The sequence below is a fragment of the Streptomyces sp. NPDC001732 genome, from assembly GCF_053596315.1.
On record NZ_JBSFFY010000028.1, the window covers coordinates 1 to 57,671 of the forward strand.

48 protein-coding genes (1 of these 48 running past the window's edge) are annotated in these 57,671 nt (G+C 72.1%); 35 read left to right on the forward strand and 13 right to left on the reverse strand.

The window, feature by feature from the left end; translation table 11 throughout:
* From ACWCXX_RS24200 to ACWCXX_RS24300, 21 genes are all read left to right on the forward strand, one after another.
* Positions 1–2,863 (forward strand): amino acid adenylation domain-containing protein (locus ACWCXX_RS24200; protein WP_451130510.1); only part of this gene is annotated, 2,863 nt, incomplete at its 5' end.
* A gap of 43 nt (positions 2,864–2,906) precedes the next feature.
* Complete coding sequence (locus ACWCXX_RS24205) at positions 2,907–3,608, forward strand: thioesterase II family protein (RefSeq protein WP_451130512.1); 702 nt, start codon at positions 2,907–2,909, stop codon at positions 3,606–3,608.
* A 47-nt stretch (positions 3,609–3,655) separates the two neighbouring features.
* Positions 3,656–4,480 carry a mycofactocin-coupled SDR family oxidoreductase gene (locus ACWCXX_RS24210; protein ID WP_451130514.1) on the forward strand — a complete coding sequence of 275 codons (825 nt, stop codon included), beginning with the start codon at positions 3,656–3,658 and terminating at the stop codon, positions 4,478–4,480.
* A gap of 30 nt (positions 4,481–4,510) precedes the next feature.
* Positions 4,511–7,552 carry an amino acid adenylation domain-containing protein gene (locus ACWCXX_RS24215; RefSeq protein WP_451130516.1) on the forward strand — a complete coding sequence of 1,014 codons (3,042 nt, stop codon included), beginning with the start codon at positions 4,511–4,513 and terminating at the stop codon, positions 7,550–7,552.
* 51 nt (positions 7,553–7,603) lie between these two features.
* Positions 7,604–9,379, forward strand: a complete 1,776-nt coding sequence (locus ACWCXX_RS24220; RefSeq protein WP_451130518.1) for a non-ribosomal peptide synthetase — start codon at positions 7,604–7,606, stop codon at positions 9,377–9,379.
* Positions 9,376–10,578, forward strand: coding sequence for an NAD(P)/FAD-dependent oxidoreductase (locus ACWCXX_RS24225; RefSeq protein WP_451130520.1), 1,203 nt, complete (start codon positions 9,376–9,378; stop codon positions 10,576–10,578). The genes ACWCXX_RS24220 and ACWCXX_RS24225 overlap by 4 nt, the downstream gene beginning before the upstream one ends.
* 358 nt (positions 10,579–10,936) lie before the next feature.
* Positions 10,937–11,731: an alpha/beta fold hydrolase gene (locus tag ACWCXX_RS24230; RefSeq protein ID WP_451130522.1), complete on the forward strand. Its 795-nt coding sequence runs from the start codon at positions 10,937–10,939 to the stop codon at positions 11,729–11,731.
* Between the two features lie 15 nt (positions 11,732–11,746).
* A complete protein-coding gene (locus ACWCXX_RS24235) occupies positions 11,747–12,748 on the forward strand; it encodes a hypothetical protein (RefSeq protein ID WP_451130524.1) in 1,002 nt (333 codons plus the stop codon).
* 29 nt (positions 12,749–12,777) lie between these two features.
* Positions 12,778–13,503, forward strand: coding sequence for a DsbA family protein (locus ACWCXX_RS24240; protein WP_451130526.1), 726 nt, complete (start codon positions 12,778–12,780; stop codon positions 13,501–13,503).
* 88 nt (positions 13,504–13,591) lie between these two features.
* Positions 13,592–15,334 (forward strand): phytoene desaturase family protein, encoded by a 1,743-nt coding sequence (locus ACWCXX_RS24245; protein ID WP_451130528.1) that lies wholly within the window; start codon positions 13,592–13,594, stop codon positions 15,332–15,334.
* An 88-nt stretch (positions 15,335–15,422) separates the two neighbouring features.
* The gene (locus ACWCXX_RS24250; protein WP_451130530.1) at positions 15,423–15,680 is read left to right on the forward strand and encodes an acyl carrier protein; all 258 of its coding nucleotides are present in this window, start codon (positions 15,423–15,425) and stop codon (positions 15,678–15,680) included.
* A 132-nt stretch (positions 15,681–15,812) separates the two neighbouring features.
* Positions 15,813–17,069 (forward strand): beta-ketoacyl-[acyl-carrier-protein] synthase family protein, encoded by a 1,257-nt coding sequence (locus ACWCXX_RS24255; protein ID WP_451130532.1) that lies wholly within the window; start codon positions 15,813–15,815, stop codon positions 17,067–17,069.
* Entirely contained in the window at positions 17,066–18,205 is a 1,140-nt protein-coding gene (locus ACWCXX_RS24260; protein ID WP_451130534.1) for a beta-ketoacyl-[acyl-carrier-protein] synthase family protein, read from the forward strand. The genes ACWCXX_RS24255 and ACWCXX_RS24260 overlap by 4 nt, the downstream gene beginning before the upstream one ends.
* Positions 18,202–19,152 (forward strand): beta-ketoacyl synthase N-terminal-like domain-containing protein, encoded by a 951-nt coding sequence (locus tag ACWCXX_RS24265; protein WP_451130536.1) that lies wholly within the window; start codon positions 18,202–18,204, stop codon positions 19,150–19,152. Before ACWCXX_RS24260 ends, ACWCXX_RS24265 begins: the two co-directional genes overlap by 4 nt.
* A gap of 101 nt (positions 19,153–19,253) precedes the next feature.
* Entirely contained in the window at positions 19,254–20,369 is a 1,116-nt protein-coding gene (locus ACWCXX_RS24270; RefSeq protein WP_451130653.1) for a beta-ketoacyl synthase N-terminal-like domain-containing protein, read from the forward strand.
* 33 nt (positions 20,370–20,402) lie between these two features.
* On the forward strand, positions 20,403–20,666 hold the full coding sequence (locus tag ACWCXX_RS24275; protein ID WP_356935148.1) for an acyl carrier protein: 264 nt from the start codon (positions 20,403–20,405) through the stop codon (positions 20,664–20,666).
* On the forward strand, positions 20,663–21,061 hold the full coding sequence (locus ACWCXX_RS24280; RefSeq protein ID WP_451130538.1) for a 3-hydroxyacyl-ACP dehydratase FabZ family protein: 399 nt from the start codon (positions 20,663–20,665) through the stop codon (positions 21,059–21,061). Before ACWCXX_RS24275 ends, ACWCXX_RS24280 begins: the two co-directional genes overlap by 4 nt.
* Positions 21,058–21,543: a 3-hydroxyacyl-ACP dehydratase FabZ family protein gene (locus ACWCXX_RS24285; protein ID WP_451130540.1), complete on the forward strand. Its 486-nt coding sequence runs from the start codon at positions 21,058–21,060 to the stop codon at positions 21,541–21,543. Before ACWCXX_RS24280 ends, ACWCXX_RS24285 begins: the two co-directional genes overlap by 4 nt.
* Before the next feature lie 25 nt (positions 21,544–21,568).
* Entirely contained in the window at positions 21,569–22,315 is a 747-nt protein-coding gene (gene fabG, locus ACWCXX_RS24290; RefSeq protein WP_451130542.1) for a 3-oxoacyl-[acyl-carrier-protein] reductase, read from the forward strand.
* A gap of 307 nt (positions 22,316–22,622) precedes the next feature.
* Complete coding sequence (locus ACWCXX_RS24295; protein WP_451130655.1) at positions 22,623–23,564, forward strand: ATP-binding cassette domain-containing protein; 942 nt, start codon at positions 22,623–22,625, stop codon at positions 23,562–23,564.
* Between the two features lie 37 nt (positions 23,565–23,601).
* Positions 23,602–24,444 (forward strand): ABC transporter permease, encoded by an 843-nt coding sequence (locus ACWCXX_RS24300; RefSeq protein ID WP_451130544.1) that lies wholly within the window; start codon positions 23,602–23,604, stop codon positions 24,442–24,444.
* An 84-nt stretch (positions 24,445–24,528) separates the two neighbouring features.
* Here the strand turns inward: ACWCXX_RS24300 and ACWCXX_RS24305 are convergent, their stop codons facing one another.
* Positions 24,529–26,487 carry an ABC1 kinase family protein gene (locus tag ACWCXX_RS24305; RefSeq protein ID WP_451130546.1) on the reverse strand — a complete coding sequence of 653 codons (1,959 nt, stop codon included), beginning with the start codon at positions 26,485–26,487 and terminating at the stop codon, positions 24,529–24,531.
* A 778-nt stretch (positions 26,488–27,265) separates the two neighbouring features.
* Here ACWCXX_RS24305 and ACWCXX_RS24310 point away from each other — a divergent pair.
* From ACWCXX_RS24310 to ACWCXX_RS24320, 3 genes are all read left to right on the forward strand, one after another.
* Positions 27,266–28,195 (forward strand): helix-turn-helix domain-containing protein, encoded by a 930-nt coding sequence (locus tag ACWCXX_RS24310; RefSeq protein ID WP_451130548.1) that lies wholly within the window; start codon positions 27,266–27,268, stop codon positions 28,193–28,195.
* 423 nt (positions 28,196–28,618) lie between these two features.
* Positions 28,619–28,801: an SPOR domain-containing protein gene (locus tag ACWCXX_RS24315; RefSeq protein WP_451130550.1), complete on the forward strand. Its 183-nt coding sequence runs from the start codon at positions 28,619–28,621 to the stop codon at positions 28,799–28,801.
* A gap of 195 nt (positions 28,802–28,996) precedes the next feature.
* Complete coding sequence (locus tag ACWCXX_RS24320) at positions 28,997–29,401, forward strand: NUDIX hydrolase (RefSeq protein WP_451130552.1); 405 nt, start codon at positions 28,997–28,999, stop codon at positions 29,399–29,401.
* A 370-nt stretch (positions 29,402–29,771) separates the two neighbouring features.
* Here the strand turns inward: ACWCXX_RS24320 and ACWCXX_RS24325 are convergent, their stop codons facing one another.
* Positions 29,772–30,533, reverse strand: a complete 762-nt coding sequence (locus tag ACWCXX_RS24325; RefSeq protein ID WP_451130554.1) for a 4'-phosphopantetheinyl transferase family protein — start codon at positions 30,531–30,533, stop codon at positions 29,772–29,774.
* Positions 30,534–30,956: 423 nt separating this feature from the next.
* Between ACWCXX_RS24325 and ACWCXX_RS24330 the strand changes: the two genes are divergently transcribed.
* The 5 genes from ACWCXX_RS24330 to ACWCXX_RS24350 all read left to right on the forward strand — a co-directional run bounded on the left by ACWCXX_RS24330 (position 30,957) and on the right by ACWCXX_RS24350 (position 36,450).
* A complete protein-coding gene (locus ACWCXX_RS24330; RefSeq protein ID WP_451130556.1) occupies positions 30,957–31,748 on the forward strand; it encodes a hypothetical protein in 792 nt (263 codons plus the stop codon).
* Positions 31,749–31,802: 54 nt separating this feature from the next.
* On the forward strand, positions 31,803–32,693 hold the full coding sequence (locus ACWCXX_RS24335; RefSeq protein ID WP_451130558.1) for a LuxR family transcriptional regulator: 891 nt from the start codon (positions 31,803–31,805) through the stop codon (positions 32,691–32,693).
* A 405-nt stretch (positions 32,694–33,098) separates the two neighbouring features.
* Positions 33,099–33,848, forward strand: a complete 750-nt coding sequence (locus ACWCXX_RS24340; RefSeq protein ID WP_451130560.1) for a thioesterase II family protein — start codon at positions 33,099–33,101, stop codon at positions 33,846–33,848.
* 47 nt (positions 33,849–33,895) lie between these two features.
* Positions 33,896–34,606: an IclR family transcriptional regulator gene (locus tag ACWCXX_RS24345; RefSeq protein ID WP_451130657.1), complete on the forward strand. Its 711-nt coding sequence runs from the start codon at positions 33,896–33,898 to the stop codon at positions 34,604–34,606.
* A 32-nt stretch (positions 34,607–34,638) separates the two neighbouring features.
* Positions 34,639–36,450 carry a BTAD domain-containing putative transcriptional regulator gene (locus tag ACWCXX_RS24350; protein WP_451130562.1) on the forward strand — a complete coding sequence of 604 codons (1,812 nt, stop codon included), beginning with the start codon at positions 34,639–34,641 and terminating at the stop codon, positions 36,448–36,450.
* Between the two features lie 297 nt (positions 36,451–36,747).
* Here the strand turns inward: ACWCXX_RS24350 and ACWCXX_RS24355 are convergent, their stop codons facing one another.
* From ACWCXX_RS24355 to ACWCXX_RS24370, 4 genes are all read right to left on the reverse strand, one after another.
* Complete coding sequence (locus tag ACWCXX_RS24355; protein ID WP_451130564.1) at positions 36,748–37,014, reverse strand: hypothetical protein; 267 nt, start codon at positions 37,012–37,014, stop codon at positions 36,748–36,750.
* A gap of 339 nt (positions 37,015–37,353) precedes the next feature.
* On the reverse strand, positions 37,354–38,013 hold the full coding sequence (locus ACWCXX_RS24360; protein WP_451130565.1) for a response regulator: 660 nt from the start codon (positions 38,011–38,013) through the stop codon (positions 37,354–37,356).
* Complete coding sequence (locus ACWCXX_RS24365) at positions 38,010–39,206, reverse strand: sensor histidine kinase (protein ID WP_451130659.1); 1,197 nt, start codon at positions 39,204–39,206, stop codon at positions 38,010–38,012. Before ACWCXX_RS24365 ends, ACWCXX_RS24360 begins: the two co-directional genes overlap by 4 nt.
* Positions 39,206–40,210, reverse strand: coding sequence for a hypothetical protein (locus ACWCXX_RS24370; protein WP_451130567.1), 1,005 nt, complete (start codon positions 40,208–40,210; stop codon positions 39,206–39,208). Before ACWCXX_RS24370 ends, ACWCXX_RS24365 begins: the two co-directional genes overlap by 1 nt.
* 353 nt (positions 40,211–40,563) lie before the next feature.
* Between ACWCXX_RS24370 and ACWCXX_RS24375 the strand changes: the two genes are divergently transcribed.
* The 3 genes from ACWCXX_RS24375 (at position 40,564) to ACWCXX_RS24385 (ending at position 45,031) form a co-directional block, all read left to right on the forward strand.
* A complete protein-coding gene (locus ACWCXX_RS24375; RefSeq protein ID WP_451130569.1) occupies positions 40,564–41,586 on the forward strand; it encodes a polyprenyl synthetase family protein in 1,023 nt (340 codons plus the stop codon).
* A 296-nt stretch (positions 41,587–41,882) separates the two neighbouring features.
* On the forward strand, positions 41,883–42,311 hold the full coding sequence (locus ACWCXX_RS24380) for an ATP-binding protein (protein ID WP_451130571.1): 429 nt from the start codon (positions 41,883–41,885) through the stop codon (positions 42,309–42,311).
* A gap of 191 nt (positions 42,312–42,502) precedes the next feature.
* Positions 42,503–45,031 carry a SpoIIE family protein phosphatase gene (locus tag ACWCXX_RS24385; RefSeq protein ID WP_451130661.1) on the forward strand — a complete coding sequence of 843 codons (2,529 nt, stop codon included), beginning with the start codon at positions 42,503–42,505 and terminating at the stop codon, positions 45,029–45,031.
* An 82-nt stretch (positions 45,032–45,113) separates the two neighbouring features.
* On the opposite strand, the gene ACWCXX_RS24390 is transcribed toward ACWCXX_RS24385, so the two are convergent.
* Positions 45,114–46,919, reverse strand: a complete 1,806-nt coding sequence (locus ACWCXX_RS24390; protein ID WP_451130663.1) for a TPM domain-containing protein — start codon at positions 46,917–46,919, stop codon at positions 45,114–45,116.
* 128 nt (positions 46,920–47,047) lie between these two features.
* Here ACWCXX_RS24390 and ACWCXX_RS24395 point away from each other — a divergent pair, with 128 nt between their 5' ends.
* Positions 47,048–47,317, forward strand: a complete 270-nt coding sequence (locus tag ACWCXX_RS24395) for a hypothetical protein (RefSeq protein ID WP_451130573.1) — start codon at positions 47,048–47,050, stop codon at positions 47,315–47,317.
* A gap of 126 nt (positions 47,318–47,443) precedes the next feature.
* On the opposite strand, the gene ACWCXX_RS24400 is transcribed toward ACWCXX_RS24395, so the two are convergent.
* From ACWCXX_RS24400 to ACWCXX_RS24420, 5 genes are all read right to left on the reverse strand, one after another.
* Complete coding sequence (locus ACWCXX_RS24400) at positions 47,444–48,916, reverse strand: glucoamylase family protein (RefSeq protein ID WP_451130575.1); 1,473 nt, start codon at positions 48,914–48,916, stop codon at positions 47,444–47,446.
* 334 nt (positions 48,917–49,250) lie between these two features.
* The gene (locus ACWCXX_RS24405) at positions 49,251–50,453 is read right to left on the reverse strand and encodes a glycoside hydrolase family 1 protein (RefSeq protein WP_451130577.1); all 1,203 of its coding nucleotides are present in this window, start codon (positions 50,451–50,453) and stop codon (positions 49,251–49,253) included.
* A 112-nt stretch (positions 50,454–50,565) separates the two neighbouring features.
* The gene (locus ACWCXX_RS24410; RefSeq protein ID WP_451130579.1) at positions 50,566–51,462 is read right to left on the reverse strand and encodes a carbohydrate ABC transporter permease; all 897 of its coding nucleotides are present in this window, start codon (positions 51,460–51,462) and stop codon (positions 50,566–50,568) included.
* Complete coding sequence (locus ACWCXX_RS24415; protein WP_451130581.1) at positions 51,459–52,451, reverse strand: carbohydrate ABC transporter permease; 993 nt, start codon at positions 52,449–52,451, stop codon at positions 51,459–51,461. The genes ACWCXX_RS24410 and ACWCXX_RS24415 overlap by 4 nt, the downstream gene beginning before the upstream one ends.
* A gap of 5 nt (positions 52,452–52,456) precedes the next feature.
* Positions 52,457–53,707, reverse strand: coding sequence for a sugar ABC transporter substrate-binding protein (locus ACWCXX_RS24420; RefSeq protein ID WP_451130583.1), 1,251 nt, complete (start codon positions 53,705–53,707; stop codon positions 52,457–52,459).
* A 246-nt stretch (positions 53,708–53,953) separates the two neighbouring features.
* Between ACWCXX_RS24420 and ACWCXX_RS24425 the strand changes: the two genes are divergently transcribed.
* Entirely contained in the window at positions 53,954–54,946 is a 993-nt protein-coding gene (locus tag ACWCXX_RS24425) for an acetylxylan esterase (protein ID WP_451130585.1), read from the forward strand.
* 212 nt (positions 54,947–55,158) lie between these two features.
* Here ACWCXX_RS24425 and ACWCXX_RS24430 read toward each other — a convergent pair whose 3' ends face one another.
* Positions 55,159–56,214 (reverse strand): LacI family DNA-binding transcriptional regulator, encoded by a 1,056-nt coding sequence (locus ACWCXX_RS24430; protein WP_451130587.1) that lies wholly within the window; start codon positions 56,212–56,214, stop codon positions 55,159–55,161.
* A 410-nt stretch (positions 56,215–56,624) separates the two neighbouring features.
* Between ACWCXX_RS24430 and ACWCXX_RS24435 the strand changes: the two genes are divergently transcribed.
* Positions 56,625–57,671, forward strand: partial view of an ABC transporter family substrate-binding protein gene (locus tag ACWCXX_RS24435; protein ID WP_451130589.1) — the 5' end (the start) only. Its footprint extends 1,326 nt past the window's final position; only the first 1,047 of its 2,373 coding nucleotides appear in the window; its start codon is at positions 56,625–56,627; its stop codon lies beyond the right edge, outside the window.

The window sequence follows — 57,671 nt, forward strand, 5'->3', positions numbered from 1 at the left end:
TGGTGCCTCGAAGTTCGACCTGGGGTTCAACTTCGTGGAGCGCACGGACCTGGACGGTGCCCCGGCGGGCATCGAGGTCACCGTCGAGTACAGCTGCGACCTCTTCGACGAGGAAACCGTCCAGCACATCGGGGAACGGCTCGTCCGGCTCCTCACCGCGGGCACCGACGACCCGCTGGCCCCGCTCAGCCGGATCGACCTCCTCGACCCGGCCGAGCGCGAACAGCTGCTGACCGGGTGGAACGACACGGACCGGGCGCTGGAGCTGCCGGCGGTGCCGGCCGGTGGCCCGGCGGCGGAGACCATCGCGGGGCTGTTCGCCGCGCAGGTGGCGAGGACGCCGGAGCACCCCGCGCTGGTGGCCGAGGACGCCTGCCTCAGCTACGCGGAACTCGACGAGCGCTCGGCGAGGCTGGCGGCGCTGCTGGTGGACCGCGGGGTCCGGCGGGGCGACACCGTCGCCGTGGCCGTCCCGCGCTCGGCCGCACTGACCGTCGCGCTCCTGGCCGCGATCAGGGCGGGCGCCGCGTACCTGCCGATCGAGCTGGACTACCCGGCCGAGCGGATCGCCTACATGCTGACCGACGCCGATCCGGCCGTCGTGATCACCACGCGCGAGGCCCGCGACGGCCTGCCCGACGGCGCCGAGGACACCATCAGGGAACTGATCGTGCTCGACGACCCGGCCACCGAGGAGCAGGCCGCCGCCCTGCCCGTCGCCGGACTGCCGGGCCCGCTGCCCGACTCCCCGGCGTACCTGATCTACACCTCCGGTTCGACCGGCCGCCCCAAGGGCGTCGTCGTGCCGCACCGGGGCATCGTGAACCGGCTGCTGTGGATGCAGGACACCTACCGGCTCGGCCCGGACGACCGGGTGCTGCAGAAGACCCCCTCCGGGTTCGACGTGTCGGTCTGGGAGCTCTTCTGGCCGCTGGTGACCGGCGCGGTGCAGGTCGCCGCCCGGCCCGGAGGGCACCGGGACCCGGGCTACCTGGCCCGGCTGATCCAGGAGGCGGGGATCACCACCGCGCACTTCGTGCCGTCCATGCTGGAGGTCTTCCTCGCCGAGCCCGAGGCCGCCCGGTGCACCGGACTGCGCCGCGTGGTGTGCAGTGGCGAGGCACTGCCGTCCGGCCTGAGCACCCGCTTCCGGGCTCTGCTGCCGGCCGAGTTGCACAACCTCTACGGGCCGACCGAGGCGTCGGTGGACGTCACCGCGTGGGACTGCGCCGCGGACTGCGCCGGCGCGGTGGTGCCGATCGGCCGGCCGGTGTGGAACACCAGGACCTATGTGCTGGACGCCGCACTCTGCCCGGCCCCGGTCGGCAGCAGCGGCGAACTGTACCTGGGCGGTGTGCAGTTGGCGCACGGCTACCGGGGCCGGGCCGACCTGACCGCGCAGCGGTTCGTGGCCGACCCCTACGGCCCGCCCGGCTCCCGGCTCTACCGCACCGGCGACCTGGCCCGGATCACCCGGGACGGCGTGCTGGAGTTCCTGGGCCGCACCGACGACCAGGTGAAGATCCGGGGCCAGCGCGTCGAGCTGGGGGAGATCGAGCATGCGCTCGCCCAGCACGCCCTGGTGGGCAGCGCGATCGTGACCGTGCACAGGGCGCCCGCCGGTGACGCCCAGCTCGCCGCCTACGTGACGGCCGCCGACCCGGAACGGCTCCCGGACCCGGCGGTGCTGCGCGACCACCTGGCCACCGTGCTGCCCGGCCACATGGTGCCCGCCCACTACACGACGATCGACGCCGTGCCCGTCACCCCCAACGGAAAGGTCGACAAGAAGGCGCTGCCCGAGCCGCAGCTGCTGGAACGCGGGCCGGGCCGCGCCCCGCGCGACGCGACCGAGACGGCGCTCTGCGAGATCTTCGCCGAGCTGCTCGGCCACGACACGGTCGCCATCGACGACAACTTCTTCGAGCTCGGCGGCCACTCGCTGCTCGCCACCCGGCTCATCAGCATGGTCCGGGACCGGCTGGGCGCCGAGATGTCGGTGGTGTCGATCTTCGAGGCACCGACGGTCGCGGCCCTGGCGGTCCGCCTCGCCGAGGCCGACGGGGCGGGACCGCTGAGCCGGCTGCTGCCGCTGCGCTCCGCAGGAACCGAGGCGCCGCTGTTCTGCGTGCACCCGCTCGGCGGGCTCAGCTGGCCCTACGCCGGTCTCGCGGAGCACCTGCCCGCGGAGGTCGGACTGTACGGCCTCCAGGCGGCCGGTCTGGGCGACGACGAGCCGCTGCCGGATTCCGTCGAGGAGATGGCGGCCGACTACGTGGCGCACATCCGCACCGTGCAGCCCGAGGGCCCCTACCGGCTGCTCGGCTGGTCGCTCGGCGGCCGGGTCGCGCACGCCATGGCCGGACAGCTGGAGGCCGCGGGCCAGGAGGTCGAGCTGCTCGCCCTGCTGGACGCCTATCCGCGCACGGAGGCGGAGCCGAGCGCCTCGTTCTCCGAACGCGACTTCCTGGAGGGCATCCTGGCGGCGATCGGCATGGAGGCGTCCGAGCTCGACGGTCCGGTGGAGTTCGACCGGGTGATGGCCGCGATGCGGTCCTCCGGCAAGGAACTCGCCGGACTGACGGAGGAGCAGCTGCGGCGCCTGCAACGGGTAATGGCCAACAGCTTCCGGGTCGAGTCCGGCTCGGTCACCGGCCGCTGCCGGGCGGACGCCGTGATGTTCGCGGCGACGGTCGACCCCGCGGGCGAGCCGGGCGACTGGCTGCGCCACCTCGACGGCGGCCTGGAGGTCCACAACGTCGCCGTCGCCCACAACGACCTGATGCGGCCGCAGCCGCTCGCAGAGATGGGGGCGGTGCTGGCGAAGAAGCTGGCCCGGACCGCCCGTGAAGACCGTGCGTGAGGCCCCCGTGGCGCTCACCCCACAGCAGACAGAGGGATTGAACATGGCAAAAACAATGGTTCTCTGCGTTCCGTTCGCCGGCGCGGGTGCCTCGGTCTTCCGCCCCTGGGTGCCCCTGAGCGAGGACCGGTTCGAGCTCGCGGCCATCCAGCTGCCGGGCCGCGAACAGCGCTTCGCCGAGGACCCCTACCAGGACGTGGCGGTGGCGGTCGAGGGCCTGATGCCCGAGGTGCTGGAGCGGGTGGCCGGCGCGGGTCCGGTCGTCCTCTTCGGGCACAGCCTCGGCGCGGTGCTGTCCTACGAGATAGCCCACCGGCTGGCCGCCACCGACGGGGTGGACCTGGCCGCACTGGTGGTCAGCGGCTCGCCCGGCCCCTGGACCCGCCGGGAGAACGGCGCGAGCGGGCTGGGCGACGAGGAGTTCCTGGAGCGGGTCAGGGAGTTCGCGGGCTACCGGCACGAGGCGCTGGAGGACCCGGAGATGCGCGAGCTGCTGCTGCCCTCGCTGCGCGCCGACGTCGAGATGCACGAGAGCTACGTGCCCCTGTCGGACACCCCGCTGCCCGCGCCGATCGTCTCGGTGCGCGGCACCACCGACACCCTGGTGACCCCCGAACAGGCCATGGAGTGGAACAAGGCCACCAGCCGGGAGTTCGACTTCGTGGAGGTCGAGGGCGGTCACATGTACCTGGTCGACAACGCCGAGGGCCTGATCCGGGTGCTCGCGGACGTCTGCCCCGGATGAGTGGAGCGGGCGAGTCCGCCGACCGCCCCCAACTGTAAGGAGTCCTGGTGCGCCTGCAAGGAAAGACCGTCATCGTGACGGGAGCCGCGCGCGGCGTCGGCCGTGCCTGCGCGCTCGCGTTCAGCCGGGAGGGCGCCGATCTGGCGCTGCTCGACGTGAGCGACGACATCGACGGCGTCCCCTACCCGCTCGGCACCGCGAGCCAGCTCGCCCACACCGCGGAGCTGTGCCGTGAGCAGGGAGCCGCCGTGCTCACGGCGCAGGCCGACCTCCGCGACCTCGCCGCCCTGCGCACGGCCGTGGACCGGACGTGCGAGCGGTTCGGCCGCGTCGACGTCCTCCTCAACAACGCGGGCATCGTGGGACCTTCGGGGAAGCCGGCCCACGAGATCACCGAGGACGAATGGCAGGTGATGATCGACATCAACCTGTCCGGCGCCTGGCGGATGACCTCCGTGGTGGGCCCCCTGCTGCTCGCGCAGCGGTCCGGCAGCGTGATCAACGTGGCCTCCACCGCCGGTCTGGTCGGCTACCGCAGCTTCGCCGGCTACACGGCGTCCAAGCACGGACTGATCGGCCTGACCAAGGCGACCGCGCTCGACTACGCGCCGCTGAAGGTACGGGTCAACGCGCTGTGCCCCGGATCGATCCGGGACGACAGCCGGGCCGAGGGGCGGATGCTCTCCGAGATCGCGAGGTCGCTCGACCTCCCGGTCGCCGAGCACGAGGAGACCTTCCTCCAGTCCCAGCCGATGAACTCGCTGATCGAGCCGGAGGACGTGGCCGGGGCCGCCCTCTGGCTGGCCTCGGACGAGTCCAGGCAGGTGACCGGATCCGTGATCACCGTCGACGGTGGCTTCACCATCCGGTGAGGCACCGCAACCATGCCAAGGGAAGCAGTCGTGTCGATCTCTGAACAGGACGCCGTCGCAGCTCTCACGCCGGCGAGGCGCACCGTCGTCCATTCCCGTGACCGGGTCCGGGAGAGCAGCCGGGAAGCCCCCGGCGCGGTGTGCCACGCGCTGTGCGTACGGTTCACCGACACCGTGCGCGCGGACGCGCGGGACGGGCTGGCCAAGCGGTTCGCCGACCTGGCCGCAGGCCTGGCCGCCACCGTGCCGGTCTTCCGCCAGGCCGCCCGGCTGTGGCAGCAGGCGGTGCCGTGCCGCTCCGACGCCCCCGACGCCGAGCGGTGGCGGGAGCGGGAACTGGGCCGGCCGCTGGTCGCGCACCGGGACGCGGCGGTCCGCGCGGTGCTGCTGACCTACGCCGACGACGTGAGCGAACTCGTCGTGGTCGCGCACCGCGGCGCCCTGGGCGCCACCGCGCTGCACGGCTTCGCCGCCGAACTGCTGGGGGGCGACCCCGCGGGCGGGGACGCGCCGCGTGCCGACGGGCGGCGCCCCGCCGCCGCCCCGGCCGCCGGGCTCACCGACGGCCACTTCGACGTCCAGCTGGACTGGGGGCTCGGCCGGCCGCAGGGCCCGGACACCACGGCGACCCGGGTGCTGCCGCTGCCCGAGGACCACCCGGCGGGCGACACCGGGAGCTGGACGACGGCACTCGGCATCGTCCTCGCCCGCTACGAGGGCCTCACCCGGCCCGTCCTCGCGGCCATGGTCACCGACGCCTCGGACGGGGACGCCGTCGAGGGAATCGCGCTGGTCCCCGTGGAGGCCGATCCGGCGACCACCCTCGGCACCGCGGACCGGCGGGTCCGCACGGTCCTGGCGGACGGCCCGGCCTGGTACACCGACGACCTCCGGCGGGAACTGGCGTCCGCGGTCGGCGAGAGCGAACCCGTCGTCGGGCTCGTCGCCCACGACCACCGCCCGGCCGCCCTCCCCGGCGCGGCCCCGGTCGCCCACCGGCCGTTCCAGCGCGCACCCTTCCCGGTGACGGTCTCGGTGACCCACGACGCCGGCGGCCGGCTGCTGCGCTGCGACTTCCCGGCCCGGAAGCTGCACGACGACATCGCCGACCAGCTGCTGCGGCACGTGTGCCGGGTGCACCGGGCGCTCGTCGAGTCGCCGGACACCCCGGTCGCGGACGTGGAACTGCTGGACGAGGACGAACTGCGGAAGGTGGCGCGGCTCGGCCGCCCCGGCCGGGCACCGTCGTTCGAGCCGGAGCGGATCGACCGGACGATCGCCGCGCTCGCGGCCTCCCGCCCGGACGCCGTCGCGGTCTCCTACGACGGCACCCGGATCGGTTACGGCGAGCTCGACCACCGGGCCGACCGGCTCGCCCACGCCCTGCGCGGAATCGGCGTGGCCGACGGCGACCGGGTCGGGGTGTGCCTGGAACGGTCCGCCGAACTCGTCGTCACCCTGCTGGCCGTGCTCAAGGCGGGCGCCACCTATGTGCCGATGGACCCGGCCTACCCGCAGGAGCGGCTGTCCTACACCACCGCCGACGCCGGCCTCACCACGGTCGTCACCGACCACCCGGAGTTCCCCGGCGGCGACGGCGTGCGCGTGATCGGCACGGCGGAGCTCGCGGAGCTGGCCCCCGCGACGTGCGACGGACCGCCGGCCTCGGCGACCGGCCCGCAGGACCCGGCGTACGTCATCTACACCTCCGGTTCGACCGGCCGCCCCAAGGGCGTCGTCGTCCCGCACGTGAACGTGCTCAGCCTGATGGCCGCCACCACCGAGGACTTCGGCCTCGGCACGGACGACACCTGGACGCTGTTCCACTCCAGCGCCTTCGACTTCTCGGTGTGGGAGATCTGGGGCTGTCTGCTCACCGGCGGCCACCTGGTCGTCGTGCCCTACTGGGTGTCGCGCTCGCCGGAGGACTTCCACCGGCTGCTGATCCAGGAGCGGGTCTCGGTGCTCAGCCAGACCCCGTCGGCCTTCGCCCACCTGCTGGACGTCGAGCGGGACGGCGGCGAAGCCGTCCCCGTACGCCTGGTGATCTTCGGCGGCGAGGGGCTCGAACCGCGCATGCTCCTGCCCTGGTTCGACCGGCACCCGGAGACCGTCTGCCGGGTGGTCAACATGTACGGCATCACCGAGACGACCGTGCACGTGACCGCGCAGACGGTCACCCGCGCCGAGGCGCTCGCCGGATCGAAGTCGGTCGGGCCCGCCCTGCCCGGCTGGTGGGTGCGGGTCGCCGACCCCGAGGGCAGGCCGCTGCCGCTCGGCGTCGCCGGAGAGATCCACGTCGGCGGGGCCGGGGTCGCGGCGCACTACCTGAACAAGCCCGAACTCACCGAACAGCGCTTCCTCGTCGACCGGCTCACCGGGGAGCGGCTGTACCGCAGCGGCGACAAGGGCAGGCTGCTGCCCGACGGCCGGCTGGAACACCTCGGCCGGCTGGACAACCAGGTCAAGCTGCGCGGCTTCCGCATCGAACTGGACGAGATCCGCGCGGTCCTGCAGGACGACCCGCTGGTCGCCTCGGCCGCCGTGGTGCTCAACAGGACCGACCCGGACGACCCGGCGACCGCCCAGCTCGACGCGTTCGTGGTGCTGGAGGAGGGCGGCGACGTCGCCGCCGTGCGACAGCGCGCCGCCAAGTACCTGCCCGAGTACATGGTGCCGTCGACGGTCACCGCGCTCGACCGGATGCCGCTGACCACCAACGGCAAGCTCGACGTCCGCAAGCTTCCCGCGCCCGCGCCCGCGGCACGGCCCGAACCGCGCGTCGTCGCTCCCGCCCCCGCCGACAAGGAGCCGAAGGACACGGCCGGGACCGGGAACGCCGCCGAAGCGGCGCCGGAGGAATCGTTCGAGGCGGTCCTGCTGGAGATCTGGCAGGACGTGCTCGGCGTCCCCGTCGGCCCGGACGACAACTTCTTCGACTCCGGCGGCAATTCGCTGCTGGCCATGCGCGTCGGCGCGGCCCTGCGCCGGCGCGGTGGCGCCACGGTCTCCATGCGCGACCTGTACCTGTTCCCGACAATCCGCCAGCTGGCCGCCGGCCGCACCGGGTGAACCGCACACCCGCGAGCACGAAGCGTCCCGTTCCGAAAGATGGAAGACACGATGGCTGAAACGCTCCTGCCCGATCTCTTTCAGCTACAGGTGGCGCGCACCCCGCACGCCGTCGCCGTCCGCTCCGGCGGGCAGGAGCTGAGCTACGCCGAACTGAACACCCGGGCGAACCGGCTGGCGCACCACCTGATCGCCCGCGGCATCGGCCCGGAGCACCTCGTCGGCGTGCGGCTGCCCCGCTCGGCCGACCTGGTGGTGGCGCTGCTCGGCGTCCTCAAGTCCGGTGCCGCCTACGTCCCCATGGACAGCGACTTCCCCGCGGAGCGGGTCGCGTTCATCGTCGAGGACACCGGACTGTCCCTGATGCTGGGGGAGACCGCCGCCCCCGCCATGGCCGACGGCGCCCCGGAGACGGTGACGGTCGCGGCGGCGCTCGACGCCGCCGAGGCGATCGGCCTGCCGCACCACGACCCGACGACGGCCGACCGGACGGCACCGCTCACCGCCGCCAACCTGGCCTACGTCATCTACACCTCCGGGTCCACCGGCCGCCCCAAGGGCGTCACCGTGCAGCACGACACCCTCGCGCGCTACCTGGACTTCGCCTGCGCGGAGTACCCGGGACTGGCCGACGGGGCGCTGCTGCACTCCCCGGTGGCCTTCGACCTCACCGTCACCGCGCTGTACGGGCCGCTGCTCCTCGGCGGCGGCCTGCGGGTCGCGGCACTGGACCGCGAACCGGACGGGGACACCACGGCCGAGCGGCCGGGCTTCGTCAAGGCGACCCCGGCGCACCTGCCGCTGCTGACCGCGCTGCCGGGTTCGCTCTCGCCCGCCCGGGAACTGGTCGTGGGCGGCGAGATGCTCCTCGGCGACGTCGTCGAGCGGTGGCGCAGCACCCACTCCGGCGCGGCGGTGATCAACGAGTACGGTCCTACTGAGGCGACCGTCGGATGCTGCACGTTCCGGATCGGGCCGGACGACGAGATCGCCCCGGGCGCCACCCCCATCGGCGTGCCGACCCCGGGCACCACCCTGTACGTGCTGGACGAGCGGCTCGAACCCGTGGCGGCCGGGACGGCCGGCGAGCTGTACATCGCCGGTGACCAGGTCGCGCGCGGCTATCTCAACCGGCCCGGCCTCACCGCGGAACGGTTCGTCGCCGACCCCTTCGGCGGCGGCCGGATGTACCGCACCGGCGACGTCGCCAGGACCCGCCCCGACGGCGTGCTCGAGTACCTGGGGCGCACCGACGACCAGGTGAAGATCAGCGGCTACCGGATCGAGCTCGGCGAGGTCAACTCGGTGGTCGGCGCGCAGCCGGGAGTGCGGCGGGCCGCCGTCGTCGCGCGCGAGGACCGGGCCGGCGACCGCTACCTGGCCGGCTACGTCGTGCCCGAGGACGGGGCGACCGTGACCCCGGCCGAACTGCGCGCCGCCCTCTCGCAGAAGCTCCCCGCGTACATGGTGCCTTCACGGATCATGGTGATCGACGAACTCCCGCTGACCACGAACGGGAAGCTCGACCAGGCCGCGCTCCCCGAACCGCCGGTGGCGGAGCAGGCGCCGGGCGCCGAGCCGGAGACCGTGGCCGAGAAGGAGATGTGCGCCCTGTTCGCCGAGACCCTCGACGTGCCGGCGGTCTACCTCGACGACGACTTCTTCGGCCGGGGCGGCAACAGCCTGCGGGCCGTCCGCCTCGCGGGCCGCGCCCGCAAGGCGGGCTGGAGCTTCGGCCTGCGCGACGTGCTGGAACTGCGCACCCCGCGGGCCCTGGCCGCCCAGGCCCGGGACACCGGTGCCACCACCGACGGAGCGGCGTCATGAGCGTGGACCGTGTGGTGATCGTCGGCGCCTCGGTCGCCGGCACCCGGGTCGCGACGGGCCTGCGGGAAGCCGGGTACACCGGGTCGATCACATTCGTCGACCCGGACCCCGACGCACCCTACGACCGGCCCCCGCTGTCCAAGCAGATCCTCTCCGGCGACTGGACCCCCGACCGCGCGTCGCTGGGGGACTTCGCCCAGTGGAACGCGGACCGGCACCCGGCCGCCGCCGTCGCCCTGGACCCGGCGCGCCGCCTGCTGCGGCTGGACTCCGGTGCCGAACTCTCCTACGACAGGTTGGTGCTGGCCTGCGGCGCCGCCCCGCGCACCCTGCCCGGCATGCCGCGCCGGGGCGTGCACGTGCTGCGCACCCTGGCCGACTCCCACCGCCTGCGGGCCGACCTGGACCGCATCGCGGACGGGCGCCTGGTGATCGTCGGCGGCGGCTTCATCGGCGCGGAGGTGGCCTCCACCGCCCGCGCCCGGGGCATCGACGTGACCCTCGTCGAGACACTGCCCGTACCGCTGTCCGGACTGCTCGGCGAGGAGGTGGCCGCCGAACTGGCCCAACTGCACACGGACAACGGTGTGCGACTGCGGTGCGGTGTCGCGGTGGCCCACCTGACCGGCGAGCCGGAGGTGACGGGGGTGGCGCTCACCGACGGCACCGTGCTGCCCGCGGACGCCGTCGTCGTGGGCGTCGGTGTGCGCCCCGCGACGGACTGGCTGGCCGGCTCGGGCATCCCGCTGGACGGGGACGGCGGGGTGCTGTGCGACGAACACTGCGCCGTCGACGCCGACCGCACGGTGTACGCGATCGGCGACGTGGCCCGGTGCCGTGACCCGCTCCTGGACCGGCACGTACGCGTCGAGCACTGGACCGACGCGGTGGAACAGGCGGACGTCGTCGTGCACAACATCCTCGAACCGGTGCCGACGGCCCACCGCCACGAACTCTTCGTCTGGTCCGACCAGTACGGCGGCAAGGTCGCCCTGCTCGGCCGTCCGGACCCCGGCTGCGAGACCACCGTGGTGCGTGCCGAGGGCCCGCGCAGGCGGTTCGCCGTCGCCTACCACCGCGGCTCCCGGCTGTGCGCCGCACTGACGGTGAACTGGCCGAAGGCCCTGATGGCGGCCCGGCGTTCGCTGGGTGCGGCGGACGGTGGCGAAGACGTCGTCGCCGCCTGGAAAATTCTGTAATCGCAGCTTGCTGAAAGGGACCTGTCGGTCCACCACGGTCTCCGGCACGATCGGATCAGCGCCGACGACAGCCGGAGACTGAATCGCACGACCAGTCACCCGCCGATCACCTCCGGTGCTGGACCCGTGCCTCTTCGCAAGGGGCGCGTCCACATGGTTGCGATGTGGGCGCGTCACCTTCGGATGCGTGAACCAGCCGCAGGTGAAAGGCCGTTCGGCCGCAAAGCAAGATCGTCCACGTCTGCGGGCAAGTGCCGGGCCCCGAATCCCGCGCCGGCAGTCTCCTCCATTCCCTGTGTGCTTCCCATTCCCCCGGAAGGGCTTCCCGGTGTTCCGAAACAGCGATGTCGAGCCGCTTGTGCTCCGACAGCGAGGCGTACCCGCGCAAGCGGGCCACCGCGCACTGCTGTTGCACGGCCTCGGCAGCAGCGAGAGCTGCTGGGACCCCTTCGTCGCGCACCGGCCCCCGGGCCTCGACCTGTGGACGGCCGGACTGCCGTGGCGGGCCGGCGGCCCGTACGCGGTGCCCGAGCGGGAGGAGAAGACCTGGATCAGGGAAGCGATCGCCCGGGTCCCGGGGGACGTCGACGTGGTGATCGCACACTCCTACGCGACGCTCCTGCTGCTCACGCTGCTCGCCGACACGGCGGCCGGGGGCGGGGACCCGCGCGAGGAGTTCGGCATCCGCGCCGTGCTGCTGGTGTCACCGTTCTTCCGGCGGAGCCCCAGGGAGTTCACCTGGGCCGAGCTGCCGGGAACGCTCGACGCGATGCGGCGCAGCGCGGAGGAGAACATCCAGCTGATGTCCCGCAACGGCCTGGACCCGGAAGTGCGGGCCGGCATGGCAGACCTGGCGTGCACCCGGCTCGGCCCCCACTGGGCGGTCCGGTACCTCGACGCCTACCTGCGCACCCCCTTCCTGGCCGTCGACCGGGTCGATCTGCCCGTGCACATCGTCGTCGGCGGCAACGACTCGATCGCGCCACCGGCCGAGAGCGAGGCCCTGGCCGGCGAGCTCGGCCACGTCTCGGTCGAGCGGATCGACGACTGCGGGCACTCACCGATGGCCGAGAGGCCGGAGCGGTTCTCGCTCGCTGTCCAGCAATTCCTCGCCACCCTGCCTGCCGGGCACACCCGGCAGCCGGTCAACTGAGTACGGGAGCACACGATGACCACCCTGTCCGACGTCGCGCTCAAGAAGCTGCTGAACGAACCGAGCTCGGTGACTCTCCGCCCGCCCTACGAGGGCGGCAACATCAACACCGCGATCGGTTTCAAGTGCGTCAACTACCTTCTTGAGGCCGCAGTCCTCGACCACTTCCGGGCCGTCGACCTGGGCGCCACCGAGCTGTTCCTGGTGCACGGCGTCAACTTCGACGTGGTGCAGCTCGACACCCGTCTGCACACGGTGCTCACCCTCGACGACGACGTGCTGCTGGAAGTCACGCCGAAGACGAAGGACACCGACGCCGCGATGGTCTTCGCGGTGACCGCGACCGTCCAGCGCGACGGCGCGCCGAAGAAGGCCGTCAGCTCCAAGATCCGGGTGCTGCTGCGCCGCGACACCAACGTCGAGGACGCGACCCCGCTCCCCGCGGAGCTGGAGCGCTTCGTCGTCGACCGGATCGCCACCGCGGAGCCCACCGCGCTCACCGCCACCGCCACCGACGACTTCGCCGGTGCCGTCCACCGCGGCGAGAACACCGACACCGACCCGGTGCTGGCCGAGATCATCGGCGACGACAACGCCGTCGGCTGGAAGTGGAAGGTTCCGTACTACTACTGCCACTTCACCGAGCGCATGCAGATGTCGGGCTACCTGCGCCAGATGGAGGAGGCGAAGCACCTCTTCGTCGCCTCGCGCGGCATCAGCATCAAGCGGATGCTCGACGAGCGCGGCTGGATCCCCGTCGTGACGCAGTGCAAGCTGCAGTTCACCGACGAGACGGTCATGGAGGAGAACCTCTACACCGTCTACACCGTGGAGTCCGTCTTCAAGGACATGCTCTACACCTCCCGCGTGGACTTCTACGTCGTGCGGGACGGCGCGCTCGTCCAGACCGCCACCGGTTCGATCACCCACGGCTACTGCCACAAGGAGTCGCCGGAGGCCGAGTGGCAGATGACCGTCTTCGACGACGAGGTCCTGCGCGCCCTGCGCGGCGAGTGACCCACGACGACCACAGTCCTGGAGGACCCATGGCCCCCAAGCCCAAGCGTCGGCCGCGCTGGTACTTCTCCCTGCGCAGCCCGTATTCCTGGTTCGCCTACCGCGACCTGATGGAATCCCACCCCGAGGTGCTCGACAACATCGACTGGCTGCCGTTCTGGGAGCCGGACGAGGAGACCTCGAAGCTGCTGGCGGAGGAGGGGGTCACCCTTCCGATCGTCGCCATGAGCCGGGCGAAGAACTTCTACATCCTGCAGGACACGCGCAGGCTCGCGACGGACCGCGGTCTGGCGGAGATCACCTGGCCCATCGACCGCGACCCGTGCTGGGAGGTGGCCCACCTCGCGTGGATCATCGCCGAGGACGAGGGCCGCGGCAAGGACTTCGTGGCCGCCGCGTACCGCGCCCGTTGGCAGGAGGGCAAGAACATCTCCGAGCCCGAGGTGATCGCGCAGATCGCGACCGAACTCGGCCTGGACGCCCAGCGCCTGTCCACCGCCACCCAGGACGCGGAACTGCGCAAGCGGGGCGCCGCCCTGCTCGCCGAGTCGGCCCACGACGGCCTGTTCGGTGTGCCGTTCTTCATCAACGGCAGGGACAAGTACTGGGGACTGGACCGGGTGGACCCCTTCGTCCGCGCCGTGCTCGGCACCGAGCAGGCCGCCGCCGCGGTCCTCGCCGCGCCGGACCCCGCCACCCACGCGGACCTGCTGCCGGCCGGCGGCGACCAGGGTCACGCCGGCGGCTGCGGCTGAGACCGGCCGGTGGCCGCGGCGCGGAACGCGGCCACCGGCCTTGCGCAAGAACCGAACACACACTGCGGCAAGCGACGAGGAGACCACTGTGGACAGCAACCCCGACGGCACCGGGCACGGCGCCGTGCGACGCCCGGCCGGCGGCAGCCACTGGGACGCCGTCGTGGTCGGTGCCGGTCTGGGCGGACTGACCACCGCCGCCTACCTGGCCACTGCGGGCCACCGGGTCCTGGTACTGGAACAGTTCTCGGTGGTGGGCGGCAACAGCCACGTCTTCCGCAGGCGCCGCAGCTACGAGTTCGACGTCGGCGTCCACTACCTCGGTGACTGCGCGCCCGGCGGTGTCATCCCGTCCGTCCTGGGCGGGGTCGGTCTGGGCGACCGGATCGACTTCCTGGAGATGGACCAGAACGGCTTCGACCTGATCCGGGTTCCCGGGGTGTCGGTGGACATGCCGGCCGGCTGGTCGGAGTACCAGCGCCGGCTGATCGCCGCCATGCCGGGCGAGGCCGAGGGTCTGCGGACCTTCACCGACATCTGCGCGGCCGTCGGCGACGAACAGCGCACCGCCCTGTTCGAGGCCCACCGGTGGTCGCCGCAGGACATCGCGGACAGCACCGTCTCCGTGCGGGAGTGGGGCAGGCGGACCCTGGACGACCTGTTCAACCACTGCGGACTGTCGCCGCAGGCCCGTACGGTACTCGCGGCGCAGGCCCCGAACTACGGGCTGACCCCGCGTCAGGCCACCGTCGCGCGGCACACCAGCGTCACCGACCACTACCTGCGCGGGGCCTACTACCCGGCCGGTGGCGGCCAGACGCTCGCGGCCGGCCTGGTCGAGGTCATCGAGGCGCACGGCGGACAGGTCCGGACCCGCAGCCGGGTGCGGCGCATCCTGGTGGAGGACCGCAAGGTCACCGGTGTCGGCCTGGACGGCGGGGAGACGATCACCACCGACCTGGTGGTGTCCAACGCGGACTACCGGCGCACGGTGCTCGACCTGGTCGGTGCCGAGCACTTCTCGAAGCCGCTCGCGAACCGCACCAGGAACGCCCGGATGGGCATGCCGTGGCTGGTGCTCTACCTCGGTCTCGACATCGACCTCAGGGACCGGCCGAACGCCAACCTGTGGTGGTACGACACCGACGACATCGACGGCTACTTCGACCGGGCGCGCGCCGGTGACGTCGATGAAGTGCCCTTCCTCTTCTGCTCCTTCGCCTCGCTCAAGGACCCGGGCAACAGCACCCTGTGCCCGCCCGGACACGCCAACCTCCAGGTCATGACGCTGTGCCCGCCCGACTACGAGTGGTGGGGCGTCGGCGACGGACCGGAGGACGGCGGCTCCTACCGGCGCAACCCGCAGTACCTGCGCCGCAAGCAGGAGCTGACCGAGGCCACCCTGCGTGCCGCGGAGAAGGCCATCGGCCCGCTGCGCGAGCACATCACCCACCTGGAGGCGGCGACCCCGCTGACCCATGAGCGGTACACCCTGTCGTCCGGCGGTACCCCGTTCGGCATGGCGGAGTGGGGCGGTACCGCCCGTCCCGGCACGGCGACCCACATCGCCGGGCTGCATGTGGTCGGCGCCAGCACGCAGGCCGGCAACGGCGTCGCGGGCGTCATGCTCGGCGGCATCTCGTGCGCCTCCCAGATTCTCGACCAGCCGCTGCTGGCCCGTGCCCGTGAGGGAGCGGTGTTCGCAGACCCGGACCTGCTTCCCGAGCGGCCGGACGACTGGGACCCGAGGGAGGTCTGCCGGGGGCTTTCCCGGCGGGCTCGTTCGGGCTCCCCGGCAGCGGCCCGGGACCTGGCCGGTACGTCCGGCTGAGAACGGGCGGTCCGCCGGTCGCACCGACGGTCCGCCGAGTACCAACCGATGAACGCACGACCCATTCCACGAACAGAGAGTGATTCACATGTCCACCACCATCACCGCTGAGAACCAGGCCCGCATCAAGGAGATCGTCTGCGACATCCTCGAGCTCGAGGAGGACGAGGTGACCGACGCCGGTCTCTTCAAGGAGGAGTACGGCGCCGACTCGCTCCGGGCCATCGAGATCCTCGCGGGCCTCGAGAAGGAGTTCAAGGTCACGATCGACCAGTCCGAGCTGGAGCGGATGGTCAACCTCGATGGCGTCTACGCCGTCGTCCAGGAGTCCATCAACGCCAAGTAGGCGGACCCCGGCCGGAAGCGGGCAGACGGAGAGCCAGCGGTACACCGCCGGCTCTCCGTCCCGGCCCGGTCCGCCGGCGCCGGTCCCCGACCCCCCTTTCCGTGGTGAACCACGCCGTACTGAGGGAGATTGATGTCTGAGAGCCTTTCTGACGCGATGCGCGACGACGCGGCGTCCCGGGTCGTACTGACCGGGTTCGGCGTGTTCTCCAGCATCGGCGTGGGTGCCGATGAATTCGCCGAGGGCCTGCGCGCCGGTCGCAGCGGCGCGAAGCCGATCACCGTGTTCGACACCGAGGGTTTCGCGCACGCCAACGGGTGCGAGATCACCGGGGCCGAGCCGGAACGCTGGATCCACAACCTGCCCGTCGAGACCCTGGGCCGGGCGACGCAGTTCTCGGTCGCCGCGGCCCGGATGGCCGTCGAGGCCGCCGGTGTCGACCTCGATTCGCTGCGCACCAAGCGCGGCATGATTTCCATCGGGACCACCGACGGGGAGTCCTACGACCTCGACCAGCTGGTCGAGACCGAGGTCAACTCCGGTCCCGAGGCCATGGAGCCGCTCGCCGCCCGCCGGGTGTCGCCGAACCGGCTGTCCATCGCCGCCGCCCAGGAACTCGGGCTGTCCAACGTCGACGCGGTGACCATCGCCACCGCCTGCTCGGCCGGCAACTACGCGATCGGCCAGGGCTTCGACGCCATCCGTTCCGGCGCGGTCGACTACGCGCTCTGCGGCGGCGCCGACGCGATGTGCCGCAAGACCTTCACCGGCTTCTACCGGCTCGGCACCATCGCCCCCGACGTCTGCCGCCCGTTCGACTCCGAGCGCAAGGGCATCCTGACCGGTGAGGGCGCCGGCGTGCTGATGCTGGAGAGCCTCGCCTCCGCGCGGGCCCGCGGGGCGCGCATCTACGCCGAGGTGCTCGGCTACGGCATGAACTGCGACGCGTACCACCAGGTCGCCCCCAACCAGGCGAGCGTCGCCCGGTGCATGGAGATCGCCCTGGAGAACGCCGGTGTGAAGGCGCAGGAGGTCGACCTGATCTCCGCCCACGGCACCGGCACCAAGGCCAACGACGTCACCGAGTCGCGGGCGATCCACGACGTGTACGGCGACACCCCGCCGCGCACCGTCTCGCTGAAGTCGATGCTCGGCCACACGATGGGCGCGGCCAGCGCGCTCGCCGCGATCGCCTGTGCCCTGTCGGCCTACCACGGCTTCATCCCCCCGACCATCAACCACCGCGAGACCGATCCCGAGTGCGAGATCGACTGCGTGCCCAACCAGTCCGTCGAGGCGGACCTGCGCATCGTGCAGAACAACGGGCTCGCCTTCGGCGGCAACAACGCGATCGTGATCCTCGGCAAGTACCAGGACGGTGAGCGGTGAGGCTGCCCATCACCGGAGTCGGCGCGGTCGCGAGCATCGGCCGGGACGCGGACGAGATCTTCGAGAGCCTGTGTGCCGGACGCGGCGGGCTCGGCCCGATGCGCGGTTTCGACCACGACCTGTACAACGGGACCCGGCTGTTCGAGATCGACGACCGGCCGGAGTCGGGCAAGGACCGCACCCTGCGGGCGACCGGCTTCCTCCTGGAGGCCGTCGGCCAGGCCGCCGAGGCGGCGGGGCTCGGCGACGACCTGTCGGACTACCCGGTGCTCGTGGGCACCGGACTGCGCGAGCTGCGGTCGGCCGAGCTGTGGTGGCGCGACGGCGTGCCCTTCGGCGCCGAGCAGCTGCACTTCGGCACCGCGCTGCGGGAGCGGTTCGGCACGGCCGACACGCACACTTTCTCCAACGCGTGCTCCGCCTCCCTGTACACACTGGCGCTGGGCGCGGACATGCTGGCGCTCGGCGAGGCGGACGCCGTGATCGTCGCGGGCGTCGACTCGATCACCGAGAGCATGTTCGGCCTGGCCGACCGGGTCCAGCCGGAACCGCCCCCCGCCCTGCGGACGCTGGACGTCAACCGCAAGGGCACGATCCTGGGCGACGGCGCCGCCGCCGTCGTGCTGCGCCGCGAGGACCTCCCGTGGTCCGGCGGCCGACTGTGGGGCAGGCTGCGCGGAGTCGGGATGACCTGCGACGCCAAGCACCCCACCGCCCCCGACCAGGAGCAGGTCGCCGAGGCGATCCGGCAGGCGCACCGGCACGCGGGCACCCGGCCGGCCGACATCGACCTGCTGATGCTGCACGGCACCGGCACCCCGCTCAACGACCTGGTCGAGGCATCGGCCTACGTCGAGGTCTTCGGCGAGGACGCGGGCGTCCCGGTGGTGACCGGCATCAAGCCGATGACCGGACACACCAGCGGCTCGGCCGGTCTGCTGAGTCTCGTCGTCGCCCTGCAGACGATGGCGACGGGCAAGGTTCCGCCGCTGGTCGGGCTGGAGGAGCCGATCGAGCAGGCCGCCGGCCTCCGGCTGGTCCGCGACGAGGAGGCCAAGCACCAGGTCTCGCTCGCACAGGTACACGGATTCGGGTTCGGCGGGATCAACGCCGTGGCGATTGTCGAGGCACCATGAGGATCTTCATCACCGGCGTAGGCGTCGCCCTTCCGGGTGCCGACTCCACGGCCGCCCTGGCGGCGGCCCGGCAGCCCGGGGACGCGGTCGAACCGGCCGCCGTCCTGGGGAAGAAGGGGCTGCGCTACAAGGACCGCGCCACCCAGCTCGGGCTGGTGGCCGGACAGCGGGTGCTGACCGACGCGGGGCTGCTGAGCGACGGCGAACTGACCACCGACAGCACCCGGGTGGCGGTTCTGGTCAGCTCCAACCTGGGCAACGTGGACACGGTCTGCCGGGTGGCGAAGACCATCGCGGACGAGGGCACCCGCGGGCTGAGCCCGATGGACACCCCGAACGCGTCCAGCAACATCATCGCCTCCGAGATCGCGATCAGGTTCAAGCTGCACGGCCCCAACCTGATGGTGTGCAACGGGCCGACCTCCGGCCTCGACGCGGTGCGCTGGGGCGCGGCCCTGCTGCGCTCGGGCCGCGCCGACCAGGCGGTCGTGGTCGGTGTGGAGCCGGACAACGAGATCGTGCGCGAGCTCGTGGGCGGCCCGGTCGCCGACGGCGGCGCGGCACTGGTGCTGGAGCGTGCCGACGTGGCCGAGGCGCGCGGCGCCACGGTCCACGCGGAGCTCGGCGGCCACGCCCGCGGAGCGCGCGTGGCCGACAACTTCGCGCGGCTCGCCGCCGGTGAACCCGACTCCCTCGTCGGCTGGTTCGCCCCGGGCGACGCGGCCGGCTCGCTGCCGTCCGGGCTGCCCGGTCACGATCTCGCCGCGACCTGGGGCGAGTTGTCCGGAGCGCTCGGTGTCGTGCAGTGCGCGGCGGCGATCGGCGGCTTCGGTTCCCGTACCGGGGGACCGGTGTTCCTGGTCGCGGGCAGCGACGACGACGACGGCAGCGCGGCACTGGTGCTGCGCCCGCCCGCCCCGACGGCCTCCGAGCCGGTCGCGGTCTGAAGGAAACCATCGGCTTCTGGTGCCCTCCCGGGCGGACCGTGCCGGTCACGGCACCCGTACCCCTCCCGGCACCAGCACACTGAGCAGGACGGAATGTGACCATGACCCTTTCGGCGAGCGCGTCTGCGACCCTGAACAGGCCGGTGATCACCGCGTGGTCCGCGGTGTCGCCCCACGGCATCGGCAAGGACGAGTTCGTGACCGGCATTCTGGCCGGCAAGGACACGTCGTCCCGGCTGGACGCCGAGGAGTGGGCCGCCCCGGACAGCCGCGCCTGTCTGGTACCCGGCTTCTCCCTGCGCGAGGTCCTCGGCAAGAAGGGCACCCGGTCGATGGACCGGGTGACCGGACTGGCCGTCACCGCCGTCCGTGACCTGCTGCGGGACTGCGAGGGCCGGCGCAGGGGCGGCGACGAGGAGACCGCCCTGGTGCTGGGCACGACCACCGGCAGCGCGCAGAGCATGATGGACTTCACCCGCGCCTCGCTGGTCGGCGAGCGCCCGTTCTACGTGGACCCCTCGCTGATGCCCAACGCGGTGATGAACTGCGCCGCCGGGCAGTGCGCGATCTGGCACAAGCTGAAGGGGCCGAACACCACCATCGCCGGCGGCCGGATCGCCGGGCTGTCCGCGCTGAGCTACGCGGGCGGGCTGCTCGGCTCCGGCCGCGCCGAGACGGTGCTGTGCGGTGCCGTCGAGGAGTTCTCGAACGCGCGGGCGTGGCTGGACCACCACCGGCGGCGCGAGGACGCGGCCGGCGCGATGCTCGGCGAGGGCTGCGCCATGTTCATGGTCGAGTCCGCGTCCGTGGCCGGACAGAACGGCCCGGCCCTGGCCGAGGTGCTGGCCGTGGAGTCCCGGGTGTTCTTCGGCACCGAACTGAGCCCGGTGCTCGACGCCTGCGTCGACGGCGTCCTGAAGCGGAGCGAGGTCAACACCGAGGACGTGTGGGCGGTCTCGGCCTCCGAACTGGCGGGCTGCGTCGGCGAGCAGGAGCGCGAGGTGCTCACCGCCCGCTTCGGCGCACGGGCACTGGACCGGGCCCCGTCCCTGGCCGGCATCGGGGACACCTCGGGAGCCTCCGCGGCGTTCCAGGTCGGGTCCCTGCTGAGCCTCGCCGGACAGGGCGAGGCGCCCGCGGGCAGCATCGCCCTCGTCTCCTCGGTGGACGACGACGGCATCGTCGCCTGTGCCGTACTGCGCCTGCTCGCCAACTGACCGAGCAATCCACGGAAGACAGGAAAGAAGAACATGTCAATCGACGCGGTGGCCCGGCTCGATCGGGAAGAGCTGCGGGCGTTGCTCGCCGAGACCATCGACACCGATGTGACCGAGGTGGGCGACGACACGGACTTCGTGGACGAGCTCGGGGTCGACTCGCTGATGGCCCTGGAGGTCGTCGTGGTGCTGGAGCGGAAGTACGGCATCAAGTTCGCCGAGGACGAGATGCGTTCGGTACGGACGCTGGGCAGCGCCTACGACGAGGTCCTCCGCAAGCTGCGGGAGCGTTCGTGATCAGTCCGGTCCTGGCCGGCCGGCGGGTGGTGCGGGAACCGGGTCCCGACGCGAGCACGGGCAAGTGGTCGGCCCGGTTCTCGGTGGAGATCACCGAGGACGAACCGGTCTTCGCCGGGCACTACCCGCACTTCCCGATCTTCCCCGGCGTCTGCGTGCTGGAGTGCGTGCGCGGCGCCGCGGAGTCCGCACCGCCGCCCGGGGCCGACCGACCGGAACTGGCCGCCGTGGAGTCCAGCCGGTTCCTGTCCGCGGTCCGCCCCGGCGACGTGCTGGAGATCGACCTGACCTGGGTGCCGCGCGGCACCGACTGGCGCTGCAACGCGAAGGTGGAGACCGCCCGCGGCCAGGCCGCGTCGGTCCGCCTCCGCTACCGGAACGGGGCGACGGCATGATCACTTCCGCCGGAATCCGCACCATGCTGCCGCATCGCTACCCGATGCTGCTGGTCGACCGGGTCCTGTCCACCGGCGCCGACGACATCCGCTCGGTCAAGGCCGTCACGCTCAACGAACCGTGGTACGCCCGGCTCGGTCCGCAGCCCTCGGAGGCGGACTTCGCCTATCCGCAGTTCCTGCTGGTCGAGTCCTGGACCCAGACCGCGGGCCTGCTGGCCACCCGGCTGGCCGGCGGGCCGGACCCCGACCAGACCATGCTGTTCGGCTCCATGCGGGACGTCGAGTTCCACCGGCAGGTGTTCCCCGGCGAGGTGGTCGAGCACCACGTCCGGCTGCAGCGCGCGGTGAACGACACGGTGATCTTCGAAGGGAGCAGCCGGGTCGGTGACGAGCCGGTGCTGACCATCGGCGCGATCACGGTGGCCTTCCGCCCCGAGGAACAGCTCGACCCCGAACCCGCCGGAGCAGCGTCCGCCTGACCGGCAGTCAACCAGGAGAAATGCCATGACAGAGAAGCGAGTGCCGGTCGCCCTGGTGAGCGGGGGATCGCGAGGGATCGGCCGGGCCGTCGTACTGCGGCTCGCGGCCGATGGATACGACGTCAGTTTCTGCTACCAGTCCAACGAGCAGGCCGCGCTGGAGCTGGAGAAGGAGGCGACCGAACTCGGCGGACGCGCACTGGCCGTACGGGCCGACGTGACCGACGCCGCCTCGGTCAAGGACTGGGTCGCCCGGACGGAGTCCGACCTCGGCCCCGTCGACGTGGCGGTCTGCTCCGCGGGCATCACCCGCGACAACCCGCTGCTGCTCATGTCCGACGAGGACTGGCACGGCGTCCTGGACACCAACCTCGACGGTGTCTACCACGTCTGCCGCGCGGTCATCTTCGAGATGATGAAGCGCAAGTCCGGCACCATCATCAACGTGTCCTCCGTCGCCGGCGTATACGGCAACGCGACGCAGTCCAACTACTCCGCCTCCAAGGCGGGGATCATCGGGTTCTCCAAGGCGCTCGCCAAGGAGGTCGGCAGGTACAACATCCGGGCCAACGTGGTGGCTCCGGGGTTCATCGAGACCGACATGACGGCCGAACTCTCCGACAAGGTCAAGAAGGACGCGGCGAAGCAGATCGCCCTGCGCCGCTTCGGCCGGGCGGAGGAGGTCGCCGACCTCGTCGCCTACCTGGCGAGCGACCGGGCCGGCTACATCACCGGCTCGGTGTTCCAGATCGACGGCGGCATCACCATCTGATAGCCGGTCGAGCACGAGCCGGAGGGCCGTACCGACGCGGCCGGTGCCCTGCGCGGACCCGAACGCGCGCAGGACACCGGGCCCCTCGTCGTTGCGGCCCGTCCGGCTGGAACGAAGGTTTTCCAGGAAGTCCCTTCCGACATGTTGTGAGGCGGATTTCCGCAACCTGCAGCGCGCCGGTACCGACGGTCGCGCACTTTTACTATGGCCACCCGGCGCCGGTGGCCATTTCGAGCCCGCAACCGAACCGGGGCCTGCCACCGGGCCACGGGAGACAGCAACGGAGGCCAAGCACGTGGCCAAGCCCATGATTGAGGCAATCGACGTAAAAAGGTCGTTCGGTGACGTCGCGGCACTGGGCGGGGTGAACCTCTCGGTTCCCGAGGGTTCGATCCACGGTCTGCTCGGCCACAACGGCGCCGGCAAGACCACCCTGGTGCACATTCTGTCCACGCTGCTGCCGCCGACCAGTGGTTCCGCGCGGATCTCCGGGTTCGACGTGGTCGCCGACCCGAAGGAAGTCCGCCGTTGCATCGGGCTGACCGGCCAGTTCGCCTCCGTCGACGAGCAGCTCAACGGACGGGAGAACCTGGCCCTGGTCGCCCGCCTGCTGGGCGCGAGCAGGCGGCAGGCGCTGGCCCACGCCGATGAACTCCTGGAGATGTTCGAGCTGACGGACGCGGCGACGCGCCCCGTGCTCCAGTACTCGGGCGGCATGCGCAGGCGGCTGGACATCGCGGCGAGCCTCGTCGGCGGCCCCCGGGTGATCTTCCTCGACGAACCGACCACCGGACTGGACCCGAACTCCCGGATCGGTGTGTGGGAGACCATCGAGCGCCTGGCCAAGGACGGCACGACCGTGCTGCTCACCACCCAGTACCTCGAAGAGGCCGACCGGCTCTGCGAGCAGATCACCGTGCTGTCCAAGGGAAGCGTGATCGCGGAGGGCAGCCCCACCGAGCTCAAGTCCGAGGTCGGCCAGCGGATGGTGACCGTGACCCTGGCGTCGGAGTCCGACGTCCGCACCGCGGTGAAGGCCCTGGAGGCCGCCGGCATCCGGGCGACCCCGCAGGAGTCGGGGACGGCGGTGACCGCCCCCGTGGCCGCCGCCGCCGACCTCGCGGTCGTCGTGCGCATCCTGAGCGACGCCGACACCGAGATCGCCGAACTCGCTTTCACCGAGCCGACCCTGGACGACGTCTACCTGACGCTGACCCACGAGGCCACCAGGAAGCCGGTGTCCGCGTGACCGTCCCGATCACTCTCACCGAAGAAGGAGCGTCCCGATGACGGTCATCGACGCCGAGACAACCCCCCGACCGACGGCGCCCACCCGGGGGAACGCGGCCGAACAGTGGGGCGGCAGCAGCCTGTTCACCCAGACCATCGCGCTCACCGGCCGCTCCATACGGCCGTATCTGCAGCCCGGCGTGCTCATCGTGACGTTCATCGAGCCGCTGGTCATGCTGCTGATGTTCGGCGGTGTGCTGAAGGTGCTCGGCGAGTCGGAGACGCCCCAGAACGGCCTCTCCTACATCGCCGGCCTGGCCCCCGCGATCATGATGATCACCTCGGTCGCCGCAGGCGCCCAGGCGGGCAACGGTCTCATCAACGACCTGCGCAACGACGTGATCACCCGGTTCCACACGATGCCGATCTCCCGGTTCAGCGTGCTGCTGGCCAGGAGCCTCGCGGACGCCGCACGGGCGCTCTACCAGCTGATCGCCGTCGCCGTACTGGCCGCGCTGATCTTCGACTTCGACCCGCCCGGCGGCGTCCTCGGCACGGCCGGATCGATCTTCCTGAGCCTGTTCGTCGGCTGGTCCATGAGCTGGATCTTCATCGCGCTGGCCGCCGTGCTGCGCAACGGCGACGTGCTCCGCATGATCACCACGCTGTGCACCTTCCCGCTGCTGTTCGCCTCCAACGCGTTCGTCGACCCGAAGTCGATGCCGGTCTGGCTGCGAGTGGTCGCCGAGGCGAACCCGATCTCCTACGCCAACGACGCGATGCGCGGCATGGTGGCCGGGCAGACCTCGCTCACGGAACTGCTCACCACCGTGGGTGTCTCCTGCGTCCTGGTGGCGGTCTGCGCCCCCATCGCGAACCGCTCCTTCCGGGTGCTGTGACCTTCGGCTACGGAGACTTACGACTGGTTCTCACCGGCCCCGGCCGGGAGGCGAGACACCTCGCCTCCCGGCCGTTTCGCGTGCTCATCCCCTGCCCCGGGTGATCGAGAAGACCACCCGGAGCACCAGAATGCAGCTGATCACCAGCATGTTGTAGCCGATCAGCTGGCTGAGGGAGACGGAGCCGATGATCGTCGGTTTGCTGTCGATGCTCAGCAGTACGGCACCGACCAGCGCGATGATGCCGCCGATGAACGACAGCAGCACGTCATGGACGAGACCGCGCAGGAAGCGCCGGTCGCGTTCGTCCGCGAGCAGCCGGATCTGCACGCCCAGTCGGCCGCCCTCCAGGGCGCTGCTGATCCGGTCCACCCGTCGGGGCAGTCGGCGCATCACGGACGTGAGCGAGATCGCCTCCTCCACCAGCGAGTCCTTGATCCGCCGGTAGCTCATCTGCTCCTGGACCCGGGAGGCGGCGAACGCCCGCGCCTGCGCGACGATGTCGAAGTCCGGCACCAGCCGCTCGACGGTCCCCTCCACGGTGGCCAGCGCCCGGAAGGTCGCCGCGATCTCCGGGGGGACGGTCAGGTCGTGCCGGGCGACGAGCAGGAACAGCTCGGAGAAGATCTCCCGGTTCGGCTTGCTGCCGGCGCCCAGGTACCGCGCCATGAACCTCCCCAACGACCGCTCCAGCATGCGCTCGTCGATCTGCTCCGGACGGTCGACGACCTCCAGCAGCGCGTCGCTGAGCGCCGTCGGGTCGTTGCGGTGGATGGCGAGCAGCAGGTCGCGCAGCGCGGAGCGCATCGTCCGGTCCAGTCGGCCCACCGAACCGAAGTCGAGCAGCCCCAGCTCGCCGGTGCTCAGCAGCAGTACGTTCCCCGGGTGCGGGTCGGCGTGGAACACCCCGCCGAGCATGATCTGTTCGAGGACGCACTCCATCAACTGCCGGGCGAGCGCCGCGCCGTCCAGGTCGCGTTCGGCCAGTGCGTCGCCGATGGAGGTGAGCGGGACCCCGTCCAGCCACTCCAGGGTCAGCACCCGCCCGGTGCTGTACTCCTCGTACACCCGCGGCATCCGCAGGGTGCTGGTGGCGCCCGGTTCCGCGGCGCCCGCGGCGATGGCGGCCATGTTGCGGGCCTCGGTCCGGAAGTCCAGCTCCTCGTGGAGCGAGACGGCGAAGCCGTTGATCAGGTCGCACAGGCCCAGGCTCTGCGCCCAGCTCGTGTGCTCCTCCAGCTTGCGGCCGATCCGGAGCAGTATGTCCAGGTCGCGTTCGACGACGAGTTCGGCGCCGGGGCGCTGGACCTTCACCGCGATCTCCTGGCCCTTCGCCAGCCGGGCCCGGTGCACCTGGGCCATCGACCCCGCGGCCAGCGGTTCCCGGTCGAAGTCGGCGAAGACCGTCTCCGGGTCGATGTTCAGTTCCTGGACCAGCACTTCCCGCACCCGTTCCCACGGTTCGGCCGTCGCCTGGTGGTGGAGCTTGGAGAACTCCTCGATGTACTCGGCGGGGAGGAGGTCGTAGCGGGTGGACAGCATCTGGCCCAGCTTCACGAACGTAGCACCGGCCTCCTCCAGCGCCACCCGCAGCTGCCGTGCGGAATGCCGGCGGCCCTCGGTGCTTCCCTTCGAACCGGCTCGGGCGAGACTGCGCAGGGACGGCGAGAGGCCGTTGCGCATGGCTATGGCGCTGAGTTCCGCGTAACGCCGGGTACGCGCCACCCGGCGGCGCATCATGCCGGGCAGCCGGACGAGGTCGGACAGCACACTGCTGGGCAGCAGGACCTCGGAGACGGCGAGGAACAGCATGGTGACCAGAACGCCGCAGCCCACCTGCACGGAGGTCATCGCGGGCCGGTGGCTGCTCGGCCCCATGACCGCGATGATCTGCATCGTCGCCAGAACACCGACGGTTCCCCCGATCGCGGCCCGGATCTTACCGATTCTTATGCCGAGCAAGCGCCTGGCGCCCATGGAGAGGCCGACCAGCGTGAACACGAAGAGGATCGGTATGAGGAACAGGAACGCTGTGTGCTGCATGGGCTGTGCCTTCCCGGACCGGAGTCCGCGTGCGGGTACGGGGTCCTTGCGCCGCCGGCGGGCCGGGGCCGCCGGGTTCCGCCGGTGCGCAGTTCTCCTGGCTGTCGGTCATTGTCCGCGGCACCGGCCTCCGTTCGCCGGTCGGTCCCGCGGGGAACCGCGGTCGCGGGCGGAGCGGCATACCCGCAAGAACGTGCAGGCCGTGTTGTACGGGAGTCCGACCGGTGTCACATTCTGTTGTGTCGTCTCCCTGGGGCAGGCCGTGCCCGGGGCGGTACCGGTGCCGGTTTCGTGAAGGCTTCGGTCATCCGCGGTCCGCAACGGGCGGGAGCAAGAACTATGTCACTTCCGGCCTCCGCGGTCGCCGTTCGGTGACCGGCCCGCGGAAGAGGGGCGGCGCCGGCGCGGCCCGGCGCCGGGGCGGGGGAAACCGGGCGGACGGGGCGAAGGAGCGGGCCGGCGCCCGGAGGAGGACACGGGGCGCCCGCGGTCCCGTTCGGAACCGGCGAAAACAGGGGAGCTGCGGTGCCTTGTCCGCAAAGGCATCCGCCCTTCCGGGAAGGCAGGAAACGCCCCTCGGCAGATGGCCTGTTGTTCCACCTACCCGGCCATGAGGTCGGAGAAACTTGTACGGCCATGGCACCAAGCTGTCGAAACCGGCCCGCTGACACGGTGAGCCCCCTGGACGCGGCCTAAGTTGACCACAACAGAGCAGGCGGAGGTTCGTCCGCCAGCAGGAAACTGCCGAGAGGTCGATGTGGCGGACACGGGGATCGGTTTGGACGCGCGCTCGGAGCTCCTCTACCGGAGACTGCTCCAGCGAGGGACGTGGCGGACGCAGGAACTGGCGCAGGCCCTGGAGTGGCCTGCGGACCAGGTGATGCAGACGCTGGACGCACTGAGGACCGAGGGGCTCGCCAGTGGCACGGGGGAGGAAGGGGACACCTTCCGCGCCGTCGAGCCGTGCATAGCCCTGCCGGCGCTGCTGGCCTCCCGGATGCGCGAGGGGCGCACGCCGCAGCCCTGCCCGGTCCAGATCGGCAGGTTCATCGCCCTGCACGAGCAGTCGGAGCGCCTCGGTGACGCCGGCTCCGGCGAGAACCGGAACGACGTCTCCGTCACGATCGAGCGCATGGTCGCCAAGGTCGAGCGCGAGGTCATGTTCCTCGTGCCCGGCTACAGCGAGGGCGGTTTCGAGTTCTCCCGCCCCGTCGTGGACATGGTGCTGCGACGCGGTGCGCGGTTCCGGTCCGTATGGGCGTCCTCGGTGCTCCAGACCCCGGCCGCCATGGCACACGCCCAGTGGCTGACGCAGGAGGGCGCGGCGCTGCGCTCGGTGGGCACGGTTCCGCCGCGCGCGATGATCCTGGACAACGCTGTCGCGGTGGTCGTGGACGAGGCCGAAGGGGTGCGCGTCGTGCGGTCCCCCGCAGAGCTGGAGCGGCTGTGCGCCATCGCCGAGCGGTTCTGGGACCGCGGGGCGACCGTCCGGCAGACGGGCCGGCAGCCCGTCGCCGCGACGCGCAGGCCCCGGTCGGAGGTCGTCCTGCGGCTGCTGGCCGAAGGCTTCACCGACGACGCGATCGCCCGTCGGCTGGGGTGCAGCGTCCGCACCGTGCGCAACGACGTGGCGTCCGCCATGACGGCACTTGACGCGCGTAGCAGGTTCCAGGCCGGGGCCCGCGCCATGCAGGTCGGCCTCATCTGAACAACCGGTGTCCCGCGCCGGGAACACGCCCCGGCCGGAGGCCGCCGACGGGATCCTCGGACGTTCCGCCGTCCGTCCCCGGCCGGTCTCTCCCCGCGCGGGGCACCGGTGGGTGCCGCGGGCGCGCGACGGCGCGGAGACGCGCCGTCGCGCCCGGCGGCCGTCCCCTTCCCCGCCCGGCCGATGGATGCCACCGGCTCCCTGCCCCCTCCCGCGCCCCGTTCCCACGCCCCGTTCCCACGCCCCGTGCCGGCTTCGTCGCGGGGCGCCTTCTGCCCCGGATCGGTGTCTCTTTGTGTAATTCCGTATCCGTTGCGTGAAGGTCAGGCGTAGGCTCGGGCATATGCGTACTGCGGATTCCTGGGGATCTTTGGAGACGTGCATGCCGTTCGAGGGAGGGACGCGATGTTGGGGAGGGGCGCGATGAGCGACAGCAGTGCGGCGCTCCCGTGGCTGGTGATACGGCAGGACGACAACGGCAACCGCTACCGCGTCGGCAGGTATGCCACGCAGGGCGAGGCCCAGCAGATGGCCGACAGGCTCGACGAGCACGGACACAAGCAGCTCTACTGGGTGGAGCGGGTGGGCCAGAGCGCCCGGCCGTAGACCGTCCCGCCGAACCGCCGCCGCCCCACGGGTGGCGGCGGTTCGACGTCCCGCCCCGGCGCGGGTGTTGTGTTCCGGCGCGCGGCCGGTCACGCGGCGACGGGTTCGCCCGCCGGCCGCACCACCCCGCACCCCGTCCGTGCGTTGTGCCCCCTTAAGGTCCTGTCCGCCAGGTAATGCACGAGCGAAGGCGGAATGATGTCGGGCCTGATCGACACGGTGGCATGGGTGCGGGTGGAGAACGGCAGGATTCTCTGCGCGCGTTCGCGGGGGAAGGACGCCTTCTACATCCCCGGTGGGAAGCGGGAGGGGCAGGAGACCGACCTGGAGACCCTGCTCCGCGAGGTCGAGGAGGAGTTGGCCGTGACCATCCTCCCGGCCACGGTGTCGCACCTGGGGACGTACGAGGCGCAGGCGCACGGCCAGCCGGACGGTGTGATGGTGCGCATGAGCTGCTACGTCGGCGACTACCGCGGGACGCTGGCCGTCAGCAACGAGATCGAGGAGATGGCCTGGTTCTCCTACGCGGACCGGCCCCTCGTCCCGCCGGTCGACCAGCTTCTCTTCGACGACCTCAAGGCGTCGGGCGCGCTGGTCTGAGCCGTCCCGGCCGTCGCCGCCCGCGTGGATCCGGACCGGGGCCGGATCCACGCCCCTTCCGCGGTGTTGCGAATCCGGATGTCGGACGCATGTCAATTGCGTGTGCCGTATAGATTTCCGGCGCCCCGGAAGAGGCGGCCGGGCGAATTTCTTGAACGTAGGTGCATTAATCGCGGCGCGGGGCGGAGAAGCACCGGGTCAATCATCCCCGTGAACGGTGACAGCAGTCGTCGCCGAGGTGTTTTTCTGCCGTACTTCCACGGAACGCGGTATTGCGTAACCCGTTATCGAGGACGCCGGGACGCGGCGGGGCCGCGCCATTGGTCGAGACCCCGAAAAATGCATGCCTCCGGGGTAAGTTGAGCCTTGTTCATTGGTTGGGATCCGGGGAAATTGAAAACGGAACTGCTGGCAGATGGCGAAGCCGCACGGTCATGAGGACGTGCGAAGGTACCGCCACGGTTGCAACCCACTCCCCGGGGGTGGCGAGGTCGCTCACGGTCCAGGACCCGGGGGCCCCCTCGACGCCCGCCGTCACCGTCGCGGGGCCGGGGGCGCCGGGACGGGTCTCGACGGCGGTCAGGTCCCCCGCGATACCGGTGCCGACGGCCTTCAGGACCGCTTCCTTCCGGGTCCAGCAGCGCAGGAAGGCCCGGTGGCGGGCCCGGCCCGGCGGGAAGGAGCGGACGTGGCGCCGCTCGGCGGGGGTGAGGGCGATCCGCCCCAGTTCCTCGGTGTCCATCTCCCGCACGCCCTCCACGTCGACCCCGACCGGGACCTGGGCGATCGCGAACAGGCAGTAGCCCTCGGAGTGCGAGAGGCTGATCCGGAAAGGGGTCCGGGGGCGGTCGACGACCGGCGGGCCGTGTCGGCGGTCGCCGCATTCCGGGCAAGTGGCCCGCCCAAACCTGATCTCGTGCGGACTGACCTGAAGTAGTCGGGACAATATGCTCCGCGCTCCCGCCCGGCCGGCGGCGAACTGGGCGGCCTGAAGGGGGTGGGCGATACGGCTCAGGCGCTCGCGCTCGGCGGCGTCGAGCAGGGTGAGGGCATCAGGATCGGGCCATTTGTTCGCGACGCGCCACCCGTGTACGAGGGCTTCGGACACGGCGGGGGCGAGAGGCTCGTTCACGGGCCGAGCCTAGGTCGTGTACCGGTCCTGTGAGGGAACGGTGGCCTCTATGGGACAGTTGTGAACGCGGTGTGTAGTCTTCTGCATGCATACCGCAGCGTAAGTGGAATGCAAGTCATGCGATTTCGGGCCCCGGGTGCAGCTTGCTGACATTTTCGGGGGGAGGGGTCTTGAGGTGGCCGGAGAAGGGGGATGGTGCGGACCCTCTCGGTCCGCTTGGACTGGACCGCCGTTGACTGGTTCATGCCTGGCGATCTAATGTCGGGTCAAGTTGATCGTGGCGTATATGTGTTGCTCGGGTTTGCGTTAATTGGCTTCTGATTCAACCTTATATGGGTTGAAGGCTCTTCCTCGAGGCGGATTAAAATCTGGCGAGGTCAACTGCCATCCCGGGACAGCGCAGTAGGGGACGGGTGGCCGAAAATGAGTACGGTGGCGGATGCTCCGGAGGGCCTGGAATGCGCGGATAATGTCGAGCGGGCACTCCTGCAGGCCCGCGCTCTGATCGAGTCCTCGGTGTCCTTGCACCGTCAGAGACCCGGTGGTGCCTCGCTGGTGGTGCGGGCCGACGACCGGTCGATCGGTGAGGCGATCAGACAGCTGATGGCGGGTGCGCGCTACTCGGCCCACGTGGCCGTGACGGGAGGCCGGGCCCACTCGGTCGCCGTCTGCTCCGCGCTCGCGGCCTCCGTCGCGGACCTGCCGTCGGCGGACCGGGGCGGCCGGAGCCGGCTCGCCGTCCGGCTACTGGCCGCGGGCGGCGCACTGCACATGTCGCCGAACTTCTGCGAGGCGTTCGGAGAGACGAATCTTGAGATCCGCATCACGAAGGGCGAGCTGCGCGAGGCGCTGATCGTCGACGGCCGCACCGCTCTTGTGCAGTCGGGGGCCGAGTCGGGGACCAGGCACGCCGCGATCATCACCGATCCGGCGGCCGTCGGCGCGCTCGACCTGCTCTTCGCCGGGACGTGGACGAGCGCCCGCCCCCTCGCCGACGAACTCCGCCTGGACCGCAGCCTGCGCACCACTCTCGCGCGCCGGATCCTGGAGAAGCTCCGCGAGGGACACACCGACGATGTAGCCGCACGCGAGATAGACGTGTCCTTGCGCACGTACCGTCGACACGTCGCGGAGATCATGCGTGAACTCGGAGCGAACTCCCGCTTCCAGGCGGGCGTGCGCGCTGTGGAACTGGGGCTGCTGGAACGGTGCTGAAGCACCGTGTGACGCAGTGACTCCTGAATGCTGAATCAATCGGGGGCAACGGGGATGAGCAGGACATCGGAGACGTGGCCGATACAGGCCGGGAACAGAGCGAAGGAGCAGGAACGGGACGAGGCGGGAAGAGAGCGGCCCGTACCGGGGCACGAGATACCCGGAGCGGGACCGGGCAGAGTCCCGGGGAGCGAACCGCACGCCGACGCCATAGAGCGGGCCCTGCTGGAGGTCCGGGCGATGATCGAGATGACGGTCGAGCAGCACCGGGACCGCGTCTCGTGGGATCAGCTGATCACCGCCGTGGACGACAACAGGGAAGCGATCGTCGCCGAGGCGCGCAAGTTGGTGCACCAGACGCGCACGAGCATCGACGTGGTGCTGGCCGCGGGGCCGAGTTGCGGCGCCGAATCCAAACGCGCGCTGCACGAACTGCTCCGCGCGGTGCCGGAGGCGGTCCGGATCCGGCTGTTGTGCACACCGGTCATGATCGACGAGGACTTCGTCCGGGCCCAGCGTGCCCGGGAACAGCCGGCCGAGGTCCGGGTGGCGCGGGTACCTCCCCTCCAGGGACTCATCGTCGACGGGACGGTCGGGCTGGTCGCGGCCGAGTCGCCCACCGGTCGCAGGGCTTCGCTCATTCGTGTCCCCGATGTCATCCGCACGCTCAACACTCTCTATGAGGGGATCTGGCGCAACGCCGTTCCCGCCGACGGGCACATTGCCTTCGGGGACCACTCGCGCGCCGAACTCGCGCGGCAGATCCTGGGAGCGCTGCGGGCCGGCGTGACCGACGAGGTGGCCGCGCGCGAACTCACGGTCTCCGTGCGCACCTACCGCCGGTACGTCGCCGAGATCATGTCGCTGCTCGGGGCCAGCTCCCGGTTCCAGGCCGGTGTGCGAGCGGCGGAACTGGGATTACTCGGTTCCATCGACACGCCCTAGTACGCCTCCCGGCAGGTCTTGCCGGACACGGCACCGGTGTCACTCCCGGCGGGCTCCGGCCCGTCGGGCAGACATTGCGGGCACGACAACAGTGCCCCTTCCGGCGGGCTTTCCCCGCCGGTCACGGCCCGGAACCCGGCCGGCCACGCGGCGCGTGCCCTTCGGTGCGTGTCGTGCGGCCGGCCGTCCTGCCCGTGCGCGGGGAGCGCCGTCCGGCGTCGTACGGCGGGTGCTGCCGTGCCGGCGCCCACGCGCAAGCGACGCGCGGTGACGCCTATGTGCTGGCAGCTTCCTGTAGTTCCCGTTGTCGGAGCGGAACCCCGGCATTAGAACAGGCTTGTTGATTCGGATCCGCCCCATGCCGCGGACCGTTTGATGTACCGCCGACGCGAGGTGCGAAGAAGGATGAAGTCCGGCATCGACAGTGGATGGTTCCGCAGATACGAAGCGGTGGCCCCACGCAGGCGGGTGCTGATCCTGCCGCACGCGGGGGGCTCCGCCGCGTACTTCCACCTCTGGGGACAGAAGTTCGGCCGGGACACCGAGGTGCTCGTGGCCCACTACCCCGGACGCCACGTCCGGATCGCCGAACCCTTCATGCTCCGGATGGAGGAACTGGCGGACGCGGTCACCGAGGCCCTGCTGCCCCACCTGGACCTGCCGCTGTCACTCTTCGGCCACAGCATGGGCGCCTCGCTGGCCTACGAGGTGGCGCTCCGGCTCGAAGCACGGCACTCGGTGCGCCTCGACGGACTCCACGTGTCGAGCCGGAAGGCACCGCACCGTCTCACCCCCACCTCGCTGTACCGGGAGGACGACGACGCGCTGGTCGCCGAGGTCCGAAGGCTCGGCGGCACGGAGGGGGTCCCGCTGGACGACCCGGAGCTGCGCGCCCTGGTGCTGCCCGCGATCCGCGCCGACTTCACGGTCGTGGGCACCTACGGGCCGCGGTCCGTCGTCCCGGTGGGCTGCCCGGTCCACGGCTACATCGGCGACCGGGACCCCTCGATCACCGAGACCGAGATGTCGGCCTGGGCCGACGTCGCGCCCCACGGGTACACCCAACAGGTGTTCCCCGGCGGGCACTTCTACCTCGTCGAGCAGCGTGACGCGCTGATCCGGGCCGTCAGCACATCTCCGGCCGGTGCGCGGTGACCATGTACCTGTCCCAGTCGTCCCCGCCCCCCGCGCTGTCCTCGCCCCTGGACCACGACAGCGGCGTCGCCGTCCTGGACAAGGCATCGTTGTTGCTGAGTGTGTTGGAGGACGGTCCCGCCTCGGTGCCGCGGATCGTGCGGCTCACCGGTCTGACCCGGCCCACCGCGTACCGGCTGGCACTGGCGCTGCAGCGGCTGCGCCTGGTGACACGTGACGGACGGGGCCGCTTCCTGCTGGGGCCCCGGCTGCGGGAGATGGCGGTCGTGGAGCACGGCGACCGCATGCTGTCGCTGGCCGGTTCCGTACTGCTGGGACTGCGCGACCGGACCGGGGCCAGCGCCCGGCTCTACCGCCGGTGCGACGACCGCCTGCTGTGCGTGGCCGCCGCGGAGTCCCTGACGATGCCGACGGACACGGTGCCGGTGGGCACGGCCTTCCCGATGCGCTCCGGATCGGTCGCCCAGGTGCTGCTGGCCTGGGAGGACCCGGACGTGCTGTACCGGGGGCTCGTGGGCGCCCGTTTCACCGCCACCGTGCTCGCCGGGGTGCGCCGCCGGGGCTGGGCGCAGAGCTTCGGGGAACGGAGCCAGGGCTTCGCCGAGCTGACCGCCCCGGTGCGCGGGCCGGGCGGCCGGGTCGTCGCCGCGCTCTGTCTGTCCGGCCCGGTCGGGCTGATCACCGAGGAGCCGGCCCGGGAGTACGGCAGCGCGGTCATCGACGCGGCGCTGCGCCTCGGCGAGGCGTCGGACACGTGATTCCTGCCTCTTGCGGGCGGGTGGTCTGCTGAATGAGTCTCGGACAAGGCACTGGATCCGAGCTGGAGTTCAGGATTCTGGGGCCCACCGAGATGTGGGCATCGGGGGTACGCGTACCGCTGACCGCCGCCAAGCAGCGCACGGTCCTCGCGGCCCTCCTCATCTCGCCCGGCCGGTACGTCTCCGACCTGTGGCTCAGCGAACTGCTGTGGGACGCCGCGCCCCCCGCCACCCGGTCGGCCCAGCTCTACACGTACATCTCGCGGCTGCGCCGGATCTGCGGACCCGGGCTGCGACTGGTGCGCAAGCACCGGGGATACCACCTGGTGCTGGGCGACGCCTGGTTCGACTGGGAGGTGTTCCGGCAACTCGCCGAGCAGGGGCGCGAGGACCTGCTGAACAACCGCTACGCGGAGGCCTCCGCCTGCCTGGGGACGGCGCTGGAACTGTGGAGCGGCCCCGCGCTGTCGGACGTGACCGAGTTCCTGGCCCGTGCCGAACTCCCCGCCCTGGAGGAGTCCCGGCTGACCGTGGTCGAGAACCGCATCGAGGCCGAACTCGAACTGGGGCGGCACAGCCGGGTGTTGCCCGAACTGACCCGGCTGGTGGCGGAGCACCCCACCAGGGAGTCGTTGCGCGGGCACCTGATGGCCGCCCTGTACCGCTGCGGCCGGCAGATGGACGCGCTGCGGGTGTACGAGCAGGGCCGCCAGGTCCTCCAGCAGGAACTGGGGGTGGACCCGGGCCCGTCGCTGCGCGAACTGCACCGGGCGGTACTGCTGGAGGAGCTGGCCGCGCCCGCCGCCGCCGAATCGCTCACGGTCGCCAGCAACACGGCACCGAGCCCCTGGACCGGACTGGTACCGGCCATGCTGCCGATGGACACCACCGACTTCGTCGGGCGCGGCGCCGAACTGACCGAAGTACTGGAGGGGTTGCGCGGTTCCGGCAGCTCCCACCGCGGTGTCGTGCTGACCGGTGCGGCCGGGGCCGGGAAGTCCGTCCTGGCCGTGCGCGCCGGACACGCCTGCCGGGACGACTTCCGGCAGGGGCAGCTCTACATCGACCTGCGCCGGGAGGACGGCAGCGCCAAGAACCCGCTGGACGTGCTGGGTTCGTTCCTGCGGGCGCTGATCCCGGTACGGGGCGACCTGCCCGAGACCCTGGACGAGCGGGCCCAGCTGTACCGCAGTGTGCTGGCGCGGCGCCGGGTCCTGGTCGTGCTCGACAACGCGGTGGACGACCGGCAGGTGCGACCGCTGCTGGCCAGCGGCGAGAGCTGCCGGATGCTGATCACCAGCCGCAGCGCGATGGCCTCGCTGGAGGGGGTGCGGGCGGTACCGGTCGGGCGGCTCGACGACGCGGCGGCCCGGCAGCTGATCGTGTCGGTCGTCGGCCCGGACCGGCTCGACGCCGAACCCGAGGCGGCCCGGCGCCTGGTGGAGCTGTGCGACGGCCTGCCCCTGGCCCTGCGGATCTGCGCGGCCCGGCTCGCGGCCCGGCCGCAGTGGCCGGTGGCCCGGCTGGTGGCCCGGCTGGACCCGGGTCAGGGGGGTCACGACGAGTGGTCCGAGGGCAGCCTCGACCTGCGGGCCGCGCTCCGCACGAGCATCCTCCAGCTCGAACCGAGCCTGCGCCCGGTGCTGCGCGCACTGGCCGGCGCGGAACCCGGTTTCTTCACCGCGGAACAGGCGGCGAAACGCCTGCAGTGGTCCGAGGAGCGGACCCAGACGGCGCTGGACGCGCTGGTGGAGGCGTGGCTGCTGGAGATCGACGCCGGACGGGGGCCGGGGGCGTACTGCGAGTACCGCTGCTCCCCCCTGGTCAGACTGCTCGCCCGCTGAGCGCGACGATCCGGAGCGGGGCCGGGGCCGGTGACCCGGGGCGGTGACCGGGCGGCGGGGCGGTGACCGGGGGCGGCGGGGCGCCGCCGCTCCGTCGTCCTGCCCGCGGGCCGCCCCTGGGCCCTTGCCCCCTGCGGTGCACCGCGTCCGACGCCGCGCGAAGCCCCGCGTCCGCGGCCCGAGTCCGCCGCCGCTCGACGCCCCCGCGCCGAATCCGCCGGGAATCCCGGGCAGCCCTTCGAGCGCCGGGCGGGCCGTGGCCGCGAGCCGTCCGGCGCTCGAAGGGCGCGGCCTCGGCTATCCCTCGGTCTTGGGCGGCAGGGCGCTGTGCATGCCGTCGATGAACGCGGCGAGCAGACTGGCCCAGCGCATGCCCTGGTCGTCGGCGAGGGAACGGTCCCCCAGAACCGTGGCGCGCTCGGCGAGCCACGGCTCCAGGCAGGAGGTGTTCACCGCTCTTGCGTACATTTGTGCGTCGGCCCAGTCCGGGTCCTCCCGTCGAGGCCGGGCCGGGCTTTCCCCCTCGGCCACCATCGTCGGATCCGGTGCCGTGTCATGACTCATGGTCCCCTCCTTCTCGGGCCGGTTCCCCCGCAAGGCTGAGGACAAGGATTGGCGAGATATCTATCCCTCCTCTATATTCCTGGCCCCTGAATCGCATGGAGTGATCACCCAGTGGTCGCCTCGCAGCTTCCTGTAGGAGGCATTGCCGCAGTAGGCAGGGGCGGATTCGATGAGCGTCGGGTGAAGCGCTTTCCCCTCGCGCTGGAGCCGCACCCGCCGGTGGTCGCCCCCTTCGAGAGCCACCGGGGCACGGGGGTCCGGAGCTTTTTCGGCAGGTCCGGGCCCTCCGGCCGATTCGCCCCGCCCCGCGGCGGGCTGCCCGGCGAGGGGCCGGATGTCTCACCGGCCGGGGCGCACCAGCCGGTGCTCGTAGGCAAAGATCACCACGTGCACCCGGTCGCGCAGGCCGAGTTTCGACAGCAGCCGGCCGACATGGGTCTTCACCGTGCCCTCGGAGAGGAACAGCTCCTTCGCGACAGCCGCGTTGGAGGCGCCGCGGGCGATCAGCAGCAGCACCTCGCGCTCGCGGTCGGTGAGCGCGGCCAGCGGATCGGGGCCGGACACCGGCGTCGGCAGGTCCGGCGCCACCTCGGCCAGCAGCCGCCGGGTGGTGGTCGGGGAGATCACCGCGTCGCCGCGGTGCACGGTACGGATCGCGGACAGCAGGTCCTCGGCGGGCGCGTCCTTGACCAGGAAGCCGCTCGCCCCGGCCTGCAACGCCGCGAAGGCGTGCTCGTCGACGTCGAACGTGGTCAGCACGACGACCTTCGGCGGGTCGGGCCTCCGCAGCAGCCGCCGGGTCGCCTCCACCCCGTCCATCCGGGGCATCCGCACATCCATCAGCACGACGTCGGCGGCGGTGACCTCCAGCAGCTCCAGGGCCTGCGCACCGTCCCCGGCCTCGCCGACGACCGTCATGTCGTCCTGCGCCTCGACGACCATGACGAACCCGGCCCGCACCATCGCCTGGTCGTCGACGAAGAAGACCCGGATCGTCATGCGGCCCCCTGCTCCTTCCCGGCGAGCGGGGCCCGGCAGGGCAGCCGGGCGCTCACCAGGAAACCTCCTCCCGGCGCCGCACCCGTGGTGACGGAGCCGCCGGCGACGGCCATCCGCTCCCGCATCCCGACCAGCCCGTGGCCCGCCCCGTCGCCGGGGCCGGGACCGCGCCCGTTGTCGCGCACCTCGATCTCCACCCTGCCGTCCGACCACTGGAACCGTATCCCGCAACGGACTTCGGCACCCGCGTGTTTCAGGGTGTTCGTCAGGGCTTCCTGCACCAGCCGGTACGCGGCCAGCTCGGCGGCGGGGCCGAGCCGGCCGGGCACACCGGTCTCGGTGAAGTCGACGGGCAGGCCCGATTCCCGCACCCGGTCCAGCAGTTCGGGCAGACGGGAGAGATCGGGCTGCGGCCCAAAACCGTCGTCGCCCTCGCCGCCGCGCAGTACGCCCAGCAGCCCGCGCAGATCCGTCAGGGCCTGGCGTCCCGCCTCCTCGACGGTGCGGAGCACCTCCACCGCGCGTTCCGGCCGGGCGCGTGCCGCGTACCGGCCGCCCTGCGCCTGGCTGACGACGACGGAGAGGGAGTGCGCGACGAGATCGTGCATCTCCCGGGCGATCCTGGCGCGTTCGTCCAGCGCGGCCCGGTGGGCCCGCTCCTCGCGCTCGGCCTCCGCGCGGGCCGCCCGGTGCTCCAGCTCGCCGACGTAGGCCAGTTGGACGCGGCGGAACAGGCCGAGGCTGAAGGCCACCAGCACGATCGCCAGGAGGAAACCGGCCAGGAACGCGGGCGGCAGCTGCAGCCGCGCGGACAGGGCGGCCCGCAGCGCGACCGCGCCCGAGCCCGCCATGCCCACCGCAAGCGCCACCTGCGGGGCCCGCCGGCCGCCGTGCGCGCAGTACGCGAACAGCGACAGGGGAAAGGCGAGCAGCGAGGGCAGCAGCGGGAGACCGCCGGGCAGCACGGTGGCCTGCGCCGCGCAGGCCACGCTCGTCACCACGAAGGACCGGGCGGGCGCGGAGCGCCGCCAGGCCCCCGCCGCGTGGCCGACGACCACCGCGGGGGCGAGCAGGAAGGTCCACATCCCCGGCAGGGCCAGCCACAGCAGCAGCAGCGTCCAGCCACCGACGGGAACGGCGACGGCCAGGGTGATCAGTACGTCCGACCGGGCCGGGCGGCGGGCCGGGGACATCACGCGCCGCACAGTCGGCACCCGGCCCGGCTGCGGCGCCGGTACGCGCGGGTGGCGCCGAGCAGCGCGAGCCCGAACAGGGCCCAGCCGCCGTACACCACCAGGATCACCCAGGAGTTCGCGCTGCCGGGGTCGAAGGGCAGGTCCGGGCCGCCGAGCAGATGGTTGACCGAGGCGAACACCGGGATCAGCCCCTGGAGCAGCAGGGCCGCCGACAGGCCCCAGCCGCACAGGAGGAGCAGCATGCGGGGCACCCGGCGACGGGCCGGGAACGGCCCCCGGGGCGGACGGACGCGGCCCCACGGGCCCACCAGGGCCAGGGACAGCGCCCCGCCCCCGACCAGCAGCACGGTCTCCATGACCGGGAATCCCTCGGTGTAGTGGCCGGGACGGCCGATACCGCCCCCCGCCCACCAGTAGTACTTCACGGCCGGGTAGACGAAGGCCAGCCCGAACGCCGTGTACCCGAGCCGGGCCGCCGGCCGGTCCCGCTCGCCGGGGCGCAGCCCGCACAGCTCGCAGCCCTCCCCGGTGCGGCGCTGGAAGGCGAGGACGGAACGGGCCAGCAGCAGCGTCGCGGCGAGGGCGACGGCACGGGTCAGGAAGCCCGGCAGGTCCACGGTCGCGAAGTCCCCGGCGGGAATCCCGGTGACCCGGAAGAACGAGCGGAACGCGTCGAAGACGATGCCGACGGACGACCACAGCAGCAGGACGCAGGCGGTCCAGCCGAGGAACAGCAGAGCCGGGCGGGCGCCCCGGCCGGGATGCTCCGCGGTGGTGGCGAGCGCCGTGACGAGGGAGGCCACCGCACCCGCCCAGGCGGCCCACGACGGCACGATGCCCAGCGAGCCGATGTAGTCCGCCGCGCCCGGCAGATGCGGCTCCGCGGCCTTCGCCGCGAGCACCCCCGCAGCCGCCGTCGGCACCGGCCACAGCCGGGCGCGCCGGAGGACGGCGGTTTCGGGAACCGCCCCCGCGGCCGGTGGAACGACGCCCTCGGGCATCCCGTACTCCTCTCCCAGTGGTTGCGCGACCGGACTCTGCGGAGCATGCGGTCGTGAACCACCCTGGCGGTCGTGCCCCGGCCGCCGCGTCTGTCCCGGGTCCTGCGCGGATGCGACCTTCGGACGACGGGTGGCCCCCTCGGGGAGGAGGTGGCAGCAAGTTGCCATGTGCCGTCGGTGCGTGTGCCTTTGTCGCCTCGGGACGGGGAGGTTTGGCAGGAAGGTGACACCGGTGGCGTCAAGTGGCCTTCTGTGTTGCCCGGTTCCGAAGCGAAACCGGATGCTCGAACGATGAACTCGCACACTTATGCGCCCCGAACCGCCGATGCCCGCCAGGTGGATGCGGTGAGGGCATGACCGTCACGGCGCCGCCCGGATCCGAGCTGCTCGGTCACATGGCCCTCGGAGAGCCGGAGTTCGAGACCAGGATCACCGAGTCACTGCTCGCCGCCGAGAAGCGGCTGCTGGACTGCGTGTCCAGCGCACCCGATCCGAGGGTCGCCGCACTCACGGCCCACCTCGCCGCGGCGGGCGGCAAGCGGCTGCGGCCGTTGCTGGTGCTGCTCGGTGCAGAGTTCGGCGAGTCGTTCCGTGACGGGGTCACCGAGGCCGCCGTCATCGCCGAACTCGTCCACATCTCCTCGCTCTACCACGACGACGTGATGGACGGGGCGACGATGCGCCACGGCGTCCAGAGCGTCAACGCGCGCTGGGGCGAACGGCTCGCGGTGGCCGGCGGGAACTGGCTGCTCGCCCGCGCGGCCCGGCTCGCGTCCGGGCTGGGGGCGGAGGTCGTGCGCTTCAACGCCGAGGTCGCGAGCGCGCTGGTCGCGGGGCAGCTGGGGGAGTTGATGGGGCCCGCTCCGGACGAGGACCCCGTCGCGCACTTCTTCCAGGTGACCGAGGGCAAGACCGCCGCGCTGTTCTCCATGGCCACGGCGATCGGCGCACTCCAGGCCGGGGCCCCGGAGGAGTACTGCCGGGCCCTCACGGAATACGGCAAGCAGCTCGGCGTCGCCTTCCAGATATCCGACGACCTGCTCGACCTGGCCGCCCCCGCCGCGCGCACCGGCAAGGAGCAGGGCAAGGACCTGATGGCGGGCGTGCCCAGCCTGCCGGTGCTCCTCGCCCGGGAGGACATGAGTCCGGAGGGGGCCGAGCTGCGGGAACTGCTGGCGGGCGGCCCGGTCGAGGGGGACGGGGACAGGCGCCGCGCGCTGGAACTCTTCCAGGCGTCCCCGGCGCCCGCGCGGGCACGGGACCTGCTGCACGGGCGGCTGGACGCGGCCCGTGCGGAGCTGGCCCTGCTGCCGCAGTGCCCGGCCCGGCGCGCGCTCGACGCACTGTGCGGCTACGTGGCCCTGCGCACCGGCTGAACGGGGCGGCGGGCGCGCCGGAGTGCGACGGGGTGCCATGGGCGATCGGGGTCGGATGCGGTGACGGGGTGTACGGAGGTGCCGACGGGCGGGTGGTCGACCGGGGCGAGCAGCACCATCTCGGCGGCGCGCGCCGGACGACCCGTGCGCCCCCGCCCCGGTGCTCACCCGTCCGTGCGCGCGGTCGTACACCCGTACGCCCCACGTGTCGGTCCCGGCGATAGTTCACCCCGAATATCGGGTATGTGCTGATTAGTCCTCGCAGACGGGGTGCTCTTCTCTGCTGGTCTTGGGGAGTGATCGGCGTGATCGACACCGCAGGCGACAGTGCCGAGTGGACCTTCCCGGCTGTGCCGGGCGCCGTTCGATCCGCGCGGCACGCGGTCCATGAGGTGCTGAGCGCCTGGGGGCTCGACGCCGGTGTCGGTGATGTGACGGTCCTGCTGGTCAGCGAGTTGGTGACCAACTCCATGCGGTATACATCGGGTCCCATCGGCGTACGGTTGCTGAGGCCGCACCCCGACGGCGGCGGGCCCGCCGCCCGGCCCGGACTGCTGGTGGAGGTCTCCGATCCGCTTCCGGATCCACCCACCGAACGTCCGGCGGGTCCCGACGACGAGGGAGGCAGGGGACTGCAGCTCGTGGCCTGTACGGCACGGCGCTGGGGGACCAGGCGGGGAAAGACCGGCAAGACGGTGTGGTTCGAGTTGGCCCTGCCTGGTTAGGAGTGGGGTGGAGGCACAGCGATCATCGGGGTCCGAAGGAACCTGGACGAAAGGGACTGAGACCGTGCTGTGATCGTGAACGCCGTGTCGGAAGAGGCCGTAGTGCTGAATACTGCGGGCAGGACCGGTCCGGTGTGTGAGCTGGAGGGGACGGTCGCGTGAGAGAAATACCTGGGACGGCGGGCGATGTCATGTGGCAGACCAGCCCGCCCGGCTCGATCTACGACTACATCAGGGTCGCCTCCTTCTCGATCGGCCCCGACGGTCTGATCGAGCAGTGGAGCCGCCGGGCCGCCGGCCTCTTCGGCATTGCCGCGGACAAGGCGGTGGGCATGGACCCGGTGGAGGCGTTCCTGCCCGCCGGGCTGCACACCGACGGCCGGCGCCGGATCGACGAGATCCTCGACGGCCGGGAGTGGACGGGCCTGGTCCCCTTCCGGATGCCGGACGAGGACATCGTGCACGGCCTCGCCGAGATCTATGTGATGCCGAGCGAGACGGAGCACGGGGAACGGGCCGCGATCTGCATCGTCGTGGACGTCCGGGCCCTGCGCCGCATCGAGACGGACCTCGCCGCGTCACAGGCCATATTCGGCCAGTCCCCCTTCGGTTTCGTGCTGTTCGGCACCGACCTCACGGTGATACGGGCCAACCAGCGCTTCGCCGCCGTCTTCGGCGGCCGGGCCGACGAGCACCGGGGCCGCACCGTCGAGGACTACCTCTCCCGCCCCGAGGCCGACCGGCTCACCGCCACCCTCGAACGCGTCCTGGAGACCGGCACGTCCGTCACCGACCTCCAGATCGTCGGCACCGCGCCCGGTGAACCCGGCAGCCGGTACTGGTCCGTGAACCTCTACCGGGTGCACAGCGCCTCCGGCCGTCCCGTCGGCGTCGCCGGACTGGCCACCGACGTGACCCGCAGGCACATCGCCGCCCGCGAGGCCGCCAGCGCCCGCCGCAACCTCGCCCTGCTCAACGAGGCCAGCGCCCGCATCGGCAACTCCCTCGACCTGGAGACCACCGCCCGCGAACTCCTCGACGTGGCCGTGCCCGGCTTCTGCGACCTCGCCTCCGTCGACCTGTACCAGGGGATGCTGACCGGCGACGACGCCCCGCCCGGCAGCTGGGACTCGCTCCGTCAGGAATCCGTCGGCGGCTCCGCGGAACTGCGCCGCGTCGCCCAGGCCAGCGCCGTGGCGGACGTCCTGCCGGAGACCGACGCCGCCGACGGGCCCGCTCTCGGCTCCGTGCACCGCTTCGCGTTCAACTCGCCCTGCGCCGTGGCCCTGCGCACCGGCCGCGTCGAGGACGTACCCGGCGACGACCGCGGCTTCGTGCAGTCCACGCTCGCCGTGCCGATGGTCGCCCACGACACCGTGGTCGGCCTCGTGCGGTTCTCCCGCACGAAGGGCAGCGAACCCTTCGGCGAACGGGACCGCGCACTGGCCACCGAACTCGCCGCCCGCGCCGCGGTCTGCATCGACAACGCCCGCCTCTACCGGCGCGAGCACGAACGCGCGCTGATCCTCCAGCGCAGTCTGCTGCCCCCCGGCGACCCGGTGGCCGCCGGACTCGACATCGCCTGCCGCTACCTCCCCGGGAACACGGCCACCGAGGTGGGCGGCGACTGGTTCGACGTCATCGAACTCCCCGGCCACCGCACCGCCCTCGTCGTCGGCGACGTCATGGGCCGCGGGCTGCGGGCCGCCGTGGCGATGGGTGAACTGCGCACCGCCGTACGGACCTTGGCCCTGCTGGACCTGGAACCCGCCGAGGTGCTCTCCGCACTCGACGAGGTCGCCCGCGGACTGGGCACCTCCGGCGGCAGCGGTCCGTCCCGGGGCGGCTCCCGGTGGCCCTCCCGGGCCGCCCACAAGTCCCGCGAGGCGGACCCCTCCGAGGTCTACCTGGCGACCTGTGTGTACGCGGTCTACGACCCGGTCACCCGGCGGTGCACCTTCGCCAACGCCGGTCACCTCCCGCCCGCCGTGGCCGAACCGGGCGAACCCGCCCTGCTGCTCGACGTCCCGCCCGGGATGCCGCTCGGCGTCGGCGGCGAACCCTTCGAGGAGGTCGAGGTCGAGCTGAAGGAGGGCTCCCTGCTCGCCCTCTACACCGACGGCCTCGTGGCGTCCCGCCACCACCCGCTCGACGAGGGGCTGGACGCCCTGCGCGGAGCGCTCGTGGAACCCGAACGACCCGTCGAGGACGTCTGCGACCACGTGCTGAGCACCCTCGACACCCGGCACGGCGAGGACGACATCGCCCTGTTGGTGGCCCGCATCCAGGGTCTGTCGGACGAGGCGGTCGGCGACTGGCGGCTGCCCCGCGAGCCCCGGTCCGTCGGCCGCGCCCGCGAACTGGCCCGGGGCCAGCTCCTCGCCTGGGACCTGGACGACCTGGTCGACACCACCGAACTGCTGGTCAGCGAGCTGGTCACCAACGCCCTGCGGTACGGCGAGGGCGAGATCCGGCTCCGGCTGCTGCGCGACCGCACCCTGGTGTGCGAGGTGTGGGACGCGGGCTTCGTCCAGCCGCGCCGACGACGGGCACGCGACACGGACGAGGGCGGGCGCGGCCTCCAGCTGGTCGGGCTGATGAGCGTGGCCTGGGGGTCACGGCGGACACCGCGCGGCAAGACCGTCTGGTTCGAACTGGCCCTGCCCGACGGGGAACCACCCGCCGAACTCTCGGTGGAGCAGCTGCTGAGCATGTACTGAGCCGGGCGCGCAGGACGGGTACGGGTGCGCGTCGCGGGGACGCGCGGCCGTACCCAGGACGGGACCGCCCGTGCCGTCCGGATCAGAAGCGGCCCCCGCCGCCCAGCCGCTCCCGCGTGCTCCCGCCGCCGAAGCTGCCGGGCCCGCCGAACCCGCCGACCCCTCCGCCACGACCCCCTCCCTCGCCGCCCCCGCCTCCGCCTCCCTCGCGTCCGTCGCCGAGGATGATCCCGCCGAGCACCGCGCCGCCGATCCCGGCACCCGCTCCCCGCGCCCCGCCCGCCCCGTCGACACCGCCGTACGACCGCACGTCCTGTTCGGCCAGGCTCAGCGCCTCCCCGGCCAGCGCGTCCGCCTGCCGGGCCTCCGCCAGCGCCCCCTGCGGATCATCCGCACCGGCCAGCTCGCGGGACCGGCCGAGCCGACGCTGTGCCTCCGCCAGACGGGTCCTGGCCGCACTGCCCACCGCCCCGCGGTTCGTGGCGACGAAGTCGGCGGCAGCGGCGGTCGCCGAACGCGCGGTGAGCGTCGTCCGGTCGAGCAGGGAACGGACCCGCTCCTCGTCCTTCTCCCGCGCACGGGCCCCGGCCGACGCCTCGTCGAGCGCCGCGTCCGCCTCCTCCACCCTGCGCAGCGCGTCGAGCGGGTCGTGGGGCCCGGCCCGCACCTCCTCCCGCACCCCGTCGAGCACCGACCGGGCGCGGGCGATCCGGCCCCGCGGATCCCCGGCCGGCCCGCCCCCGCCGGTGCCTTCGGGCAGCCCGCCCGTCTCGGCCGGGCCGGTGTCCGTCCCGGTGAGGGCCGCGGCCAGCAGCCCGTCCGCCTCCGCGAGTTCCCGGCCCCGCCGGTCCACCGCGTCGACGAGGGTGGCCGCCTGGTCCACGGCACCTTCGGCGGCCCGGAGGTACACGGCCGCCGCGGAACCGTCCTCCTCGTCCACCGACTGCCGGGCCCGGTTCAGCCCGGCCGTGGCGAACAGCAGCCGCTCCCTGGCCTGCTCGACGTCACCGGCGACGGGCGCGTACGCCGACGCCGCGTACCGCTCGCGCATCGCGGCCAGGGCCGCCTCGGCCGTGGCGACGCGTCCGGTGAGCGCGCGGAACGCCTCCTCGACCGTGGCCAGGGCCTGCGGGGTGTCGCGCTCCAGGGCGCGCAGCCGGTCGAAGTCCCCGGACACGGCGTCGAGCAGGGCGCCCGCGTCCGCGCAGTGACGGACGATCTCGTCCAGCATCCGGCGCCGGTCCGCGTCGCCCTCGAAAACGGCGTCGTCCAACTGCTGCCGCAACCGGAAAGCGGCCGACAGCTCGCCCTTCGCCCGGTCCACCGCCGCCGTGAAGGGCTCGGTGGCCTCCTCGCCGAACCGGGCGGTGGCGAAGCCCAGCTCCTCCTCGCTGGTGCGCACCGCGTCGTCGGCCGCCACCAGGGCCTCCTTCGTCCGTGCGTCGAGTCGCGCCAGCGGGAGGGGCGGCGGCTGCGGCGGCCCGCCCCGGCCCCAGCCCCGCGCGGCGGGCGTGGTGCGGGTCGTGGCGCGCCGCCTGCGCCGGGCGTACGCGTAACCGGCGACCGCCACCGCCCCGCCGAGGACGACCACCGGCAGGACCAGGTCCTTGGTGCTCGTCCTCCCGGATTCGTCGAGGGCGAGGGCCGAAACGGGCACGGCCCCGCCCGCGGGCGCCGCGTACCGCCGGTCGGGTGCGGCCCCGGCCCGGTCCCGGTGGCTCCCTGGAGCCACCGCCCGGTCGGCGATCCGCCCGGCCCGGGGCAGCGCGACGGGACTGTCGGCGCGCGCGGCCGGCAGCACGGGGAGGACCAGCCAGCACACCGCCGACAGCACGGCGAGAAGGGCCCGGACCGGCAGGGACACCCGGGTACGGCCCACGAGCGGCATCACCTTTGCGAGGCTATGTCCGCCCTTCGCACCCCGCGACCCGGCGACCGGACCGCCGGGACGCCGTACGGTGCGCCCCGGAGCCGTCCAGACTGTGACGGCACACCGACACACGAGGGGGAACGGACGTGCTGACGAGGGCGGGGCGCGGGACGGCGGCCGTACGGAGAGGGGCGGCCCGGTTCCGCCGGCCCCGGCCGTGGCGGATCGCGCTGGGCGCGGTCCTGGTGATCGTGGTGCCGGTCCTCGCCGCGGGCACCGCCCTGCGGCTCGGCTACACGGGCGACCCCGGCGACGGCACCCGCACCCGCGGCCGCGAACGGTTCGGGGTCGCGCTCTACGTCGACTTCGCCGCCCGGGACGGAGACTGGGCGGCGTACCGCGAGGACTGGAACTGAACCCCGGGGCCGTACCGGAAGGGCCGGGACCGGGCCCTTCCGGCGACGGACACCCGGCGGCGCACCGGGCCGGGGCCGGGCCCCGAGCACTCCGCCCCCGCCCGGCGCGCCGCGTCGGTGGGCGGTTCAGATGGAGAACCGCTCCTTGGCGAGCAGCGGCCGGACCCGCGACCGGAACCCGCCGGTGCGGAACGGCCGTTGCAGCAGCCCGGGGCGGAGCGCCTGGGCCAGCGCCGCGGCGATCATGCCCTGGTCGAGGGCGAGCAGGTAGTCGCTGACCCGGCCGGTGCCGACGTTGACGGAGTCCCGGAAGCCGTATCCGGGGTGGTAGGCGCCGAAGTCGCGGTCGAGGGCGCGCAGGTTGGCGATCGCCTCGTCGTGGGCATAGGGCAGGGCGAGGAAGGAGGCGTGCGGGGTGACCACGCCGTTGGTGAACGCGGAGGCGGGCGGCAGCGGCGCGCCGTCCTCGGTGTACGTGCGGTCGGTGTTGGAGGCGTAGCCGTCCACCTGCATGCCGAGCGCGTCGACGCCGTACTCCTGGTAGCCGCCCTCGGGAACGTTGGCGGGGGAGAAGCCCCAGTACCCGTACTTCGCCTCCTCCAGGCCGTGCTCGATCTGGCCGCGGACGTAGCGGTGGTGCGTCAGCCCCCAGGAGTCCGGCGACCACTCCGGCTCCGGCACGAACAGCGGCACCATCAGCGCCTCGAACATCGACCCGCCCCAGGTGGGCACGACCTTCCGGCCGCGGTGGGTGTAGTGGCCCTGCCAGACGCGGACGCCGTCCATGGCGACGTAGCTGCCGCCGGGGTGCTGCTCCTGGCCGTGCTCGGGGAGCATCGTGCGCAGCAGGTGCCAGTAGTGGTCGGTGGGCAGCGAGCCGTCCGCGATGCCCAGGTAACTGGCCATCCGGGGCTCGGTGTTGAGCGCGCCGTAGTGGTGGCTGGTGGGTTCGCCGGTGTCGGTCCAGAAGCCGCCGCGCAGCTGGCCGGGACCGGCGACGGGGTCGGCGGGGTCGTACGGCGTGTAGTAGTAGGACCAGTCGGCGGTCGCCAGGATGCGGGCGACGCGGGGGCGCAGCGCGGGCGAGGCGTCGGCGGCGATCCGCAGGCCGGTGACGAGCCAGGCGTTGTCGACCGAGGAGAGGAACGGGCGCACCGGGGCGCCGCTCTCGGGCCAGTGGGTGATGACCGAACCGTCGTGCGCGTCGTACCAGTTGAGCCAGAAGCCGTGGTGGCGCTCCAGCTTCTCGACGGCCCGCACGGTGTGTTCCAGCCTGCGCCGCATGGTGGCGTCGTCGATCACGCCGAGTCCGGCCGCGGCGACGGTCGACCACAGTCCGCAGCCGATGTTGGTGGGGGAGGTCTGACGCGACTGCACGGGGCGCGCGCCGCTGACGTCGATCTTGTCGACGGCGAGGCCGAAGTCGGTCGTCATGGCCTCGATCGAGCGGTACGTGTCCCGGAACCAGCGCAGCAGCAGCGGCGCGTTCGAGCCGGACACGGGCCGGGCGGCGGCACCTGCCGGGGACGCGGACACGGCCCCGAGCGACAGGGCTGCGGCCCCTGTGCCCGCAGCGGTGAGAAATGTGCGACGGTCCATCGGAACCCCTCGAAGAAGAGCCGTCGGCGCTCTGGCCGGCGGGCGGATTTCGTTCGTCGGTCGTGATCGCGGGTGCGGGGCGCCCGGTGCGGGCGCCGCACGTGAACGGGGCTGGACACGGGCGGCGCCGCACGCGGGCGCGGGGCCCGTCCGGTGCGTGTGCGGTCCGGACGGGGCCCGGCGGTACGGGAACCGGCGGTCCGTCAGGTGCCATCGGTTCCCGTACGGGCGGGAGCCGTCAGGTGGCTCCCGGTCGGGGGGAGCCGAGGGTGCTCGGCTCGGGGGGAGCCGGGATCGGCCGGCTCGGGGAGCCGAAGAGGCTCCTGGGCCGGCGTCAGCCGGCGGTGCGCGGCAGTGCGCGGGTGCGGCCCATGTCGCCCAGCCAGACGGCGGACGGCTTGGGCAGCCGCTCGAAGGTCTCCGGGTCCCAGCCGATCAGGCCGAAGGTGGGCTTGTAGGAGCCCCACTCGTAGTTGTCGAGCGCGCTCCAGGCCAGATAGCCCCGGACGTTCAGGCCGTCCTCCAGGGCGTGGGCGACCTCGTTCAGCGCGCCGGTGTAGTAGTCGACCCGGCGTTCGTCGTCGTCGGTCGCGATGCCGTTCTCGGTCACGATCAGCGCAATGCCGTTGCCGGCCACCTCGGCGGTGTGGCGCAGCGCGTGACCGACCGCGGCGGGGTAGTACTCCCACTGCGTGAGGGTGCGCTCGGCGCCCTCGGGCGTCGGTATCGGGCCCTCGGGACCGATCTTGGTCCGGGTGTAGGACTGCACGCCGATCCAGTCGTCGCCGCGGGCGGCCTCGATGAAGACGTCCTCGCGGGGGTGGCGGTAGGCCGCGGTGACCTCCTCGGCGCCGGGCAGGGCCTGGTAGACCTGGTTGGCGATGGTCCAGCCGACCTTGATGTCCGGGGAGATCGCCCGGACCGCCCGCACGGCCGCGTGGTGCGCGGCGACGACGGCCTCGGTGGTCTCGTCGTCGGGGGTCGGCAGGCCGGCGGGCGGGAAGCTGTTGTCGCCCCGCTTGGCCTGGCCCGCCATCACGGCGATCATGTTCGGCTCGTTGATGGTGCAGACGTACTCGACGCCCTCGGAGATCACCGGCGCGCAGGCCGCGACGTAGCGGGCGAAGAGTTCGGTGGCGCCCTCGGCGGTCCAGCCGCCGCGCGCCTCGAACCACTGCGGCACGGTGAAGTGGTGCAGGGTGACCATGGGACGCAGACCGCGCTCGATCGCGCCCTCGACCATGCGGCGGTAGTGGGCGAGTTCGGCCCGGGAGAAGGTGCCCTCGACGGGCTCGATGCGGGCCCACTCGATGGAGAACCGGTAGTCGGTGAAGCCCAGCCGGGCCAGCACGTCCATGTCCTCGTGCCAGCGGTGGTAGCTGTCGCAGGCGTCCAGGCTGGGCTCCTGGATGTGGGTGCCCGGGGTGTGCTCCTTGACCCACCAGTCGCTGTTGGTGTTGTTGCCCTCGATCTGGTGCGCGGCGGTGGAGGCGCCCCACAGGAAGCCTTCGGGGAACGGGACCTGGGTGTGAGTCATCGCAGACTGTCTTTCTGGTGCGTGAAGGGGTGTGACCGGGCGGATGCGGGGCGCGCGGTCTCGTACGTTTCGGGTGGGGCGGCCGGGAGGGGCCCGGCCGCCCGGGGCGGGGCTACTTCATGCCCGCCGTGGCGATGCCCTGGGTGAAGTGCCGCTGGAGCGCGATGAAGACGACCAGGACCGGCAGCACGATCAGGAAGGACCCGGCCATCAGCATGCCGTTGGACCCGCCCGCCTTGTTGGGGTCGGTGGCGAAGGTGGCCAGCGCGACCGGAAGCGTGTACTTGTCGGGGTCGTTGGTCGCGATGAGCGGCCAGACGAAGTTGTTCCAGGAGCCGAGGAAGGTGAAGATCGAGAGCGTCGCCAGCGCGGGCTTCACCAGCGGCATCACGATGCGCCAGAAGATGTACCACTCGCCGGCGCCGTCCATCCGGGCCGCCTCCAGCAGCTCGTCCGGGATCGACTGCATGAACTGCCGCATCAGGAAGACCCCGAAGGCACCGGCCGCGAAGGGCAGCACCAGACCGGCGTACGAGTCGATCAGCTGCAACTTGCTCATCAGCACGAACAGCGGCAGCAGCATCAGGTTGCCGGGCACCATCAGCGCGCCCAGGACCAGACCGAAGATCTTGTTGCGGCCGGCGAAGTTCAGCTTGGCCAGGGCGTAGCCGAGCATCGAGCAGAACACCAGGTTCGAGACGGTGACCAGCACCGCCACGATCACCGAGTTCATGAAGTACAGCGGCAGGTCGAGCTTGTCGAGCAGGTCCCGGAAGTTCTCCAGGGTCCACTCGGTCGGGAGCCACACGGGCGGGCTGGCCGACAGGTCCGTCTGCGTCTTGAAGGCGGAGACCGCCATCCACAGGAACGGCGCCGACATGACCAGCAGGCCGAGGGAGAGCAGGACGTAGACGAGGACGCGCTTGGCGCCGGTGCCGGACCGCTGCCGGTCCCCGGACTTCTTCACGGGCGCCGTCGGGACGGCGCCGGGTGCACGGGTGGCGCTCATTTCGTGTTGTCCTTCAGCAGTCGGAGCTGCAGCACCGTGATGCCCATGATCACTACGAAGAGGACATACGCCATGGCGCTCGCATAGCCCATGTGGAAGAAGTTGAAGCCCTCGCGGTACATGTTCAGCGAGACGGTGAGCGTGGAGTCCGAGGGGCCGCCCTGGGTCATCACGAACGGCTCCTCGAAGACGTTGAGGTAACCGATGGTCGTGATCACCGTGGCGTAGAGCAGCGTGGGCCGCAGCAGCGGCACCGTGATGCCCCTGAACTCCTGCCAGGTGCCGGCCCCGTCCAGCCGGGCGGCCTCCCGCACCTCGGTGGGGATGGCCTGGAGGCCGGCGATGAAGAGCACCATGACCGTGCCGAGGTTGCGCCAGACCGCCATCGCGATCATCGAGGGCATGGCGAGCGTCTCGGACCCCAGGAAGTCGGGCGAGTCGAGGCCCACTTCCGAGAGGAGCCCGGCGACCAGCCCGTCGCTCGGATCGAGCACGAACCGCCAGACGACGGCGACCGCGACGATGGTCGTGACCACCGGGGCGTAGAAGCCGACGCGGAAGAAGGTCCGCGCCCGGTCGATGCCGTTGTTCAGCAGCACGGCCACGACCAGACCGAGGCCGATCGTCAGCGGCACGCCGACCACCACGAAGTACGCCGTGTTGAACAGCGACTTGAGGAACTTCTCGTCGCCGAACAGCTTGACGTAGTTGTCGAAGCCGATGAACTCCGCGTCCATCGGGTGCGTGACGTTGCGCAGCCCGAAGTCGGTGAAGCTCATCACCAGCGTCGCGATGATCGGGAACGCCATGAAGACGAGGAAGAGCACGAGGAACGGGGTGGAGAACAGCCAGCCGGCCAGGTTCTGCACGCCCATCGAGCGCTTCCCGCCGCCCCGGCGGCCGTCGGCCCCGCCGGCCGGGGACTTCGAGGTCCCCGGGCCGGCCTGCGCCTTGGCCGACTCCTCGGCCCTTGAGGTCATGGTGCGCATGACTCCTACTTCACGAGGCCTTCGATTTCGGACTGCGCGGTCTTGAGCGCGTCCTCGGCGGACGCCTTGCCCTGGGTCACCTTCGCGATGGCCTGGTCGACCTTGTCCGTGATCTCCGTCCAGTTGGACAGCGACGGCGAGGACTTGGCGGTGTCCATCTGCTTCTTGAAGACCTGGAGGTTGGCGTCGTCGGCCAGGTCGCCGGAGGTCCAGGCGGCGGTGTTGGCGGGCAGGTCCTTGGTGCGCTCGTACCAGTCGGCCTGGCCCTTGGTGTCGGTCAGGTACTTGATGAACTCCTTGGCGGCGGCCTTGTGCTCGCTGTCCTTGGAGATCACCAGGGAGGAGCCGCCGGCCATGGAGACGGACGCCTTGTCGGCGGGCACGTTGGCCACCGCCCACTTGCCCTTGATCTGCGGCTGGCCCTCGTTGAGCAGGGTGACGTGCCAGGGGCCGCCGAAGAACATCGGGACGCGGCCGTTGCCGAAGTCCTTCACCACGTCGTAGCCGGGCTGCACCGACTTGTTGGAGAGCCCCTTGTCGAAGTACGAGCCGTACTCCTTGAGCGCCTTGACGGCCTCGGGGCTGTCGATGACGGCCTCGCCCTTGTCGTTGACGATCTCGCCGCCGGCCGAGTAGAGGAAGGAGTAGAAGTTCTGCACCGTGTCCAGGCCGCTGGGCTGGATGGACAGGCCCCACTTGGTCCCGGCCTTCTTCTGGTAGGCCGTGGCGAGGTCCTGCATCTCCTTCCAGTCGGTCGGCGCCTCGGTGACGCCGGCCTTCTCGGCCAGGTCGGTGCGGTAGTAGAGGACGCGGGTGTCGACGTACCACGGCACGCCGTACGCCTTCCCGTCGACCTCGCCCTGGCTCCAGCCGGAGGGGAAGTAGTCCTTCTTGTCGAAGGTCTTGGTGTCGACCGGCTCCAGCACCCCCAGCTCGGCGAACTCTCCCATGTAGCTGCCGCCCATCTGCGCCACGTCCGGCAGGGTGCCGGCGGCGGCCGCGGAGACCAGCTTCTGGTGGGCGACGTCCCAGCCGACCGGGGTGACCTTCACGGTCACGTTCGGGTGGGCCTTCGTGTACTCCTTGGCCACATCCGTGAGCTTCTCGCCCTCGGCCCCCATGGCCCAGACGGTGATCGTCTGCTTCTCGTCCGCGGCGACGTCGTCGCCACCGGAGCTGCCGCACGCGGTGATACCGAAGGTGAGCGCGACTGCGGTGGCGATACCGGCCGTGGCGGTTCTGGCGGTGCGGGACATGGAGGGCTCCTCCTTGAGCAATCCTGATGTATGCGCTGCCTGTAAGCGCATACATCACTCTGCGGCAGAGATTCGGGAATCCGCAAGAGGGTGTTGGGTCACACTCGTGCAACGTGCTGGACACCTGAATGTTCAACTTGGCACGGTAAGCATGCCATTTGCGAAATAGCGGATGTTGTGACCGATTCCGCATGATCGCCGACGGCGCCCCGAGGCCCGCGCGGACGGGGCGCTACTGTCGCGACCATGGCTTCGTTCGAACATGACTTCCCCTTCGATCCGACCCACGGGCACACGCTCGACGACCTGCTGCGCATGTCCGCCCCCGCCGACGCCCCGGACGACTTCGCCGACTTCTGGCGGGGCCGGTACGAGGAGGCCCGCAAGGTCGACACCGAGCCGGAGCTCGGCCCGCTGGAGGCCGAGCGCGACGGCGTGCGGATCCACGGCGTGACCTTCACCTCGGTGGGCGGGGCGCGGCTCGGCGGCTGGGTGGCGCTGCCCGACACGGGGACCGCGGAACACGGCTTCGTGATCGGGCACGGCTACGGCGGTCGTCAGGCGCCGGGCCCCGACGTGCCGCTGCCGCTGCCCCGGTCCGCGGCGATCCTGCCGTGCGTGCGGGGCATGGTCTCGCGCGGTCTGCTGCCGGGCGTCCCGACCGTCTCCAGCGCGCATGTGCTGCACGGCATCGAGTCGCGCGACACCTATGTCATCGGCGACTGCGTGGCGGACCTGTGGTGCGCGGCCTCGGCCCTGCACGAGCTGGTGCCGGAGCTGGCACCCGGCACGGGCGCCCCGCTGCTCGGGTACCTGGGGGAGAGCTTCGGCGGCGGGCTCGGCGCGCTGGCGATGCCCTGGGACGACCGTTTCGGGGCGGCCCAGCTGACCGTGCCGACCTTCGGGAACCACCCGCTCCGGCTCACCCTGCGGTGCACCGGCAGCGGCGAGGCGGTGCGCGGGTACCACCGGGACCACCCCGAGGTCACCGAGGTCCTGCGGTACTTCGACGCCGCCACGGCCGCGACGTGGCTGGAGCAGCCCACGCTGGTGGCCGCGGCGCTCTTCGACCCGTCGGTGCCGCCGCCGGGGCAGTTCGCCGTGCACAACGCGCTGGCCGGCGAGCACGAGCTCCAGGTACTGAGCGCGGGCCACTTCGAGCACGAGGGCCTGGCGGCGGAGACGGCGGAGCTCAGGGCGGCCCGCCGGTGGTTCTTCGGGGAGCGGCTGGGCCGCTGACCCGGGCGGTGCGGCCGGTGACCGGTGGCCGGGGTGGTGCGGCCGGTGAGCGGCGTGGCGTGGCCGGGTCGGCCGCGCCGCAGCCGTGGGGCGCACGGCGCCCGGGGGCGCCCCCGGAGGTGCCGGGGCGCGGTCGCGGCTGACGCGGGGCGGCCCCGAGGAGCGCCGGGCGCGGTCGCGGTCGCGGCCGGATCGGGGCGCTCCCGGAGGTGTCAGCCGCAGCCGCAGCTGGCGCGGCGGACCGGGGTGACCGGGAGCATCAGCGACACCGGCTCCCGGCTGCTGTCGCCCAGCCGCTGCACCAGCAACTCGACTGCCTGCTCGCCGAGTTGACGGATCGGCTGGCGCACGGTCGTCAGCGAGGGCCGGACGATCCGGCTCAGCGGGATCCCGTCGAAGCCGGTCACCGCGATGTCCTCGGGCACCCGCACCCCGCGTCGCTCCAGGGCGCGCAGTGCGCCCACCGCCATCTGGTCGTTGGCGAAGAGCATTCCCTGCGGCCGTTCGCCGGGCCGGTCCAGCAGCGTCTCGGCGGCCCGTGCGCCCTCCGCCTGCGTCATCATCTCGGCCCGCAGGTCGGGGGCGTCCGGCACCGGGAGACCGGCGTCGCCGCACGCCTGCCGGAAGCCGAGGAACCGGGCCTCGGCGTCCGGCGACTCGACCTCGCCGCCGACGAAGGCCAGCCTGCGCAGCCCGTGGTCCTCGATCAGGTGGCGGGTCAGCTCGCGCTCGCCGTCCGCGTTCGCGACGACGAGGTGGTCGAGGTGGTCGATCTCGCGGGGCCCGGCGAGCATCACCACCGGGAGCCGGCGCGAGATGACTTCGAGGTCCTCGGTCGGCACGGTCCGCGCCAGCACGGCGAAGCCGTCGACCCGGCCCGCGACCTTCGCCACGAGGCTCTCGGGCCCGCCCTCCAGGGAGGCGGCGATCAGCAGCGCGTAACCGTGCCGACGGGCGGCCCGCTCCATGCCGCGGATGATCTGGTCCGAGTAGAGCATCACCGCGTCGTCGGCGTCGCTGTCCGCCTCGGCGTCGGCCTCCGCGTCGGGGTCCGCGTAGTCGGGGAAGCAGAGGCCGAGCACGCCGGTGGTCCGGCTGGCCAGCCCCCGGGCGTTCCCGCTGGGTACGTAACCGAGCTGGCGGGCGGCTTCGAGGACCCGCTCACGGGTCTGGGCGCGTACCGAGTCGGGGGTGCGGTAGACCCGCGAGACCGTGGCAATGGAGACGCCGGACCGTTCGGCGACGTCGTACACCGTTGGGGCGCTCACTCGACCGACCGTCCGCTTCTTGTTCCGTACCGAAGCACCTGCTGTTGCATGTACCGACCCTCTTTTGAAAGCGCATTCACCCTAGATCGCGGGTTGCGCGCCGGGCAAGACGGCCCGAGGCCGGACGGGCGGGGCGGCGCGGGGCGGGAAGGGCGGCCCGGCCCCGGTACGAGGGTGGCTCGGCCCCGGGCCGCAGATGACCCCGCCCCGATCCGCGGGCGGTGCCGCTCCCCACTCCTCCGCACGGGTGAGGTTGCGGGGGTGTGGCGCCGTGTCTGCGCCGCCTCTCGCGCGGGGGCGCATTCAGTGGAGGGGCGGAATCAGTGTGATCAACTGCATATGCCACCAAGAATGCACAATTCGGCCCACTCGGGTGCGGGTGAGCCGGGCCGGCCCCGGAGGTATCAGCCATGTCCCACGTCGGCGTCCCGCGCGGGACGGCCCGCAAGCGCCGCTCGCTCGCGCTCCTCACGACGGGTGTGCTGACGCTCCCCGTGCTGGCGGGCTGCACCTCCGGCGACAGCGGTACGGCCGCCGGCACCGTCCCCCAGGACGTCGCGGTCGCGGGCCGGGACATGGTGGCCGAGGGCGGTACCGTCCACTGGGCGATCGACGCCGTGCCCACCACGCTCAACGCCTTCCAGGCCGACGCCGACGGTGCCACCACCCGGATCACCGGCGCCCTGCTGCCGAGCCTCTTCCCGCTGGACGCCAAGGGCCGGCCGCAGCTCGACCCGGACTACCTGGAGTCCGCGAAGGTGATCGAGCGCGAGCCCCGGCAGGTGGTGCTCTACCGCCTCAACCAGCAGGCGGTGTGGAGCGACGGCCGGGAGATCGGGGCGCCCGACTTCGTCGCCCAGTGGCGGGCGCTGAGCGGCAGGAACTCGGCGTTCTGGACCGCCCGCAACGCGGGCTACGAGCGGATCGAGAAGATCGAGCGCGGCGCCGACGACCTGGAGGTGCGGGTCACCTTCGCCAAGCCGTACGCGGACTGGCGCTCGCTGTTCTCCCCGCTGTACCCCAAGGAGGTGACCGGTTCCCCGGGCGCCTTCAACGACAAGGCCCGCACCACGCTCAAGACCACCGCGGGACCGTTCCGGCTGCGCGGCGTGGACAGGGCGAAGGGCGAGGTCACCCTGGTCCGCAATCCGCGCTGGTGGGGCAGCCCGGCCAAGCTGGACTCGCTGGTCTTCAGGGCCGTCCGGCCGCAGGACCGGGCCGAGGCCCTGGTCGGGGGCAAGGTGGACGTCGCCGACATCGACGCCGCGACGGCGCACCGGATCACCCGGGCGGCAGGCGAGCGGGGTGCGGCCGGGCCGCTCGCCCACCCCCCCGGCTCCCAGGACGGCCCGGCCGCGGCGCTGCGCTCCTGGGCCGTGGCGCACGGCTCCGACGCGAAGGCGGCGGCCGCCGCACGGGCGGCCAGGGAGAAGAGCCGGGCCGCCGCCGAGGCGTAC

Bases quoted from the DNA above. Each gene is read 5' to 3' on its own strand.
- ACWCXX_RS24205 (WP_451130512.1), top strand. From the start codon at position 2,907: ATGGCAAAAACAATGGTTCTCTGCGTTCCGTTCGCCGGCGCGGGTGCC.
- ACWCXX_RS24220 (WP_451130518.1), top strand. From the start codon at position 7,604: ATGGCTGAAACGCTCCTGCCCGATCTCTTTCAGCTACAGGTGGCGCGC.
- ACWCXX_RS24225 (WP_451130520.1), top strand. From the start codon at position 9,376: ATGAGCGTGGACCGTGTGGTGATCGTCGGCGCCTCGGTCGCCGGCACC.
- ACWCXX_RS24235 (WP_451130524.1), top strand. From the start codon at position 11,747: ATGACCACCCTGTCCGACGTCGCGCTCAAGAAGCTGCTGAACGAACCG.
- ACWCXX_RS24240 (WP_451130526.1), top strand. From the start codon at position 12,778: ATGGCCCCCAAGCCCAAGCGTCGGCCGCGCTGGTACTTCTCCCTGCGC.
- ACWCXX_RS24250 (WP_451130530.1), top strand. From the start codon at position 15,423: ATGTCCACCACCATCACCGCTGAGAACCAGGCCCGCATCAAGGAGATC.
- ACWCXX_RS24255 (WP_451130532.1), top strand. From the start codon at position 15,813: ATGTCTGAGAGCCTTTCTGACGCGATGCGCGACGACGCGGCGTCCCGG.
- ACWCXX_RS24265 (WP_451130536.1), top strand. From the start codon at position 18,202: ATGAGGATCTTCATCACCGGCGTAGGCGTCGCCCTTCCGGGTGCCGAC.
- ACWCXX_RS24270 (WP_451130653.1), top strand. From the start codon at position 19,254: ATGACCCTTTCGGCGAGCGCGTCTGCGACCCTGAACAGGCCGGTGATC.
- ACWCXX_RS24275 (WP_356935148.1), top strand. From the start codon at position 20,403: ATGTCAATCGACGCGGTGGCCCGGCTCGATCGGGAAGAGCTGCGGGCG.
- ACWCXX_RS24285 (WP_451130540.1), top strand. From the start codon at position 21,058: ATGATCACTTCCGCCGGAATCCGCACCATGCTGCCGCATCGCTACCCG.
- fabG (WP_451130542.1), top strand. From the start codon at position 21,569: ATGACAGAGAAGCGAGTGCCGGTCGCCCTGGTGAGCGGGGGATCGCGA.
- ACWCXX_RS24295 (WP_451130655.1), top strand. From the start codon at position 22,623: ATGATTGAGGCAATCGACGTAAAAAGGTCGTTCGGTGACGTCGCGGCA.
- ACWCXX_RS24300 (WP_451130544.1), top strand. From the start codon at position 23,602: ATGACGGTCATCGACGCCGAGACAACCCCCCGACCGACGGCGCCCACC.
- ACWCXX_RS24305 (WP_451130546.1), bottom strand. From the start codon at position 26,487: ATGCAGCACACAGCGTTCCTGTTCCTCATACCGATCCTCTTCGTGTTC.
- ACWCXX_RS24315 (WP_451130550.1), top strand. From the start codon at position 28,619: ATGAGCGACAGCAGTGCGGCGCTCCCGTGGCTGGTGATACGGCAGGAC.
- ACWCXX_RS24320 (WP_451130552.1), top strand. From the start codon at position 28,997: ATGATGTCGGGCCTGATCGACACGGTGGCATGGGTGCGGGTGGAGAAC.
- ACWCXX_RS24330 (WP_451130556.1), top strand. From the start codon at position 30,957: ATGAGTACGGTGGCGGATGCTCCGGAGGGCCTGGAATGCGCGGATAAT.
- ACWCXX_RS24335 (WP_451130558.1), top strand. From the start codon at position 31,803: ATGAGCAGGACATCGGAGACGTGGCCGATACAGGCCGGGAACAGAGCG.
- ACWCXX_RS24340 (WP_451130560.1), top strand. From the start codon at position 33,099: ATGAAGTCCGGCATCGACAGTGGATGGTTCCGCAGATACGAAGCGGTG.
- ACWCXX_RS24350 (WP_451130562.1), top strand. From the start codon at position 34,639: ATGAGTCTCGGACAAGGCACTGGATCCGAGCTGGAGTTCAGGATTCTG.
- ACWCXX_RS24355 (WP_451130564.1), bottom strand. From the start codon at position 37,014: ATGAGTCATGACACGGCACCGGATCCGACGATGGTGGCCGAGGGGGAA.
- ACWCXX_RS24360 (WP_451130565.1), bottom strand. From the start codon at position 38,013: ATGACGATCCGGGTCTTCTTCGTCGACGACCAGGCGATGGTGCGGGCC.
- ACWCXX_RS24365 (WP_451130659.1), bottom strand. From the start codon at position 39,206: ATGTCCCCGGCCCGCCGCCCGGCCCGGTCGGACGTACTGATCACCCTG.
- ACWCXX_RS24370 (WP_451130567.1), bottom strand. From the start codon at position 40,210: ATGCCCGAGGGCGTCGTTCCACCGGCCGCGGGGGCGGTTCCCGAAACC.
- ACWCXX_RS24375 (WP_451130569.1), top strand. From the start codon at position 40,564: ATGACCGTCACGGCGCCGCCCGGATCCGAGCTGCTCGGTCACATGGCC.
- ACWCXX_RS24385 (WP_451130661.1), top strand. From the start codon at position 42,503: ATGTGGCAGACCAGCCCGCCCGGCTCGATCTACGACTACATCAGGGTC.
- ACWCXX_RS24390 (WP_451130663.1), bottom strand. From the start codon at position 46,919: ATGCCGCTCGTGGGCCGTACCCGGGTGTCCCTGCCGGTCCGGGCCCTT.
- ACWCXX_RS24400 (WP_451130575.1), bottom strand. From the start codon at position 48,916: ATGGACCGTCGCACATTTCTCACCGCTGCGGGCACAGGGGCCGCAGCC.
- ACWCXX_RS24405 (WP_451130577.1), bottom strand. From the start codon at position 50,453: ATGACTCACACCCAGGTCCCGTTCCCCGAAGGCTTCCTGTGGGGCGCC.
- ACWCXX_RS24410 (WP_451130579.1), bottom strand. From the start codon at position 51,462: ATGAGCGCCACCCGTGCACCCGGCGCCGTCCCGACGGCGCCCGTGAAG.
- ACWCXX_RS24415 (WP_451130581.1), bottom strand. From the start codon at position 52,451: ATGCGCACCATGACCTCAAGGGCCGAGGAGTCGGCCAAGGCGCAGGCC.
- ACWCXX_RS24420 (WP_451130583.1), bottom strand. From the start codon at position 53,707: ATGTCCCGCACCGCCAGAACCGCCACGGCCGGTATCGCCACCGCAGTC.
- ACWCXX_RS24425 (WP_451130585.1), top strand. From the start codon at position 53,954: ATGGCTTCGTTCGAACATGACTTCCCCTTCGATCCGACCCACGGGCAC.